Annotated in this window: 56 protein-coding genes, 1 tRNA gene and 1 pseudogene (2 of these 58 running past the window's edge); 15 read left to right on the top strand and 43 right to left on the bottom strand. The window is 73.6% G+C overall.

Going from position 1 to position 57259, the window contains the following annotated elements; genetic code table 11:
• Together CRP39_RS01980 and CRP39_RS01975 are read right to left on the bottom strand one after the other, a co-directional pair.
• Nucleotides 1-663, bottom strand: the 5' portion of a protein-coding gene (locus tag CRP39_RS01980; RefSeq protein WP_097203876.1) for an NADPH-dependent F420 reductase. Its footprint begins 84 nt before the window's first position; 663 of the gene's 747 nt are visible here — the first part of the coding sequence; it begins with the start codon at nt 661-663; its stop codon lies off the left edge, out of view.
• Between the two features lie 139 nt (nt 664-802).
• Nucleotides 803-1090 (bottom strand): hypothetical protein, encoded by a 288-nt coding sequence (locus tag CRP39_RS01975; protein ID WP_097203874.1) that lies wholly within the window; start codon nt 1088-1090, stop codon nt 803-805.
• 367 nt (nt 1091-1457) lie between these two features.
• Here CRP39_RS01975 and CRP39_RS01970 point away from each other — a divergent pair, with 367 nt between their 5' ends.
• Nucleotides 1458-2309, top strand: a complete 852-nt coding sequence (locus CRP39_RS01970; protein ID WP_097203873.1) for a TIGR03084 family metal-binding protein — start codon at nt 1458-1460, stop codon at nt 2307-2309.
• 865 nt (nt 2310-3174) lie between these two features.
• Complete coding sequence (locus CRP39_RS01960; protein ID WP_097203869.1) at nt 3175-3993, top strand: mycofactocin-coupled SDR family oxidoreductase; 819 nt, start codon at nt 3175-3177, stop codon at nt 3991-3993.
• Nucleotides 3994-4004: 11 nt separating this feature from the next.
• Here CRP39_RS01960 and CRP39_RS01955 read toward each other — a convergent pair.
• Together CRP39_RS01955 and CRP39_RS01950 are read right to left on the bottom strand one after the other, a co-directional pair.
• Nucleotides 4005-4352, bottom strand: a pseudogene (locus CRP39_RS01955) (SRPBCC family protein); the annotation flags it as partial.
• A gap of 137 nt (nt 4353-4489) precedes the next feature.
• Entirely contained in the window at nt 4490-4960 is a 471-nt protein-coding gene (locus CRP39_RS01950; protein WP_260179817.1) for a transposase, read from the bottom strand.
• Between the two features lie 443 nt (nt 4961-5403).
• Between CRP39_RS01950 and CRP39_RS26590 the strand changes: the two genes are divergently transcribed.
• Nucleotides 5404-5565 (top strand): hypothetical protein, encoded by a 162-nt coding sequence (locus CRP39_RS26590; protein WP_172442248.1) that lies wholly within the window; start codon nt 5404-5406, stop codon nt 5563-5565.
• Between the two features lie 646 nt (nt 5566-6211).
• On the opposite strand, the gene CRP39_RS01945 is transcribed toward CRP39_RS26590, so the two are convergent.
• The 3 genes from CRP39_RS01945 to CRP39_RS01935 all read right to left on the bottom strand — a co-directional run bounded on the left by CRP39_RS01945 (nt 6212) and on the right by CRP39_RS01935 (nt 9271).
• Nucleotides 6212-7003, bottom strand: a complete 792-nt coding sequence (locus CRP39_RS01945) for an IclR family transcriptional regulator (protein WP_097203867.1) — start codon at nt 7001-7003, stop codon at nt 6212-6214.
• An 85-nt stretch (nt 7004-7088) separates the two neighbouring features.
• Entirely contained in the window at nt 7089-8081 is a 993-nt protein-coding gene (locus CRP39_RS01940; protein ID WP_097203865.1) for a PDR/VanB family oxidoreductase, read from the bottom strand.
• 185 nt (nt 8082-8266) lie between these two features.
• A complete protein-coding gene (locus CRP39_RS01935) occupies nt 8267-9271 on the bottom strand; it encodes an ABC transporter substrate-binding protein (protein WP_245853501.1) in 1005 nt (334 codons plus the stop codon).
• Nucleotides 9272-9548: 277 nt separating this feature from the next.
• Between CRP39_RS01935 and CRP39_RS01930 the strand changes: the two genes are divergently transcribed.
• The 5 genes from CRP39_RS01930 to CRP39_RS01910 all read left to right on the top strand — a co-directional run bounded on the left by CRP39_RS01930 (nt 9549) and on the right by CRP39_RS01910 (nt 15984).
• Nucleotides 9549-11186, top strand: a complete 1638-nt coding sequence (locus tag CRP39_RS01930) for a thiamine pyrophosphate-binding protein (RefSeq protein ID WP_097203862.1) — start codon at nt 9549-9551, stop codon at nt 11184-11186.
• A 56-nt stretch (nt 11187-11242) separates the two neighbouring features.
• Entirely contained in the window at nt 11243-12454 is a 1212-nt protein-coding gene (locus CRP39_RS01925) for a cytochrome P450 (RefSeq protein WP_097203860.1), read from the top strand.
• Nucleotides 12455-12551: 97 nt separating this feature from the next.
• The gene (locus CRP39_RS01920) at nt 12552-13490 is read left to right on the top strand and encodes an intradiol ring-cleavage dioxygenase (RefSeq protein ID WP_097203858.1); all 939 of its coding nucleotides are present in this window, start codon (nt 12552-12554) and stop codon (nt 13488-13490) included.
• Entirely contained in the window at nt 13487-14626 is a 1140-nt protein-coding gene (locus tag CRP39_RS01915) for a maleylacetate reductase (RefSeq protein WP_097203856.1), read from the top strand. Before CRP39_RS01920 ends, CRP39_RS01915 begins: the two co-directional genes overlap by 4 nt.
• A gap of 152 nt (nt 14627-14778) precedes the next feature.
• Nucleotides 14779-15984, top strand: coding sequence for an FAD-dependent monooxygenase (locus CRP39_RS01910; RefSeq protein ID WP_097203854.1), 1206 nt, complete (start codon nt 14779-14781; stop codon nt 15982-15984).
• Between the two features lie 543 nt (nt 15985-16527).
• On the opposite strand, the gene CRP39_RS27930 is transcribed toward CRP39_RS01910, so the two are convergent.
• From CRP39_RS27930 to CRP39_RS01900, 3 genes are all read right to left on the bottom strand, one after another.
• A complete protein-coding gene (locus tag CRP39_RS27930; protein ID WP_260179317.1) occupies nt 16528-16650 on the bottom strand; it encodes a hypothetical protein in 123 nt (40 codons plus the stop codon).
• A gap of 25 nt (nt 16651-16675) precedes the next feature.
• Nucleotides 16676-17101: a hypothetical protein gene (locus CRP39_RS01905; protein WP_143426514.1), complete on the bottom strand. Its 426-nt coding sequence runs from the start codon at nt 17099-17101 to the stop codon at nt 16676-16678.
• A gap of 385 nt (nt 17102-17486) precedes the next feature.
• Nucleotides 17487-17559 (bottom strand) — tRNA-Asn (locus CRP39_RS01900).
• A 138-nt stretch (nt 17560-17697) separates the two neighbouring features.
• Between CRP39_RS01900 and CRP39_RS01895 the strand changes: the two genes are divergently transcribed.
• The gene (locus tag CRP39_RS01895; protein ID WP_097203850.1) at nt 17698-17955 is read left to right on the top strand and encodes a hypothetical protein; all 258 of its coding nucleotides are present in this window, start codon (nt 17698-17700) and stop codon (nt 17953-17955) included.
• Nucleotides 17956-17984: 29 nt separating this feature from the next.
• Here the strand turns inward: CRP39_RS01895 and CRP39_RS01890 are convergent, their stop codons facing one another.
• The 13 genes from CRP39_RS01890 to era all read right to left on the bottom strand — a co-directional run bounded on the left by CRP39_RS01890 (nt 17985) and on the right by era (nt 31747).
• Nucleotides 17985-18566, bottom strand: a complete 582-nt coding sequence (locus CRP39_RS01890; RefSeq protein ID WP_097203847.1) for a hypothetical protein — start codon at nt 18564-18566, stop codon at nt 17985-17987.
• A complete protein-coding gene (gene dnaG, locus CRP39_RS01885; protein WP_097203846.1) occupies nt 18563-20446 on the bottom strand; it encodes a DNA primase in 1884 nt (627 codons plus the stop codon). The genes CRP39_RS01890 and dnaG overlap by 4 nt, the downstream gene beginning before the upstream one ends.
• Nucleotides 20446-20955 (bottom strand): hypothetical protein, encoded by a 510-nt coding sequence (locus CRP39_RS01880; protein WP_097203844.1) that lies wholly within the window; start codon nt 20953-20955, stop codon nt 20446-20448. Before CRP39_RS01880 ends, dnaG begins: the two co-directional genes overlap by 1 nt.
• 9 nt (nt 20956-20964) lie before the next feature.
• Entirely contained in the window at nt 20965-21594 is a 630-nt protein-coding gene (locus CRP39_RS01875) for a YdcF family protein (RefSeq protein ID WP_245853499.1), read from the bottom strand.
• Between the two features lie 144 nt (nt 21595-21738).
• Nucleotides 21739-24447, bottom strand: coding sequence for a pyruvate, phosphate dikinase (gene ppdK / locus CRP39_RS01870; protein WP_097203842.1), 2709 nt, complete (start codon nt 24445-24447; stop codon nt 21739-21741).
• Between the two features lie 251 nt (nt 24448-24698).
• Nucleotides 24699-25151 (bottom strand): hypothetical protein, encoded by a 453-nt coding sequence (locus CRP39_RS01865; RefSeq protein ID WP_097203841.1) that lies wholly within the window; start codon nt 25149-25151, stop codon nt 24699-24701.
• Nucleotides 25148-26320 (bottom strand): tRNA dihydrouridine synthase DusB, encoded by a 1173-nt coding sequence (dusB, locus tag CRP39_RS01860; RefSeq protein WP_097205064.1) that lies wholly within the window; start codon nt 26318-26320, stop codon nt 25148-25150. The genes CRP39_RS01865 and dusB overlap by 4 nt, the downstream gene beginning before the upstream one ends.
• Nucleotides 26321-26468: 148 nt before the next feature.
• Nucleotides 26469-27872, bottom strand: a complete 1404-nt coding sequence (locus CRP39_RS01855) for a glycine--tRNA ligase (RefSeq protein WP_281253751.1) — start codon at nt 27870-27872, stop codon at nt 26469-26471.
• 187 nt (nt 27873-28059) lie between these two features.
• A complete protein-coding gene (locus CRP39_RS01850) occupies nt 28060-28356 on the bottom strand; it encodes an antibiotic biosynthesis monooxygenase family protein (RefSeq protein WP_172442247.1) in 297 nt (98 codons plus the stop codon).
• Nucleotides 28357-28427: 71 nt separating this feature from the next.
• Nucleotides 28428-29132: a hypothetical protein gene (locus tag CRP39_RS01845; RefSeq protein WP_143426512.1), complete on the bottom strand. Its 705-nt coding sequence runs from the start codon at nt 29130-29132 to the stop codon at nt 28428-28430.
• Nucleotides 29133-29285: 153 nt separating this feature from the next.
• On the bottom strand, nt 29286-30038 hold the full coding sequence (locus tag CRP39_RS01840) for an isoprenyl transferase (RefSeq protein ID WP_245853498.1): 753 nt from the start codon (nt 30036-30038) through the stop codon (nt 29286-29288).
• Nucleotide 30039: 1 nt separating this feature from the next.
• On the bottom strand, nt 30040-30831 hold the full coding sequence (gene recO, locus CRP39_RS01835; RefSeq protein WP_097203836.1) for a DNA repair protein RecO: 792 nt from the start codon (nt 30829-30831) through the stop codon (nt 30040-30042).
• A 1-nt stretch (nt 30832) separates the two neighbouring features.
• A complete protein-coding gene (era, locus tag CRP39_RS01830; RefSeq protein WP_097203834.1) occupies nt 30833-31747 on the bottom strand; it encodes a GTPase Era in 915 nt (304 codons plus the stop codon).
• A 93-nt stretch (nt 31748-31840) separates the two neighbouring features.
• Here era and CRP39_RS01825 point away from each other — a divergent pair, with 93 nt between their 5' ends.
• Complete coding sequence (locus CRP39_RS01825; protein ID WP_143426510.1) at nt 31841-32437, top strand: hypothetical protein; 597 nt, start codon at nt 31841-31843, stop codon at nt 32435-32437.
• A 43-nt stretch (nt 32438-32480) separates the two neighbouring features.
• On the opposite strand, the gene CRP39_RS01820 is transcribed toward CRP39_RS01825, so the two are convergent.
• From CRP39_RS01820 to CRP39_RS01775, 10 genes are all read right to left on the bottom strand, one after another.
• Complete coding sequence (locus CRP39_RS01820; RefSeq protein WP_097203831.1) at nt 32481-32813, bottom strand: cytidine deaminase; 333 nt, start codon at nt 32811-32813, stop codon at nt 32481-32483.
• A gap of 6 nt (nt 32814-32819) precedes the next feature.
• Entirely contained in the window at nt 32820-34160 is a 1341-nt protein-coding gene (locus CRP39_RS01815; RefSeq protein WP_097203829.1) for a hemolysin family protein, read from the bottom strand.
• Nucleotides 34161-34170: 10 nt separating this feature from the next.
• Complete coding sequence (gene ybeY, locus CRP39_RS01810) at nt 34171-34674, bottom strand: rRNA maturation RNase YbeY (protein ID WP_097203827.1); 504 nt, start codon at nt 34672-34674, stop codon at nt 34171-34173.
• A gap of 5 nt (nt 34675-34679) precedes the next feature.
• Complete coding sequence (locus CRP39_RS28295; protein ID WP_097205059.1) at nt 34680-36731, bottom strand: PhoH family protein; 2052 nt, start codon at nt 36729-36731, stop codon at nt 34680-34682.
• A gap of 264 nt (nt 36732-36995) precedes the next feature.
• Nucleotides 36996-37808, bottom strand: coding sequence for an enoyl-CoA hydratase/isomerase family protein (locus CRP39_RS01800; protein ID WP_245853497.1), 813 nt, complete (start codon nt 37806-37808; stop codon nt 36996-36998).
• A 61-nt stretch (nt 37809-37869) separates the two neighbouring features.
• Complete coding sequence (locus CRP39_RS01795) at nt 37870-38229, bottom strand: histidine triad nucleotide-binding protein (RefSeq protein ID WP_245853495.1); 360 nt, start codon at nt 38227-38229, stop codon at nt 37870-37872.
• Between the two features lie 130 nt (nt 38230-38359).
• On the bottom strand, nt 38360-39091 hold the full coding sequence (locus tag CRP39_RS01790; RefSeq protein WP_097203824.1) for an ABC transporter ATP-binding protein: 732 nt from the start codon (nt 39089-39091) through the stop codon (nt 38360-38362).
• Nucleotides 39088-40932 carry a branched-chain amino acid ABC transporter ATP-binding protein/permease gene (locus tag CRP39_RS01785; protein ID WP_097203823.1) on the bottom strand — a complete coding sequence of 615 codons (1845 nt, stop codon included), beginning with the start codon at nt 40930-40932 and terminating at the stop codon, nt 39088-39090. The genes CRP39_RS01790 and CRP39_RS01785 overlap by 4 nt, the downstream gene beginning before the upstream one ends.
• The gene (locus tag CRP39_RS01780) at nt 40932-41807 is read right to left on the bottom strand and encodes a branched-chain amino acid ABC transporter permease (protein ID WP_097203821.1); all 876 of its coding nucleotides are present in this window, start codon (nt 41805-41807) and stop codon (nt 40932-40934) included. Before CRP39_RS01780 ends, CRP39_RS01785 begins: the two co-directional genes overlap by 1 nt.
• Before the next feature lie 120 nt (nt 41808-41927).
• Complete coding sequence (locus tag CRP39_RS01775) at nt 41928-43103, bottom strand: ABC transporter substrate-binding protein (RefSeq protein WP_097203816.1); 1176 nt, start codon at nt 43101-43103, stop codon at nt 41928-41930.
• Nucleotides 43104-43441: 338 nt separating this feature from the next.
• Between CRP39_RS01775 and CRP39_RS01770 the strand changes: the two genes are divergently transcribed.
• From CRP39_RS01770 to CRP39_RS01760, 3 genes are read left to right on the top strand one after another with little or no spacing between them, the layout of a single operon-like run.
• Nucleotides 43442-44410: a putative selenate ABC transporter substrate-binding protein gene (locus tag CRP39_RS01770; protein ID WP_097203815.1), complete on the top strand. Its 969-nt coding sequence runs from the start codon at nt 43442-43444 to the stop codon at nt 44408-44410.
• A 29-nt stretch (nt 44411-44439) separates the two neighbouring features.
• Nucleotides 44440-45153 (top strand): phosphonate ABC transporter ATP-binding protein, encoded by a 714-nt coding sequence (locus CRP39_RS01765; RefSeq protein ID WP_245853493.1) that lies wholly within the window; start codon nt 44440-44442, stop codon nt 45151-45153.
• Nucleotides 45150-46763, top strand: a complete 1614-nt coding sequence (locus CRP39_RS01760; protein ID WP_097203814.1) for a PhnE/PtxC family ABC transporter permease — start codon at nt 45150-45152, stop codon at nt 46761-46763. Before CRP39_RS01765 ends, CRP39_RS01760 begins: the two co-directional genes overlap by 4 nt.
• Nucleotides 46764-46931: 168 nt before the next feature.
• Here the strand turns inward: CRP39_RS01760 and CRP39_RS01755 are convergent, their stop codons facing one another.
• The 3 genes from CRP39_RS01755 to hrcA all read right to left on the bottom strand — a co-directional run bounded on the left by CRP39_RS01755 (nt 46932) and on the right by hrcA (nt 49941).
• The gene (locus tag CRP39_RS01755; protein WP_172442246.1) at nt 46932-47696 is read right to left on the bottom strand and encodes a 16S rRNA (uracil(1498)-N(3))-methyltransferase; all 765 of its coding nucleotides are present in this window, start codon (nt 47694-47696) and stop codon (nt 46932-46934) included.
• A gap of 73 nt (nt 47697-47769) precedes the next feature.
• The gene (gene dnaJ / locus CRP39_RS01750) at nt 47770-48903 is read right to left on the bottom strand and encodes a molecular chaperone DnaJ (RefSeq protein WP_097203813.1); all 1134 of its coding nucleotides are present in this window, start codon (nt 48901-48903) and stop codon (nt 47770-47772) included.
• 15 nt (nt 48904-48918) lie between these two features.
• On the bottom strand, nt 48919-49941 hold the full coding sequence (gene hrcA / locus CRP39_RS01745) for a heat-inducible transcriptional repressor HrcA (RefSeq protein WP_097203811.1): 1023 nt from the start codon (nt 49939-49941) through the stop codon (nt 48919-48921).
• Nucleotides 49942-50209: 268 nt separating this feature from the next.
• Between hrcA and CRP39_RS01740 the strand changes: the two genes are divergently transcribed.
• Nucleotides 50210-50584 (top strand): type II toxin-antitoxin system VapB family antitoxin, encoded by a 375-nt coding sequence (locus CRP39_RS01740; protein ID WP_097203810.1) that lies wholly within the window; start codon nt 50210-50212, stop codon nt 50582-50584.
• 100 nt (nt 50585-50684) lie between these two features.
• On the opposite strand, the gene CRP39_RS01735 is transcribed toward CRP39_RS01740, so the two are convergent.
• From CRP39_RS01735 to hemW, 6 genes are all read right to left on the bottom strand, one after another.
• Entirely contained in the window at nt 50685-51281 is a 597-nt protein-coding gene (locus CRP39_RS01735) for a response regulator transcription factor (protein WP_245853491.1), read from the bottom strand.
• 5 nt (nt 51282-51286) lie between these two features.
• A complete protein-coding gene (locus CRP39_RS01730; RefSeq protein WP_097205052.1) occupies nt 51287-52396 on the bottom strand; it encodes a sensor histidine kinase in 1110 nt (369 codons plus the stop codon).
• Nucleotides 52397-52470: 74 nt separating this feature from the next.
• A complete protein-coding gene (locus tag CRP39_RS26585; protein ID WP_172442245.1) occupies nt 52471-52611 on the bottom strand; it encodes a hypothetical protein in 141 nt (46 codons plus the stop codon).
• Between the two features lie 92 nt (nt 52612-52703).
• Nucleotides 52704-53984: an NAD(P)/FAD-dependent oxidoreductase gene (locus CRP39_RS01725; RefSeq protein WP_097203807.1), complete on the bottom strand. Its 1281-nt coding sequence runs from the start codon at nt 53982-53984 to the stop codon at nt 52704-52706.
• Nucleotides 53985-54100: 116 nt separating this feature from the next.
• On the bottom strand, nt 54101-54427 hold the full coding sequence (locus CRP39_RS01720; protein WP_097203805.1) for a TraR/DksA family transcriptional regulator: 327 nt from the start codon (nt 54425-54427) through the stop codon (nt 54101-54103).
• A 342-nt stretch (nt 54428-54769) separates the two neighbouring features.
• Nucleotides 54770-55987, bottom strand: coding sequence for a radical SAM family heme chaperone HemW (hemW, locus tag CRP39_RS01710; RefSeq protein WP_097203802.1), 1218 nt, complete (start codon nt 55985-55987; stop codon nt 54770-54772).
• 178 nt (nt 55988-56165) lie between these two features.
• Between hemW and CRP39_RS26580 the strand changes: the two genes are divergently transcribed.
• On the top strand, nt 56166-56315 hold the full coding sequence (locus CRP39_RS26580; RefSeq protein ID WP_172442243.1) for a hypothetical protein: 150 nt from the start codon (nt 56166-56168) through the stop codon (nt 56313-56315).
• Nucleotides 56316-56371: 56 nt separating this feature from the next.
• On the opposite strand, the gene selB is transcribed toward CRP39_RS26580, so the two are convergent.
• Nucleotides 56372-57259: the 3' portion of a selenocysteine-specific translation elongation factor gene (gene selB / locus CRP39_RS01705; RefSeq protein WP_097205051.1), read on the bottom strand. Its footprint extends 876 nt past the window's final position; only the last 888 of its 1764 coding nucleotides appear in the window; its start codon lies off the right edge, out of view; it ends in the stop codon at nt 56372-56374.

The following is a 57259-nucleotide window of genomic DNA, read 5'->3' as shown; positions in this document are numbered from 1 at the left end:
GCTGATGGCCAGGTCGCGTCGCTTGGGCGAGCGACTGGCCACCGCCGCCGCCAGAGCCGCGGGCAGCTCGTGGCGAGTCAGGTCGGTGCAGTAGGCCGGGGCACCGGGCTGCTGGCGCCACGAGTCGGCCAGGGACCCGGCATCGAAGCCGTCGAAACCCGTCTGTTCGACGAGGGACAAACCGAGCGCCCGGGCGTCGTCGGCATCGGCCGCGACCGGGATGGCGATGCGGTGGGGGCTGCCCGCGGGCGTGGCCTTCTGGGCGAACGAGCCCGCCAGGATCGCGTTCCACGCCTTGACGACAGGGCGACCCAGCTGGTCGGAGACCCACAGGCTCTCGACCTGCCCGTCGTCGAGGGCGGCGATGTGGCCGTCGCGGAAGGGGTAGTAGTTCGAGGTGTCCAGCAGGACCGCACCGGCGGGCAGATCGTCGATGAGCGGCTTGATGCCCGGGATCGCGAGCGTCGGGATGGAGATGACCAGCGCCTCGACATCGGAGACGACGTCCTGTGCGTGCACAGCCTCTCCACCCGCGGCGGTCACCGCGGCTGGGATGGTCTCCGGGCCGCGGGAGTTGGCCACCTTCACCTGGTGTCCGGCCAGGCTGAGTCGTCGGGTGAGGGTGGCGCCGATGTTGCCGACGCCGAGGATGCCGATCTTCATGCTGGTTCTCCTGTGTGTGTGAACTGCGTTGTCCGGTCTGTTCCGGTCGGCCGATCTGGCCGGGCCGGCGACCCCGGCTGTCGCGGTGCCGACGTCTGGAGGTCGTCGTCCAGAGTCGCAGCATTGTGGACGGATGTCGTCAGGAGGCGCTCGGGAGACTGCGTGCCCGGCCGACGAGGAGCGTGCCCACGACGGCGGCCAGGGCGATGGCCCCGGCAGTGGCGAACGCGGCCTGTCCCGCGGAGACGGCCTGTGCGGTGCTCAGTGCTCCGGCGTTCGCGGCGTCCGACCCGATGGTGTACGCCGAGATGAGCACCGCGCCGCCGGCGGCACCGGCCAGCTGCTGGATGGTGGTGAAGGCCGCGGAGCCGTGCGGGTAGAGCTCGGCCCGCAACGAGCCAGCGCCGTCGTCGTCATCGGCGCCCACATCAGGGCTTGCGAGGCGGTCATGACGAGGTAGGCCGCCAGCAGGGTGAGTGCGCTCGTGCCCTCGTCCATGGTGCTGAGGAACCACAGAGACGCCGTCCAGACGATCGACCCGGGGATGGCGAGGGGGCGCGGGCCACGGGACGGACCACCAGCACGGCAAGGACTGATGGACGGCAAGGGGGTCTCCCCCCGCGGCGCGGACTGCCGGACAGCGCCCGGCGCGCAGACGGACCATGACGGTGCACCATGCCCACACGCCCCGTTCACCGGCACGGTCAGCGCGGTCGAGGTCGCCGTCGGCGTCCCGGTGCCTTCGTCCAGGTGCTGCCCTTCGTCGACGGGGCCAACGATGAGGAGGCCCCAGCGTGACCGCACCCGAGACAGACCGGGCGGATGCGCGAGCCGCCGCGGCGGCCGGACGGCACCGGCAGGTCACCGAGGACCTCCGCGAGGAGACACGTTCGCTCCAAGACGTGCTCGACACCATCGAGCACCAGGCGTGGTCGACGCCCACGCCCGCTGCAGGTTGGAACGTGCAGGACCAGATCAACCACCTGGCCTACTTCGACGAGGCGATGGTGCTCGCGGTCACCGACCCAGAGCGCTTCCGACGCCAGGCGGACGAGCTGAGGGCGCCCGGCGGGGACTCCCCCGACCGCCTGGTCCGCAGTCAGCGGGACCTCACGCCGGAGCAGTCGGCGGCCTGGTTCGGCCGGGCGCGTGCTGCCCTCCTCGACCTCGCCACCGACACCTCCCCCAGCCTGCGCCTCCCCTGGTACGGGCCGGACATGAGCATCACCTCTGCCATCACCGCTCGACTCATGGAGACCTGGGCCCATGGGCAGGACGTCGCCGAGGCCCTGGGCGTCATCCGGCCTCCCACCGACCGGCTCCGACACATCGCCCACCTCGGGGTTGCCACCCGGGCATTCAGCTATCGGCTCCGCGGGCTGCCCGTGCCCGAGGTCGACGTCGCTGTCGAGCTGACCGCCCCCAGCGGCGACGTCTGGCGGTGGGGCGACCGGGCGACCGCCGAGCGGGTGACCGGCACCGCCCTCGACTTCTGCCTGGTGGTCACCCAGCGCCGGCGTCTGTCGGACACCGACCTGTCGGTGACCGGGGACGCCGCCCGGGGGTGGATGCAGGTCGCCCAGGCCTTCGCCGGCCCGCCCGGCCCCGGGCGCGAGCCCAGCGCGGCAGGCGTGAACACGCCGTGACCCGCGTGGACATCGCCGGCGAGGACGCCGACGTCGCCACCGAGCAGGGCTGAGTCACCGCGCCCGACATCGCACCCTGAACGCCCATCACGCAGGCGCTCACCGACCTGCAGGCAGCGTCCCGCGCGGTCGCGCTCACCGGGCGCGGGACGAGCCCTGCATGGCGTGCACGCGTGGCCGTGCTGTCCTGGCTCAGCGTCCGTCGAGAGCGACGGGCGACGACGTGCGGTCGGCCGACCTGGGCTCCTCCACAGCCTGTCGCACGGCCGCCTCGAGCACACGCATGGAGACGCCTTCCGGGACGACGACCAGCGCCACTGGTTCCGCCGCAGTCCCGCTGACGAAGGGGGTGCTGGACGACCGCGAGTGCCTGTTCGATCTCCTCGTGCCGACCAGTGCACTCTCCTCTGAGCCACCGCCGGGGAACGCGGTTGTGTGCGGCTACGACGGCCGCTGCGCTCACCTCAGCCCTGAGCTCGTCCAGGGCTGAGCCCGGCCCGGGATTGGGCGCGCCCAGCGGACGGCGACCACGTGCAGGTGTACTTCCTCCCACGTCGCAGTGGACCGCGACCGGTCGGCCAGGGCGCCGCGCACTGGGGATGGACTCGTTTCGGCGGGGATGGCACGACCGTCGGCTGCCAGGTTCTTGACCGTCGGCCGTCTCACACCAGGCCGAGTACTTCCACCAGGCCGAGTACTTCGCCGAGTCGATGGGCCGTCGATGGCTGCGAGAAACCGCCCATGATCGCTCTTCTTAATTTGGACGATTCGTGTCAGCATAGGTGTGACGGAGTTGACACGAACACCAGTCGAGACCCCCATCGGGGCATCGACCGCCCCGATCACCTCAGGATGGAGCACAGGAATGGCAGGACGGATGGACGGCAAGGTCGTCTTCATCACCGGGGCAGCCCGCGGTCAGGGCCGCGCCCACGCGGTCCGGCTCGCCGAGGAAGGCGCTGACATCATCGCCGTCGACATCTGCGAGTCGATCCCCACGGTCACCCAGTACGGCGGTGCCACCCCGGAGGACCTGCAGGAGACCGTGCGGCTCGTCGAGGCCCTGGACCGGCGGATCGTCGCCGAGCAGGCCGACGTCCGGGACCTCGCCCGCCTCAAGGAGGTCGTACGCAGCGGGGTCGCCGAACTCGGCCGGCTCGACGGCGTCGTCGCCAACGCCGGCATCGAGATCTTCAAGGCCTGGGACAAGTTCACCGAGCAGGAGTTCCGGGACGTCATCGACGTCAACCTCGTCGGAGTGTGGAACACGGTGATGGCCACCGCACCGGTGCTGGTCGAGGCTGGGCACGGCGGGTCCGTCGTCCTCATCTCCTCGGGCAACGGGCTCAAGGGCGGCCCCTTCAACCTCCCCTACACCGCCTCGAAGTTCGCCGTGACCGGGATGGGGAAGACCTTTGCCGCCGAGCTCGGCAAGCACCGGATCCGGGTCAACACCGTGCACCCAGGCCCGGTCGACACCGACATGTCCCGGCACATCTCGCCCCTGTTCGGTGAGATCGCCGCCGGCAACGAGCACCTGCTCAGCACCTACGCCCATTTCCACCCCGACAGCGTCATGGACCCGGTGGAGATCTCGCACGCCGTCCTGTACCTGCTGTCCGACGAGTCCACCTGGACATCGGCGCTGGCGCTGGCCGTCGACGGCGGCGTGACCGCGTACTGAGCGGCGACGAACCGTCCCATCACCCGCCCCACGGGCCCGGCCTGCTCCACCGTCAGCGTCACCCGCGTGCCGCCGGTGCCAAGGTCCTCGAGCAGGTGCCGAGCGGTGGCACGGACGCCCGGGCCGGTGGCCACCCAGATGAACGAGCGGCCCGGCTCGAGCTCGGTCACCACGTCCTCGGTCGGAGGGATCCGGGGCTGCTCCACCCGGACCCGGGACCCGACGGCGAGGGGCCCGTCGTCGAGGCGTCGAACCGAGGTCACCGTCGACGCCCACTCCGGCCACCGCTCGACCTCGCGCAGCACCTCCCAGACCTGCTCGACCGGGGCCTCGACGTCGATCCTGGTGCTCTGCTCCACCGGGCCATCCTGCTCCTGGTCGCTACTGGAGATGGACCAAGATCATGTGCCACACAGACCCGTGAATGAGTGGGTTGCAGGCGCGCGTCAGCGCGAGGCGGGCGGAGCCCGTCCCTCCAGTTCTTCTGCAGTTTCGGTCAGGCGACCGGGTCGAGGACCACCGTGTGTCCGAGGCGTTCGAGCTGGGCGACCAGCCGACGGGTGTGGGCCTCGTCGTTGCGGCGGGCCAGCCAGTCCGCGCCGAGCTCCTGGTAGGGCTCGTCGTTCTTCAGCATGTAGTAGGCCGAGACCAGGATCGAATGCGCCACCGCCACCTGAGCGCGGCCCATCCCGCGGCGGGCGGTGAGCCGTGCGTGTTGGGCCGAGAGGTAGTTGGCGCCCTTCATCCGGGCCACCGAGCCGGCGGCCTCGACCAGCATGTGGTTGAGCCACTTGTTGCCGTGCCGGGCGCCGGCCGGGCTTCGTTTGCCGGCCGACTCGTAGATCGCCGGCGCCACGCCGGCCCAGGCGGCCAGATGCGCCGCCGGGGGGAAGCGGGACATGTCGGCGCCGGTCTCGGCGATGATCACCTGGGCGACCCGCGGGCCGACGCCAGGGATGGTCTGCAGCAGCTGCAGCTGCCGCGACCAGGACGCAAAAGCGTCGTCGAGCGTCCTCCTGACGTGGCTCGACTACGACACGGGGTTGGCCAGCTTCAGCCAGGATGTGCTCCCCAGGCTGGAGAAAGTGGGCCTGCGCGCGCCTGTCTCCCGCGGGTGACCACGATCTGAGACTGGCACCTCCACCAACGGCTCTTGCGCGCTCGGGCCGCGGGGCACCCGCCTCGATCAGGTCCTGAACTCGACCCGTTCTCGGCTGATCACTGTTGTCCACGGGGGACTCAGCGCATCGCGCACGGTCACGTCGCTCATCGAGAGCACGCCCCGTCTGTGATCAGTGGATCTCATCGCGTTCGGTGGCGGCCGGTTGTCCGCGCCGTGCCTGTCAGGAGCGCACGGTGAGAGCACACCCTCTCGCGCGAACAGCGAGCCAAGATCCGGGGACCTCCACGATGGTCGATCCCGTGGCCGGCCAGACGCGTGCCCGGCCGTTCGACAGCGTCGGCCAGAGCCTGCACAGCAGCCCGTTGCTGTACTCGGCGCTCCAGGACATGCCAGAGGCGAGCCGACTGTTCGTCGACTCGCCTTTGACCTGCGCACTTACGTCGGGCTGACAGGATTTGAACCTGCGACCCCTTGACCCCCAGTCACATTCGGGGCATTCACCGACGTTCGCGCGAGTGCCATGCCTGCAGGTGGGCGGCTCGTGCAGTCCAGTGCCGTCCGCCCGCAGTCACCGCCGTTCGGAGCGCGTTGCTGTACTCCTCCCCCGCAGCCGCGCGTGTCAGCCAGTTCCACTCGTCGCTCAGGAGGCCCAGGGATGACATGAGGCGGGTCTGCCTCTGGATGACGGCAACCCGAGCCGCGGCCCCGTCCCGTCGCCTCACACCGAGCCTTCGACGTCCCCTCGCCTACAGGGAGCAGAACCTGCATCGGGACAGGGCCGGCGGAAGCTGAACCGCCGTCTGTCGATCTCGTCAGGCTCCTGACCATGACGACGCTGTCCATGGCCGGCGAAAGAGCCCGCCGTTCGAGCTGATGGCTCTCGTCAGCGGGAGCGGTGTGCGCGACGTCGCACGGCACGCCCTGCGCCGTTCTGCCTTCCGCCGGGGACTTCGGATCGCTCGACGAGATGATCGAGGCCGTAGCCGACGCAGCGACCAAGCGGGGACTGCACGCCTTGGAGCAGTTCGACGGTGGACCGAGGCATCGGCCGAGCGTGAGGTCGACGGATTCACTGAACCTCCGGTCTGCATCCGCTCACCGCGCAGTCGACGTCTCACGCACGCCGAGTCTCGGGTTCCAGCCCAGGCGACGGGATATGCCGAGGCCACTCGCGATGACGGAGGGGATGACCGTCCTCAGCTCCACGGATCCGGAACGCACGACGACGGAGAGGGCGGCGACGACCCGACCCTCGGCGTCGATGATGCGCGTCGCGACGGAATCAGCATTGGGGGTCGTCTCCTCTCGGACGATGGCGATCCCCGTTCGTCGACACTCCGCCAGCTCACGGCGGAGCCTCACCGGATCCGTGATGGTGCTCGGCGTGAAGCGGTCCAGTCCGCGATCCACCAGAGCATCGAGGAGCTCCGTCCCTCCGTGGGCGAGGAGCACCTTTCCCACCCCCGAGCTGTGCAGTGGCAACCGCCCGCCGACCTGTGACAACAGACCCACGGCACCCGGTTTGGACAGTCGCTCGACGACGACCGCCTCGTACCCCTCCAGGACCGCGAGCTGCACGTGCTGGTTGAGGGCGGTGTACAGGTCCTCCATGAACGGCAGGACCACCGTCCGGAGCGGCTCTGTCAACGGTGCCAGCGTTCCCAGCTGCCACAGCTTCGTCCCGATGGTCAGCAGCCCGTCAGGCGTCCGGTCCAGCGCCCCGGCTTCGACCAGCTCGAGCGCCAACCGGCGCACCGTCGGTTGCGGCAACCCCGTTCGTCGCGCCAGCCCCGCCAGCGTGAGCCGGGTGTGACCGGGCTGGAAGGCGAACAGGACCTCGAGCAACCGCGAGCTGACGCTGCGACCCGGTTCGCTCGTCCGCGGCATGTCCCTGACCTCTCGGATGCGGTGCGATCGAGCAGGTTACGTGCAGACGCGCTGCACCCCCTGTCACCCGGTCACGGCCCCCCGGTCACAGGTCGAGGACGAGGCGGTCGCCGGCGGAGCGGGACACGCAGATGTACATGCAGTCGGTGGTGTCGAGCTCGTCGTCGGCGAGGAGCGCGTCGCGGTGGTCCGGCCGGCCGGCGAGGACCGTCGTCTCGCAGGTTCCGCAGATCCCCTGCCGGCAGGAGGAGAGCACGTCCACCCCCGCCGTGCCGACCGCCTCGAGGATGGACCGGTCCGGAGGAACGGTCACCGTGACCCCGGTGCGTGCCAGCTCCACCTCGAAGGGAGCGCTGCGGACCGGCGCCCCCCGCTCCGCGGCGACGAACCGCTCGGTGCGCAGGCTGTACGGCGACCAGCCGGCACAGGCGCTCTCGATGGCGGCCAGCAGGGGCGTCGGGCCGCAGCAGTAGATCTTGACGTCGGACCGGGCCGCGCCGAGGAATCCGGCGAGGTCCAGCAGGCCGAACTCGTCCTCGGGCCTGACCTGCACGCGGTCGCCGTGGTGGGCAAGCTCGTCGAGGAAGGCCATCGACGACCGCTGCCGGCCGCCGTAGAGCAGGCGCCAGTCGGCGCCGAGCATGTCGGCCTGCTGCACCATCGGGACCAGTGGGGTGATCCCGATCCCGCCCGCGACGAAGAGGTACTCCTCGGAGGGCACGAGCGGGAAGTTGTTCCGCGGGCCGCCGACGCCGACGAGGTCGCCGACCGCCAGCTCATGGTGGACGTAGGCGGAGCCACCACGGCTGCGCGGCTCCAGGAGAACGCCGACGCGGTACGTGAACGGATCCCACCGGTCTCCGCAGAGCGAGTACTGACGCGTGGTCCCGTTGGGCAGGACCAGGTCGATGTGCGAGCCCGGTGTCCAGTCGCGCAGGCGGCCACCGGTGGCCGAGGCCAGCTCCAGGGTGAGCACGCCGTCGGCCACCATGGTCTTGCCGGTCACCCGCAGTGTCGAGATGTCCGTGCCGGTGGCACTGCCCGCCGTGGACCCGGCGTGGCCGGTTGCGGCCGTCATGCGATCACCTCGTCGTTCCAGGATGGGTGGGGACTGGTCCGGTGATCCCGGAGGTGGGGTCGACTCGTCGGGGCGGGACACGGGTCGCCGGGCCGCCGGCCGGAGGACCTGCGCGTCGCGGCGCGCCGGTGGGGACGACCTCGTCCCCACCGGCGAGCCGGAGCGATGCGGGTGGGCGCCCGGGCTCACTGCACGATGATGCTCGAGACGTCGAACTCCTCGTCGATGACGTCGTACTCCAGCATGAGGTCGGCCATCTTCTGCAGCTGGTCCACATCCACCGTCGCGTCGAAGTCCGGCAGGGCCACCTGCTCCACGACCGGTGCGGGGACCTTCGTGTAGGTGGGCACCAACTCGACCAGGCGCTCGCGGTTGCCGTCGAGGTCGGTGATGGAGGCGTCGAGCGCCGTCCGGAACGCCTCGATGACATCGGGGTGCTCCTGCGCGTACTGCTCCGTGGTGAGCCACCCGGCCACGGGCATGCCCTCCACCGGCCCCTCGAACATCTTGAAGAGCACTCGGGCGCCACTGGCCAGCGCCGACGCCTGGAACGGCTCGACCTGCCAGATCGCGTCGACGTTGCCGGAGGACAGGGCGGCCGCCATGTCGGGGAACGGCAGCTCCACGTACTGGATGGTGGAGATGTCGACCCCGGCGTCCTCGAGGACCGCGTTGATGGCGATCGTGCCGATGTTGGAGAGGTTGACGACGGCGATGCGGGCGCCGCTCAGGTCCGCCGGGCCCTGGTAGGGAGCGTCCGGGGCGACCATGAGCGCGTGGTCGTCGGCCCCGACGTCGTTGCCGGCGATGATGCGCACGGGCAGGCCCTGCTGCGCAGCCAGCAGTGCAGACGTGTAGTTGCCGTAGGTGATGTCCAGTTCTCCGGCCACCAGGGAGGGGATCGCCTGGGCGCCACCCGCCGTCTGCTGGAGTTCCACGTCGAGGCCCGCGTCGGCGAAGTGCCCCGCCTCCTGGGCCTCGACGGCGGTCGCCGTGTGTACCAGCGGGAAGTAGCCGACCGTCAGCTGGGTCGGTCCGGCCTCCCCGCCGCCACCGCCGCCGTCGCCGGCACCGGCGGACGAGCCGCAGGCCGCGAGGACCAGCACAGCGATGGAACTCAGCACCGCACCGGCGAACCGTCGCGGCGAGCGCCGCGGACGGCTCCCCCCGCGGTCAGCGACCTCGATCAAGGACCTCTCCTCTCGGACCCGCCTGAGCGTGGCGACCGCCACAAGGCAGAGCATCAAGACCCGCCGAGGCGGACGTCCCACGGGTGTTCATTGGATGGACATCCATCTGCGAGGCGTCCCCTCCGGCTGGTCTGATCCACGGTGGAGGGACCCGGGCACGCAGCCCCACCGGCGCGGTGCCCACCGCACGGCCGTTCGAGCCGGCCCCCCACAGGCACGGGCACACCCGGCAGATCGCGACGGGCGCCGACGATCGAGGACAGAGGAGCGAACGACGATGCAGGTCGCAGAGGCAGTCGGGCGGACACTGGCCCAGCTCGGGGTGCGCCAGGTCTTCGGGGTCGTCGGCAGCGGCAACTTCCACGTCACCAACGCGCTGATCGCAGAAGGCGCCCGCTTCGTCGCGACGCGGCACGAGCACGGGGCCGCGGTGGCGGCCGACGCCTACGCCCGCGCCACAGGGGAGGTCAGCGTGGTCAGCCTGCACCAGGGGTGCGGCCTGACCAACGCCCTGACCGGCATCACCGAGGCGGCGAAGAGCCGCACGCCGGTCCTGGTCGTCACCGGTGACACGTCGCCAACCCAGTCGACGTCGAACTTCTGGATCGAGCAGGAGCTGACGGTGCGCGGGGTGGGCGCGACCTCCGAGCGCGTCCACGGCGCCGGGACGGCGGTGGCCGACGCGGCACGGGCATACTCCCGGGCCCTGCTGGAGCGGCGCACCGTCGTCCTCCACCTCGCTCTCGACGTGCAGAAGCAGGAGCTGGACTGGTCATCGGAGGCCGTCCCCGCACTCCCCGAACGGGTCGTGCCGACCGCCTCCGCGGACGGCGTGCGGCGGCTGGCGGATCTCCTGGCCGGTGCCGAGCGGCCCGTGCTGGTCGCCGGCCGCGGAGCCCTGGGCGCCAGAGCGGAGCTCGAGGAGCTCGCCGAGGCCTGCGGGGCGCTGCTGACCACCTCCGCCGTCGCGCGGGGCCTGTTCGTGGGCAACCCGTGGGACCTCGACGTGATGGGCGGCTTCGCGACCCCGACGGCAGCCGACCTGATCAGCGACGCCGATGTCCTCGTCTCGTTCGGAGCCGGCCTCAACACGTGGACGACGCGCGCCGGCGGGCTCATCGGCAAGGCCACCACCGTGGCGCAGGTCGACCTCGACCTGGCGGCCATCGGACACCATCGCGACGTCCAGCTCGGCATCCAGGGCGACTGTGCGTCGACGGCGGCGGCGGTCACCGCCGGGCTGACCGCCGCCGGCCCCGCCCGGGAGGGCTACCGCTCCCCTGCCGTGGCCGAGCGCCTCACCGCCGGACGGCGCTGGCAGGACGAGCCCTACGACGACACGTCCGACGGCGAGCGCATCGATCCCCGAACCCTGACCATCGCGCTGGACGAGATGCTGCCGCGCGAGCGGGTCGTCGTCCCCGACGGCGGCAACTTCAACGGCTACCCGGCGATGTTCTTGGAGGTCCCGGACAACCGCGGGTACTGCCTGCCCCTGGCCTTCCAGTCCATCGGCATGGCCCTGTCCGCGGCGATCGGCGCGGCGGTGGCGACGCCGGACCGGCTCACCGTCTGCGGCATCGGCGACGGCGGGTTCATGATGGCCCTCACCGAGCTGGACACCGCGGTGCGCCTGGCGCTGCCGCTGGTGGTCGTGGTCTACGACGACGCCGCGTACGGGGCCGAGGTGCACCACTTCCCCGGGTACCCCCAGGAGACGGTGGTCTTCCCCGACACCGACCTCGCCGCCATCGCACGCGGGTTCGGCTGCACCGGCGTGACCGTCCGCACCGTCGAGGACCTCGACCAGGTCCGGGCATGGCTGGCCGGGCCGCGCACTTCGCCGCTGCTGATCGACGCCAAGATCACCAGCTTCCCGTCGTGGGTGCTGGCGCACTCCTTCGCTGACGAGTGATCCCCCGGACCCCCGCGGTCCCTCTCCGCCGAGGCCCCTCGATCGAAAGGCAGGCCATGACGGCCACCGTCGACACCGGCACCGACCTCCCTACGAACAACACCGATCCCTTCAGCCATGAGGTGCTGGAGGACCCGGCGCCGCTGCACCACGAGCTGCGCGAGGCCGGCCCCGTCGTCCGGCTGACCGCCTACGGCGTGTACGCCCTCGCCCGTTACGAACAGGTCCACGCCGCTCTCGTGGACTGGCAGGGCTTCCAGTCCGCCGCCGGCGTGGGCCTGTCCAACTTCCGGTTCGAGGAGCCCTGGCGCCCGCCGAGCCTGCTGCTCGAGGCCGATCCCCCGCGGCACGACGCCCCGCGCCGTGTCCTGCAGAAGGTGCTCAGCCCCCGGTCCCTGCGGCGGCTCCGGGACCAGTGGCTGGCCGACGGCGACACGCTCGTGGAGGAGGTCCTCGCCCGCGGCACCGAGTTCGACGCCGTCCCTGCGCTGGCCGAGGCCTTTCCGCTGCGGGTGTTCCCGGACGCGGTCGGCCTCTCCCCCGAGGGACGGGAGAACCTGCTGCCCCTGGGCGACCACAACTTCAACGCCTTCGGCCCGGCGAACGACCTTGTTGCGAAGGGAGCGCCGCGGGTGGCGGAGCTGATGGGGTGGGCCACCGCCCGCTGCCAGCGCGACGCGCTGTCCCCAGGTGGATTCGGCGCGCAGATCTGGTCCGCGGCCGACCGCGGGGAGATCACCACACAGCAAGCTCCGCTGGTCACCCGCTCGCTGCTGCTCGCGGGCGTGGACACCACGGTGCACGGCCTGTCCGCCGTCCTCTACGCCTTCGCCACCAACCCCGACCAGTGGCGCCGCCTCCGGGCCCAGCCCGGTCTGGCGCGCGTCGCCTTCGACGAGGCGGTCCGCTGGGAGTCCCCGGTGCAGACCTTCTTCCGCACGGCCACCAGCGACATCCGCGTCGGCGAGCACGTGATCCCTGACGGCCAGAAGATCCTCATGTTCCTGGGGGCGGCCAACCGCGACCCGCGACGATGGACGGACCCGGACGTCTTCGACCTCGGACGCGACCCCTCCGGCCACGTGGGCTTCGGGATGGGCATCCACCAGTGCATCGGCCAGCACGTCGCGCGCCTGGAGGCCGAGGCTCTGCTGACCGCCCTGGCCAAGCGGGTGCGCACCATCGAGCTGGCCGCGCCGACGAAGCGGCACCACAACAACACGCTGCGCGCCTGGGCCAGCATCCCGCTCCGCGTGGGGCTCGCGTGACGGCGGCGGCGTCGGTCCCGGTCGGCGACGTCGGCCTGGGTGACCCGTACCCCACCGCCACGAGCCGTCTGACCGGCGGGATCGAGGAGGAACTGGCATGAGCGGTCGCGAGCTGTTCACCGAGGAGGGGTCGGCGGAGGTGGTGGCGGCGAGCTTCGCCGACACCCCGGATCCGCGGTTGCGACGGGTGCTGACCTCGCTGGTGCACCACCTGCACGCGTTCGTCAAGGACGTCGAGCTGACCGAGGAGGAGTGGGGGTTCGCGATCGACTTCCTCACCCGCACCGGGCACATGAGCAACGAGGTGCGGCAGGAGTTCATCCTGCTCTCCGACGTCCTCGGCGTCTCGATGCTGGTGGAGACGATCAACCACCGCACCGGCGGCGCCTCGACCGAGTCGACGGTGCTGGGCCCGTTCCACATGGTGGAGTCCCCGAAGCGCGAGCTGGGCGAGAACGTCAACCTGGACGGCAAGGGCACCCCGTGCCTGGTGTCGGGGCAGGTGACCGGCCCGGACGGCGAGCCGCTGGCCGGGGCGGTGGTGGACGTGTGGCAGACCAACGAGGACGGCTTCTACGACGTCCAGCAGCCCGGCATCCAGCCGGCCGGGAACCTGCGCGGGCTGTTCACCGCCGACGACGAGGGCCGGTTCTGGTTCCGGTCGGTGGTGCCGCGCTTCTACCCGATCCCCGACGACGGGCCGGTCGGGCAGCTCCTGGCCGCCACCGGCCGGCACCCCAACCGCCCGGCGCACCTGCACTTCATCGTCGCCGCTCCCGGCTACCGGCCGGTCACCACCCACGTGTTCGTCGCCGACAGCCCCTACCTGGACTCCGACGCGGTGTTCGGGGTCAAGGAGAGCCTGATCCGGGACGTGCCCGAGGTCGACGACCCGGCCCGGGCGGCCGAGCTGGGCCTGCCCAACCCGTTCAGGACACTCACCTTCGACCTGACGCTGCTGCGGGCCGACCAGGCCCCGCCGGCCGCGCAGCCGGCCGAAGCGCAGCCGACCGTGGTGCGGGGGGCGCCGTCGTGATCGCCCCGTTCACCTACTCCGCGCTGCCCATGCGGGTGGTGTTCGGCCCCGGCTCGCTCGCCGCACTGCCCGATGAGGTCGCGGCCCTCGGCCTGACCCGGGTGCTCGTGCTCTGCTCCCCGGAGCAGGAGGTCACCGGCAAGCAGGTCGCCGACGCGCTCGGCGACCGCGCGGCCGGTGTGCTGCCCGAGGCGCGCATGCACGTGCCGGTCGAGGTCGCCCGGCGGGCCCGCGAGCTGGCCGCCGAGCTGGGCGCCGACGGCTGTGTCGCCGTGGGCGGCGGGTCGGCGGTCGGGCTGGGCAAGGCCATCGCGCTGGAGCACGACCTGCCGGTCATCGCCGTGCCGACGACCTACGCCGGGTCGGAGATGACCCCGGTCTGGGGGCTGACCGAGGGCGGGCAGAAGCGGACCGGCCGGGATCTCCGGGTGCTGCCGAGGAGCGTGCTGTACGACCCGGAGCTCACCCTCTCCCTGCCCGCCGGGTTGTCGGCGACCAGCGGGATGAACGCAATCGCGCACGCCGTCGAGAGCCTGTACGCCCCCGACGCGACGCCGATCGTCTCGCTGATGGCCGAGGAGGGCACCCGGGCGCTGGCCGCCGCGCTGCCCCGGGTGGTCGCCGACGGCGGAGACCTCGACGCCCGCGGGGAGGCGCAGTACGGGGCCTGGTTGTGCGGGGCGGTGCTGGCCGCCACGACGATGTCGCTGCACCACAAGCTCTGCCACACCCTGGGCGGCACCCTCGACCTCCCGCACGCGCAGACACACACCGTCGTCCTGCCGCACGCGCTCGCCTACAACTCCCCGGCCGCCCCGGACGCGGTCGCCGCACTCACCCGGGCGCTGGGCGGCGTGCCGGACCCGGCGCGGGAGCTGTGGGAGCTCGCCGGCCGGCTCGACGCCCCACGCTCCCTGCGGGAACTCGGCATGGCCGAGGACGACGTCCCCCGCGTCGCCGCGCTCGCGGCCGAGCGCCCGTACGCCAATCCCCGCCCGGTCACGGCCGCCGGCGTCGAGGACCTGCTCCGTGCGGCGTGGACCGGCGCTCCACCGTCCCGTTCGTCGGATGGACACGACGATTCCCAGCCGGGTCCCGTCCGCCGACCATCGGCTCGTACCGGGTCCCCAGGGTGACCGGTCCGCCCCGAGGAGTTGCCTCCGCGCCCCTGCCGCTCCAGCTCCACGAGCCCAGCCGACAGGCACTGCTCCGCCGCGCACCTGACCGACCTGCAGATCCGCACGCAACCGACAACGTCCCCATCACCGAAGAGGGAGCTCACACCGCGATGGTCGCTTCGTCTGCCGGCACACCACGCATCGCCATCGTCGGCGGCGGCATCGGTGGCCTCGCGGCCGCTGCCTTCCTCCACCGAGCAGGCCTGCCCGCGGTGGTCTACGAGCAGGCCCAGGAGCTCAAGGAGGTCGGCGCAGGCCTGGTCCTGGCGCCCAACGCCGTCCGCCTCGTGCGCCGGCTGGGCGCCCTGGACGCGTTGCTCGACCGCGCGGTCCCGCTGGACGTGGGATGGGAGTTCCGCCGCTGGGCCGACGGCCGGGTGCTGTCCGCCGAGGACCTGGCCGGCTCCTGCGAACGCCTGTACGGCGAGCGCACCTACACCGTCCACCGGGCCGACCTGCTGAGCGCCATCTCGTCGGCCGTGCCTACGGGCGCGGTCCAGCTGGGACGGCGCTGCACCGCCATCTCGATCCACGGCGACTCCGCCGTGCTGACCTTCACCGACGGCACCTCCGTCGAGGCCGACGTCGTGATCGGTGCGGATGGGGTGCACTCGACCGTGCGGGGGGTGGTGACCGAGCCCTCCCCCGCGACGTACTCGGGCATGTCCGCGTTCCGCGCCCTCGTGCCGGCCGACCAGGCCCCCGACTTCGCCCGCCGTCGCGCGCAGACGCTGTGGATCGGCCCCGACCACCACCTGGTGCACTACCCGGTCTCCGGCGGGAACGCGGTCAACCTGGTGGCGTTCGCCCCGGCCGGGGACTTCACCGTCGAGTCCTGGAGCGCCACCGCCACCGTGGAGGAGTTCCTCGCCGAGTTCGCCGGCTGGGACCCCCGCCTGCAGGACCTCATCCGGCAGGCCGGCACCCCGGGCCGCTGGGCCCTGCTGGACCGCGAGCCGCTCGACCGCTGGAGCCGTGGCCCCGTCACGCTCCTCGGCGACGCCGCCCACCCGATGTTCCCCTTCTTCGCCCAGGGCGCCGCGCAGTCCATCGAGGACGCCGCCGTGCTGGCCCGCTGCCTCGCCGACGACCCGGCCGCCCCGGCCCGCGCGCTGCAGCGGTACCAGTCGCTGCGGATCGGGCGCACCACCCGGCTGCAGGAGATCAGCCACGCCCGTGCGCACGTGAACCACCTGCCCGACGGCCCCGAGCAGGAGGCCCGCGATGCCGCGCTGGCCGCCGCGGACCCCCTGGTCCAGAGCGGCTGGATCTATGCCTACGACCCCGACACAGCAGAGGCGGGAGCCGCTGTGTGACACCTCGACGGTCGACCCCTTTCCCGGGTCATCGCCGCCCAGTTGGCCGGCACGCGGTGCACGAGTGCGGCGCGCGCTTCCGAGTCTGACCGGCGCGGGCAGCGCAGGTCGGCGGAAGTCGGCCAGCCCGACACCCATCCTGGACGGGTTGGCGTGGCCTCGTGGTGCTCACATCGCCCGTCGGAGAGCAGTCAGGGGCCGTTCCGGACGCTCCGGAACGGCCCCTGTGCTGCGGTTTCCCACCGTTGGGCAGTCAGGATTCGAACCTGCGACCCCTTGACCCCAGCCGTCGGCTGCATGTTCCTTCACGTTCACCCGAGTCCATCAGTGCAGGTCGACCGGGATACCGAACGAGCCCGGACGACGGCAGCAGGCAGTCCTCATCGGCTTCCGGGACATCGAGGGTGGGAGATCAAGAAGTTCCGCATCCAGATCGAGGGGCTGAAGGTTCGTTTGGCTTCCGCGCCGCGAGACGGGTGTCACCGTCATCAGGCACGAAGGGGCGTGATCGATGCCTTCAAGCACGGCGCGGTTGCACGCTCCTCACACGGTCGGAGCCCTCGTGTCGAGGATCCGCAGGAGCAGGTCGGCCAACAGCACGACTTCCGAGGCCAGCGTGGGGTCGCTGTAGTCAACCTGCCGATGGCTCGGCGGGTTCTTGAACACGCCGATCCGCCCTGAAACAGGTTCATCAACAGCCAGCTCGTACTCCCCCAGCAGGAACCTGGCTCCGGACTCGCTGAGCGATGCTCGGGTGCAAATCGATAACCAGCCGCACTTGAGCCCGCAGCAAGGCGGGCCCAGCAGTCGACTCCAAGACTTCCCGGCCCTTGCGCGTGATGAAGTGTCCGTTGTTGTTCGGAGGAGGATCCTCCGACAGCAGGCCATGGAGGACGAGCCAGTCGAAGGCCTCGGCGAGGGCGCGGATCACCGAACTGGCCTGCGCCTCTGGCACGCCGTTCCTGTGGTACGCCTGCCGGGCGTAGATCAGCTCGCTGCGGCGGTCCGGCTGAACACTCGTCCGCTGGTAATTCCGCAACAGGTGCAGCGCAACTTGCTCTACCGGCCAGGCGAGCGCCTTCTCCACTTCGACCGGTACACCCCACGTCTGTGTCACGGCGCGAGGCTGCGAGGTGCTAGTGACGCGAAGACGGGCCTCGCGTTTTGACTCGGCCTCACCCGCAGGCGTCGCTGAAGCCGCCTGCAGACGCACTGCAACGCCCTCGCCAACCGGCCACCACTGTCCTGCGTCGACCAGGAGTCTGACCAATGCCCCGTCATCCCGACTGCAGGTTCACAAGATCAAGTGCCACACACCTCTTGCCGGCGGGCTGAGCGACACGCACACGCGAGGCCTTGAGGTCACGGCACCCTCGCCCACAGCTACGGCCCTCGCCCACGACCACGACCGGGATCAAGGGCTGACCAGATACGAGAAGTGGGGACAAATGGGGTCAGTTAGCCGCGCTAACGCCAAGGCAGGCCCCTGACCTGCGGTGATGCTCCCCCGACTGGACTCGAACCAGTAACCCTGCGATTAACAGTCGCATGCTCTGCCAATTGAGCTACGGGGGATGGGCGGGACGGACCCGCGCGCAGGGACGAGAGTACCCGACGCCGTCCCGAGCCCGGCGCAGGGGCCTTCACGTCGCGCGTCGCCCCGGGTCACGGCTACGGTGACCATCCGTTCCCCCGATCCAGCAGGAGGTCCCCGTGGCGAAGCTGTCCTTCCTCGCCGGCTTCGGTGCCGGGTACGTGCTCGGCGCGAAGGCGGGCAAGGAGCGATACGAGCAGATCCGCAGGGCGTGGTCGAACGCCAAGGACAACCCGCAGCTGCAGGGCGTGGCAGGCATGGCCCAGGCCCGTGCCGACGCCGTGGTGAACTCCGTCAAGACCCGCATGGGCCGCGACACCGGCCCGGACCGCCCGACGGGACCCACCGCTCCGGGGCCGGTGCCCCCGCCGCGCTGACCCAGGCGCGCTGACCCAGCCGCGCCGGGTCAGACCACCTGGTCGGCGGCGACGGCCTCGGCGAGCTTCTGGCGGGCGGTCTCCCGCGCCACCGGGTCACCGCGGTCGGCGTCGTCGTCGAAGACGACGGTCCACTCCCGCGCCGCCTGACCGGGCACCCGCCGCGCGACCAGCACCGCCTCGCCCCGTCCGGGCAGCGGTACCCGCCGGCTGGCGACCACCGTCTGGTCCACCCGCCGTCGGACGACGGCCGGCAGGTCACCGGCGTCGCTGAGCGCGTGCCGCTCCACCGGCAGCCGCGCCTGCACCCCCGGTTCCACCTCGCTCAGCGCGGTCACCTCGAACCGGCCGCCACCGTCGGCGGTCGCCGTCCAGCGGGCGGAGGCCACCTCGTGCCACGGCAGGACGCCGACGCCCCCGGCCTCGGGCAGCGGCAGGCCGGCCGGCACCCGGCGCAACCCCCGCGACGTCGCGACCAGCCAGCCCTCCTCGCGCACCAGCGCACCCCAGGCGAGCACCCGCTCGTCGGGATCGCTCGACGCGAGCACGACGGCGCGCACGGGCTCCGGCGGCCGGCTGAACCGCCGGCGCACCCGGTCGAGGATCGTCACTGCGCCAGGCCGCCCATCGCCCGCTGCCGCAGCGAGATCGCCTGCTGTTCCAGCGCCATCAGCTGGCTGAAGGCCCTCATGTACTCGTCGGCGGCCTCGACCGGGTTCATCCGCTGCAGTCGACCCTTGAGCGCGGCGACCTGGCGCACCGTGTGCATCTCCTCCAGCCGCGCCAGCACCGCGCTCACGTAGGCGGCGTCGGCCTCGTGGGCCGAGCGCAGCGGCTCGACGGCGAGCGCGGTGAGCTGGGCCCGGGCGGTCTCGCTGGTGCAGTGCGCGGCGACCTCGTCCAGCCAGGCCGGGCCGGTGACGCGGGTGGCCGCCGCTCCCCCGGTGCCGGCGACCGCCGCGGCCACCGCCGCATAGTCGGGGTCGGTGTAGGCCTCGACCGGGATCGCGTCGAACACCGGCCCGGCGAGCTCGGGCACCTGCAGCGCCGTCTTCACCGCCTCACGCTCCACGGCCACGGCGATGTCGTCCGGCGACCGTTTCGGGGTGCGGGCACGAGAGCGCTGGGGTGCCGCGCCCTCCCCCGTCAGCCGGCGCACCCGCTCGAGCACCTCGGCCTCGTCGGTGTTGCCGATCATCCCGGCGAGCTGGCGGGCGTAGGCCGGGCGCAGCGCGTGGTCCTTGATCTGCGCGACCAGCGGGACCGTCTTCTCCAGCGCCGCGACCCGGCCCTCCACGGTGTCGAGGTCGTAGCCGGCCAACGTCGTCTTCAGGACGAAGGCGATCAGCGGCGTCCGCCGGGCCACGAGGTCCCGGACAGCCGCGTCGCCGTGGGTCTGCCGCAGCTCGCACGGGTCACGGCCGTCGGGCTCGACGGCGACGAAGGTCTGGCCGACGAACCGCTGGTCCTCGGCGAAGGTCTTCATCGCCGCGTTCTGCCCCGCCGCGTCGCCGTCGAAGGTGTAGATGACCTCACCGCGGAACTCGTCCTGGTCCATCAGCAGCCGGCGCAGCACGCCGATGTGCTCGACGCCGAACGCCGTGCCGCACGAGGCCACCGCGGTGGTGACGCCGGCGAGGTGGCAGGCCATCACGTCGGTGTAGCCCTCGACCACCACGGCCTGGGAGCGGCGGGCGATGTCGCGCTTGGCGCGGTCGACGCCGTAGAGCACGGTGCTCTTCTTGTAGAGCGGGGTCTCCGGGGTGTTGAGGTACTTGGGGCCCGGGTCGTCGTCCATCAGCTTGCGCGCGCCGAAGCCGATGACGTCGCCGGTGATGTCGCGGATCGGCCAGACCAGCCGGCGGTGGAACCGGTCGATCAGCGTGCCGCGGGAGGACTCCTTGGCCAGCCCGGCCGTGACCAGCTCCGGCTGGGTGTAGCCCTTGCCGCGCAGGTGGCGGGTCAGCGCATCCCAGCCGCCGGGGGCGTAGCCGCACCCGAAGTCCAGCGCCACCTGCCGGTCGAAGCCGCGGTCGGCGAGGAACTGCCGGGCCGGCGCCGCCTCGGGCGTGCCGAGCTGCTCGGCGTAGAAGGCCGCCGCGGCGGTGTTGGCCGCGACCAACCGGGCCCGCTGCCCGGTCTGTTCCCGGGACGGCGCCCCCGTGGGCCGGCCTCCGTCGTCCTCGTAGTGCAGCTCGACGTTGGCCCGCCCGGCCAGCAGCTCGACCGCCTCGGTGAAACTCAGATGGTCGATCTGCTGGATGAAAGAAATGACATCTCCGCCGACTCCGCAACCAAAACAATGGAACAGATTTCTCGACGGGGTGACGTGGAAGGACGGCGACTTCTCGTCGTGGAACGGGCAGAGGCCCTTCAGGCTGCCGCCACCCGCGCGCTTGAGCTGCAGGTGCTCGCCGACGATCTCGTCGATCTTGCTGCGCTCGCGGACCAGCGCGATGTCCGCGGCGCGGATGCGTCCCCGGCCGGCCATCAGCTGCTCCCGGCCACGGCGCCACCGGTGACGGCGGCCGTCGTCGCCGCCTGGTCGCGGCGGCCCATCACCAGCGCCAGCCACAGCAGGAAGACCTGGTGGTCCAGCGGCAGCGACTCCTCCGCGGTCAGCGTCGGCCGCGGCGACCAGCCGCCGGTCGTCCCGGTCTCGGCGACCACGCGACCGCCGACCCGGTAGCGGTGCCCACCCTTCCAGCGGGACACCACCTCGGCCTGCACCGGCGTCCCCTCCAGGTCGGCCTCCCAGGCGCCCTTCCAGAACGACGTCTGTCGCGCCCGCAGGCGGGCGGTGTCCTCCGGGTCGGCCGCCCAGCGGCCGGTGAGTTCCCTCTTGCGCCTGGCGAGCACCCACTCGCGGTCACCGACGACGGCCGTGGCCGCCTCCTTCCAGGTCGACGCCCGCAGCGTGGCGACGACGACGTCGTCGCGCAGCACGGGCAGCACACCCTTGCCGACTCCGGCCGAGCCGGCCTTCCCGAGTACCAGCACGGGCCCTCCTCAGCCGATCCCGGGCGCGCCGGCGACGCTCTCGCCGGTCGCGCGGTAGAGCAGGTACGCCGCCGTCTCGCGCAGGATGTAGCGGAACTGCGTGGTGCGGGTCTGCACCGCCGGGCCCTGGCGGGTGGGCGAGCTGTCCGCGGCGATGCCGGCGTCCTCGGCCATCCGCTCCGCCCGCATGGCGTGCCACGGATCGGTGACCAGCACCGCCGAGCCCCAGCCGCGCTCGTCGAACGCCGCGGAGACCGCGCGCATGCTCTCCAGCGTGTCGACGCCCTCCTGCACCGGCAGCAACGCGTCCCCCGGCACGCCGGCCTCGGCCAGGTAGTCCCGCCCGGCCTCGGCCTCGGTGAACTGGTCGCCGGCGGCCTTGCCCCCGACGGTCACGATCACCGGCGCGACGCCGGCCTCGTACAGCCGCAGCGCGTGCTCCAGCCGGGCCTCGAAGATCGACGACGGGACGCCGTTGTACTGGGCCGACCCGAGCACGACGATCGCGTCCGACGCCGGCCGGGAGTCCTGCCGCGCCGTCCACCAGATGGCCGTGGCGGTGGAGACGACGAGCAGGAAGAACGCCAGGACGGCGGCGCCGACCGCCCGGCCCACCAGGCTCCCCGCACGCACCGCCACGCGTCATGGGTACCACGCGCCGCTGTCGGTACGGGGCGTCCGGGGACCGTGCGTCGGCCCACCCCGGCCGCGCCACAGGCGTTCCCGGCCCCGGTGCAGGGGCCCGCGCCGAGCCGGCGAGGCGTGGGGCACCCGGGTCCGCTTTCAGGAGCCGGCGCGTTCCCCTCCCAGCGCGGCCCGGCCGGCCTCCAGCCGGGCGACGGGTACGCGGAACGGCGAGCAGGACACGTAGTCCAGCCCCACCTGGTGGAAGAAGTGCACCGAGTCCGGGTCGCCGCCGTGCTCGCCGCAGACGCCGAGCTTGAGGTCCGGCCGGGCCCGGCGGCCGCCCTCGACGCCGATCTCCACGAGCCGGCCGACGCCCGGACGGTCCAGCGACTCGAACGGGGAGACCCCGAAGATCCCCTTGTCCAGGTAGGCGTGGAAGAACGCCGCCTCGACGTCGTCCCGGGAGAAGCCCCACGTCATCTGGGTGAGGTCGTTGGTGCCGAAGGAGAAGAACGCCGCCGACTGGGCGATCTCCTCGGCGGTCAGCGCGGCCCGCGGGACCTCGATCATCGTGCCGATGAGGACGTCGAGCTCGACGCCGCACTCCTCGAACACCGCGGCCAGCACCTGCTCGGACTCCTCGCGGATCGCCTCGAGCTCCTGCACCGCGCCGACCAGCGGGATCATGATCTCCGGCCGCGGATCACCACCGGCCGCCTTGCGCTCGCAGGCCGCCTCGGCGATGGCCCGCACCTGCATGGCGAACAGCCCCTTGACCACCAGGCCGAGCCGCACACCGCGCAGCCCGAGCATCGGGTTCTGCTCGTGCAGCCGGCGGACGGCGGCCAGCAGCCGCAGGTTGGCCTCGTCGGGGTGCCCCTGCGCCTCGGCGACCGCGACCCGCACCGAGAGGTCGGTGAGGTCGGGCAGGAACTCGTGCAGCGGCGGGTCGAGCAGGCGCACGGTCACCGGCAGCCCGTCCATCGCCTCGAAGATCTCGCCGAAGTCCTTCTTCTGCAGCGGCGCCAGCGCGTCGAGGGCCTGCTGCTTGCCCTCGTCGTCCTCGGCCAGGATCAGCTTCTCCACCAGCTGCCGTCGGTCGCCGAGGAACATGTGCTCGGTCCGGCACAGGCCGATGCCGCGGGCGCCGAAGCGCCGGGCCCGCGCGGAGTCCTCGGGGGTGTCGGCGTTGGTGCGCACCTGGAGCCGGCGCACCTCGTCGGCGTGGCCGAGGACGCGGTGCACGCTGCGCACGAGATCGTCGGCGTCGTCGGACCCGGGGTCGATCTCGCCCTCGAAGTAGCGGACCACCGACGACGGCTCGACCGGCACCTCGCCCAGCCACACCTTGCCGGTGGAGCCGTCGATGGAGATGACGTCGCCCTCGCTCACCTCCGTGCCACCCGGCGCGGTGAACCGCTTCGCCTTGGTGTCCACCTGCAGCTCCTCGGCGCCGCAGACGCAGGTCTTGCCCATGCCCCGCGCGACGACGGCGGCGTGCGAGGTCTTGCCGCCGCGGCTGGTGAGCACGCCCTCGGCGGCGATCATCCCGGAGAGGTCGTCGGGGTTGGTCTCGCGGCGGACCAGGACCACCTTCTCCCCGCGGGCCGCCCACTCGACGGCGGTCTCGGAGGAGAACACCGCCCGGCCCACGGCCGCGCCCGGCGAGGCGTTCATGCCCTGGGTGAGCTGGGTGGCGTCCCCACCGGAGACGAAGCGGGGGAACATCAGCTGGGCCAGCTGGTCGCCGGTCACCCGGCGGACGGCCTCGTCCATGTCGATGAGGCCCTCGTCGACCAGCTGGGTGGCGATCACGAAGGCCGCGGCCGCCGTCCGCTTGCCCACGCGGGTCTGCAGCATCCACAGCTTGCCGCGCTCGATGGTGAACTCGATGTCGCACAGGTCGCGGTAGTGCGCCTCCAGCCGGGCCATGATGTCCATGAGCTCGCCGTAGGACGCCTGGTCGATCCGCTCGAGCTCGGTCAGCGGCACGGTGTTGCGGATGCCGGCGACCACGTCCTCGCCCTGCGCGTTCTGCAGGTAGTCGCCGTAGACGCCCTGCGCTCCGCTGCCCGGGTCACGGGTGAACGCCACACCGGTGCCCGAGTCGGGCCCGAGGTTGCCGAACACCATGGCGCACACGTTGACCGCGGTGCCGGCGTCGCTGGGAATGCGCTCGCGGCGGCGGTAGAGGATCGCCCGCTCGGAGTTCCAGGAGTCGAAGACGGCGTTGATCGCGAGGTCCATCTGCTCGCGCGGGTCCATCGGGAAGTCGCGGCCGCACTGCTCGGCGACGATCGCCTTGAACCGGCCGACGACGTCCTCCAGGTGCGCGGCGTCGAGGTCCAGGTCGGACTCGGTGCCCTGCTCCCGCTTCACCTCGTCGAGGGCGTGCTCGAACAGCTCGCCGTCGATGCCGAGCACGGTCCTGCCGAACATCTGGATCAGCCGGCGGTAGGAGTCCCAGGCGAAGCGCTCGCTGCCGGACTGGACGGCCAGCCCGCGGACCGAGTCGTCGTTGAGGCCGACGTTGAGGACGGTCTCCATCATCCCGGGCATGGACGCCGCCGCCCCGGACCGCACCGACACCAGCAGCGGGTCGGACGGGTCGCCCAGCGTCTTGCCCATCGCCTTCTCCAGCGCCGTCAGGTGCTCGCTGACCTGGTCGCCGAGGTCCGGCGGGGTGCTGCCGTGCTCGAGGTAGTGCCGGCAGGCGTCGGTGGTGATGGTGAAGCCGGGTGGCACCGGCAGCCCGAGGTTGGTCATCTCGGCGAGGTTGGCGCCCTTGCCGCCGAGCAGGTCCTTCTGGTCCTTGCTGCCCTCACTGAAGTCGTAGACCCAGGTCGTCGGTCCCGCTCCGCCCACCGTGCACCTCCGCGCTCGTCCGCCGGCTGCGATCCGCGTGCCGGGATGGTGGCGCGCCAGGGTGCCCCCACCCCGACGAGCACGGCCCCGACGCATAGACGTCTCATACGTCCTGTCGGGACCTAGGAGGGGGATCCTGTCCCACATCGGGGGCCGGCACCAGCCTCCTGTGACCAGCTGCACACGACCGGTGGACCGCGAGCGGACCCGGTCGAACGGCGAGGCGTGGTCCGCGAGCTCCCCGTGCGGGGTCAGCCGGCGGAGACCCCGCACACGCGCGGACCGTCCTCGCTGAGCACGGTGAACGTCGACGTGCTGCCGTCGGGCCAGCCGATCTCCACCTGCTGCACCGGCACCCCGTCGAGGTCGGCCGCGGAGGTGCCGGTGATCTCGCCGACCCCGCCCGGGGCGTACTCGGCCGCCACCTCAGCGGCCGGCACGCGAGCCCGCTCGTCCTCGCACAGCAGCTGGTGGGCGGTCTCGGCGTCGCCGCCGGCCAGCGCGTCCAGGAAGACACCGGTGACCTCCCGCGCCTGCTCGTGGGGGGTGCCCTTCACCAGCGGCAGGCCGACGGCCATGCCGACGGCGACCAGCACCGTTCCGCCGAGGACGGCCAGGATCAGCCCGCGCGCCCCGCGCGGGGTGCCGGTGTGCAGCGCCTCGGGGCCGTCGTCGTAGAGGTGTGGACCCTCGGTCTGACTCATCCGCCACTCACCATCAGCTCTGCCCCGGCCGGCGGCCGGGGGTCGTCCCGGTCGGCCAGCCAGCCCTCGGGCAGCGCCACCGGGCGGGGTGGGCCGGTCCGCCCGCGCGGCCCGCCCAGGACGGCGACCGGGTACGGCTGGTCGGGGATGCCGGCGAGCAGCTCGGCCAGCTCGTCGAGGGAGCTGACCATCGCCAGCGACCGGCGCACGTCCGACCCGACGGAGAAGCCCTTGAGGTACCAGGCGACGTGCTTGCGGAAGTCGGTGCAGCCGTGCAGCTCGCCCTGGTCCTCCGACAGCAGCTCGGCGTGCCGGAGCATCACCGCGGCCACCTCGCGCAACGTCGGCAGCGCCCGCCGCGTCTCCCCGGCGAACGCGGCGGCGAGGTCGCCGAACAGCCACGGGCGGCCCAGGCAGCCGCGCCCGATGACGACGCCGGCGCAGCCGGTCTCGGCGACCAGGCGCAGGGCGTCGTCGGCCTCCCAGACGTCGCCGTTGCCGAGCACCGGGATGTCGACGGCCTCCACCAGCCGCGCGATCGGCGTCCAGTCGGCGGTGCCGCTGTAGAGCTGGTCGGCGGTGCGCCCGTGCAGGGTGACCGCCGCGGCGCCCTCGTCCTGGGCGATCCGGCCGGCGTCGAGGTAGGTGACGTGGTCGGCGTCGATGCCGATGCGGGTCTTGACGGTGACCGGTACGTCGCCGGCCGCGGCGACCGCGGCCCGGACGATGCGCCGGAAGAGCACCCGCCGCCACGGCAGCGCCGAGCCGCCGCCCTTGCGGGTCACCTTGGGCACCGGGCACCCGAAGTTCAGGTCGATGTGCGCCGGGCGGGTACCGGCCACGCCCTCGTCGACGAGCATCTCCACCGCCCGGCCGACGGTCGCGGGGTCCACGCCGTAGAGCTGGACGGAGAACGCGTCCTCCTCGTCAGGGGTGGCCCGCACCATCTGCAGTGTCTTCTCGTTGCGCTCCACCAGCGCCCGCGTGGTGATCATCTCGCAGACGTAGAGGCCGGCACCGAACTCCCGGCACAGGGTGCGGAACGCCGGGTTGGTGATGCCGGCCATCGGTGCGAGCACCACCGCGGGGTCGACGGTGAGCGCGCCCAGGCGCAGCGGCGCGGGGCCCGTCCCGGTGGACGGACCCCGCGCGAGGACGCTGCTGCTCACCCCACCAGAGTAGGTGGCGACCTGGATCACCCGGCTCCTCCGCCCGAGTGGGCAGTTGCGGCCGCTGCGACCGGCGTGCCCCACCGTGTCGGCGACCACAACTGCCCGCTCGACCATCTGTCGGTTTCCGGGGAATCCGACGGGTGGCTCAGCAGACGGGGAGCTTGGCCTTCAGATAGCCCTCGACCTGGTCGAGGGCGATCCGCTCCTGGCTCATCGAGTCGCGCTCGCGGACGGTCACCGCGTCGTCGGTGAGGGTGTCGAAGTCGACGGTGAGGCAGAACGGCGTCCCGATCTCGTCCTGCCGGCGGTACCGGCGGCCGATCGCGCCGGCGTCGTCGAAGTCGACGTTCCAGCTCTTCCGCAGCGTCGCGGCGAGGTCGCGCGCCTTGGGTGAGAGGTCGGCGTTGCGCGACAGCGGCAGGACGGCGACCTTGACCGGGGCCAGCCGCGGGTCCAGCCGCAGCACCGTTCGGGTGTCGACGCCGCCCTTGGCGTTGGGCGCCTCGTCCTCGGTGTAGGCCTCGACGAGGAAGGCCATCAGCGAGCGGGTCAGCCCGGCCGCCGGCTCGATGACGTACGGCGTCCAGCGGGTGTTGCTGCCCTGGTCGAAGTACGTGAGGTCGGCGCCGGAGTGCTCCGAGTGCGTCTTCAGGTCGAAGTCGGTGCGGTTGGCGATGCCCTCCAGCTCCCCCCACTCCGAGCCCTGGAACCCGAAGCGGTACTCGATGTCGACGGTGCGCGTCGAGTAGTGGGAGAGCTTCTCCTTGGGGTGCTCGAAGTGCCGCAGGTTGTCCGGGTCGATGCCCAGGTCGGTGTACCAGCGGGTGCGCTCGTCGATCCAGTACTGGTGCCACTCCTCGTCGGTGCCGGGCTCGACGAAGAACTCCATCTCCATCTGCTCGAACTCGCGGGTGCGGAAGATGAAGTTGCCGGGGGTGATCTCGTTGCGGAACGACTTCCCGATCTGCCCGATGCCGAACGGCGGCTTCTTGCGCGCGGCGCCCATGACGTTGGCGAAGTTCACGAAGATGCCCTGCGCGGTCTCCGGACGCAGGTAGTGCAGGCCCGACTCGTCCTCGACCGGGCCGAGGTACGTCTTGAGCATCATGTTGAAGTCGCGCGGCTCGGTCCAGGCGCCCTTCGTGCCGCAGTTCGGGCAGGAGATGTCGGCCAGGCCGTTCTCCGGCAGCCGCCCCTTCCGGGCCTCGAAGTCCTCCTCGAGGTGGTCGGCGCGGAACCGCTTGTGGCAGCTCTGGCACTCCGTCAGCGGGTCGGTGAAGACGCCGACGTGACCGGAGGCCACCCAGGTCTGGCGGGGCAGGATCACCGAGGAGTCCAGGCCGACGATGTCGTCGCGGCTCTGGACGACGGTGCGCCACCACTGCTTCTTGATGTTCTCCTTGAGCTCGACGCCCAGGGGCCCGTAGTCCCAGGCGGAGCGGGTGCCGCCGTAGATCTCGCCCGACGGGAACACGAAGCCCCGTCGCTTGCAGAGGTTGACCACCTTGTCGAGGCGGGCGGGGTCGTGCTTGGCGGTGCTGTCGCTCACGGCGAGAGGCTCCATCCGGCTGGCGGTCGGCGGGTTGACCCGTCCACGGTAGTTGCCCGCCACAGGCCGCCCGGCGGCGCACCGGCCGGACGTGGGGCGCTCGGCGGCGCACCGGCCGGAGGTCCCTGGCGCGGGTGCTCGTGCTCTGCCCACCGTCGTGGGCAGGGCACGCCTCCCCGCGGACCCCTCAGCCCGGGCGGCCGCCGTCCTCCCCCGGCAGGTAGACCCCCGGCTCGTCGAGGGCGTGCACCCACACCGGCGCCCCGGCGATCTTCACCTCGGCGGCCGAGAGCGCGCGGCGGTACGCGCCGACGCCGTCCCAGCGGGTGACCAGCGCCCACAGCTGAGGGTCGTCGGCGGAGCGGCCCAGCTCGCCGTCCCGGAAGCCGGGGCGCGCCGCGAGGGCGGCCAGCAGGGTGCCGACGTCGGCGGCCAGGGCGCCGGCGTCCCGCTCCGACACCCGCAACCGGGTCACCGCGAACACGACAACCTGCTCCCCTCGCCCGGACCGGAGCGCCGATGGTCGCAGACGGGCCGTCCGGGTCGCCGCGACGATCAGGAGAAGTCGCAGACCGTCAGGGTCGGGTCGACCCACACCTCGACGCTCTGGCTCGCGCCGTCGGCCAGCTGCAGCGTGAACGTGACGACGTCCACGTCGGCGGCCGGGTCGTACGCGACGCTGTCGACCCCGCCGTCGGCGATGGTCTCGCCGCCGAGGGTCTGGGTGGTGAAGTACCCGAGCAGGTGGTCCTGCGGCGTGAGGTCGGTCCCGGTCGAGCCCTCCTCGGCCGCCCGCTGCAGCGCCGGGCAGGTGAGCGCCCAGACGCCGGCCGGGTCCAGCGCGGCCATGCCGGCCACCCACTGGGAGGCCAGGTCCGCCGAGCCCGGGATCTGTCCCTCGTCCGCGCCGCCGGAGGGGGCCTCGGGCGTCTCCGTCCGCATGCCGCCACCCGGCGCGCTGCCCGCACCCCCGGGGATCGTCACCGGCCCCGACGGCTCCATCGCGATCGGGGGCTCGCCGGGACCGGGCGCGCTGCTCACCGGGCTGGTGGTCGAGCCGCTCGCCGTCCCCTCGCCGCCGTTCCCGTCGCCGCGCAGGAGGACGACGAGCAGGACGCCGACGCCGGCCAGCACGACGACCATCGCCGCGGCCACCCACGGCAGGACGCTCCGCTCCCGCGGCGGCTGTCCCTGGCCCCGGGGCCCGTACGGACCGGGCTGGCCGTACGGGCCGCCGTGCTGACCTGGAGGCTGGCTCATCTGCATCTCTCGTCCGGAGGGCGCCGCTCGCCCGGCTGGGGCCGGGAGCAGGTGCACCGTAGTGACGGCGCGCCCGCCCAGCCCTGTCAACGGGGTGGACGACGGCAGCCGAATCCCGATCCGCCGGCCGGCCCCGACCTGCGAGGAGCGCGCTCAGGCGGTGCCGAAGCGGCGCTGGCGGGACGCGTACTCCTCGCAGGCCGCCCACAGGTGCCGGCGGTCGAAGTCGGGCCACAGGGTGTCGAGGAAGACGAACTCGGCATAGGCCGACTGCCAGAGCAGGAAGTTGCTGGTGCGGTTCTCGCCGGAGCTGCGGACGAACAGGTCGACGTCGGGCATGTCCGGCTCGTCGAGGAACCGGGCGACGGTCCGCTCGTCGACCTTGTCGGGGTGCAGCCGGCCGGCGGCGGCCTCCCGGGCGATCGCCGCGGCGGCGTCGGCGATCTCCGCGCGCCCGCCGTAGTTGACGCACATGGTGAGCGTCAGGACGTCGTTGTCCCGGGTGAGCTCCTCGGCGACCTCGAGCTCCTTGATGACGCTGCGCCACAGCCGCGGCCGGCGCCCGGCCCAGCGCACCCGCACCCCGAGCTCGTGCATCTCGTCGCGGCGACGGCGGATGACGTCGCGGTTGAAGCCCATGAGGAAGCGGACCTCCTCCGGGCTGCGCCGCCAGTTCTCCGTGGAGAAGGCGTAGGCGCTGATCGCGGTGATGCCGAGCTCGATGGCCCCCTCGACGCAGTCGAACAGCGAGGACTCCCCCGCCTCGTGCCCGGCAGTGCGGGGCAGGCCGCGCTGCTTGGCCCAGCGGCCGTTGCCGTCCATGACGATCGCGACGTGGCCGGGCACCTTGTCGGCCGGGATCTGCGGTGGCCGCGCGCCCGACGGGTGCGGGTTCGGGGCCTTCACCTCACGCCTCACTCAGCAGGCCCACTTCCCGGCGCGGCGCCGACGGGTCGGAGCGGTCCACGAGCGGCAGGGAGCGCAGGCCGCGTTCCAGGTGCCACTGCAGCAGCGCGGCGACCAGGCCACTGCCCTCGCGCCGCGTGCCGCCCTGGCTGGCCTCGGCGAGGTCCCAGTCGCCGGTGAGCAGCGCCTCGAGCAGCTCGATGGTGACCGGGTTGGGCATCGCCGAACCGGCGGGGCGGCAGGGCGGGCAGACCATGCCACCGGCCGGCACGGAGAAGTGCCGGTGCGGCCCCTCCTCGCCGCAGCGGGCGCAGCCGGTCAGCGCCGGCTCCCAGCCGGCCACCGACATCGCGCGCAGCAGGAAGGCGTCGAGCACCAGCCCGGCGGGGTGGGTCCGCTCGGCCAGCGAGCGCAACGCGCCGATGACGAGGAGGAACAGCCGCAGCGACGGCTCCCTCTCCTCCGCGGTGAGCCGGTCGGCGGTCTCCAGGACGGCGGTGCCGGCGGTGTAGGCGGGGTAGTCGCCAGCGATCGGCTGGCCGTAGGACCGGATCGACTCGGCCTGGCTGACGATGTCGAGGTTGCGGCCGGTGTAGAGCTGCAGGTCGACGTGGGTGAACGGCTCCAGCCGGGCGCCGAACTTGCTCTTGGTGCGGCGCACGCCCTTCGCCACGGCCCGCACCTTGCCGTGCCGGCGGGTCAGCACGGTGACGATCCGGTCGGCCTCGCCCAGCTTCTGGGTGCGCAGCACGACGCCCTCGTCCCGGTACAGCGCCTTCGGCGTGGTCGACACCTCAGTACCCGAGCCTGTTGAGCTTCTTGGGGTCGTCCTGCCACTCCCCCAGCACGGTCACGTGCAGCTCCAGGTGCACCCGGGCACCCAGCAGCGCCTCCATCCCCTGGCGGGCCTCGGTGCCGATCGCCTTGATGATCTGCCCGCCGCGCCCCAGCAGCATCGGCTTCTGGCTGGCCCGCTCGCAGTGCAGCAGCGCGTGCACCTCGACCAGCTCGCTCCCGGCCCGCCTGGGGTCGGGCCGGCGGGTCATCTCCTCCACCGTGACGGCGAGGGAGTGCGGCACCTCCTGCCAGACCTTCTCCAGGGCGGCCTCGCGCACCAGCTCCGCGATCTGCCGCTCGACGTCCTCGTCGGTGGTCTGCTCCTCGGGGTAGAGCGGCGGACCCTCGGGCAGCAGACCGACCAGGAGGTCCTCCAGGAGCTCGACCTGCTCGCCGGCCACCGCGCTCACCGGCACGACCTCGGCGGCCTCGACGAGCTGGCTGGCGGCCACGAGCTGCTCGGCGACCTGCTTCTTGCTCGCCGCGTCGGTCTTGGTGACGACGACGACGACCGGCGCCGTGACCTCCTTCAGCCGCCGGGCGATGAACCGGTCACCGGTGCCGACGGGCTGGTCGGCCGGCACGCAGAGGACGACGACGTCGACCTCGGACAGGGTGTCGCGGACGACGTCGTTGAGCCGGCGGCCGAGCAGGCTCTTGGGCTTGTGCAGACCGGGGGTGTCGACGAGCACCAGCTGCCCGCCGGGGCGGTGGACGACGCCGCGGATGGCGTGCCGGGTGGTCTGGGGACGGTTGCTGACGATGCCGACCTTCTCACCGACCAGCGCGTTGGTGAGCGTGGTCTTGCCGGCGTTCGGGCGGCCCACCAGACAGGCGAAGCCGCTGCGGTACGGCTGGTCCGGTGAGGTCACGGCGCCAGTCTCCCACCGGGGCCCGACACCCCCGCGCACCCGATGCCGGTTTCCGCGGAAACCGGCGGCAGGCCGGCTGGGAGGATCGCGGGCATGGCTGGGCGGAGGCGACGGGCGCAGGACGAACCACTGGCGGTGCGGGCACTGCGCGAGCAGGAGCGGCACACGGCGCAGGTCGCGGCGTACGGGTTCTTCCCCGCTCGCGGCCCGCGACGGTCGGCGACGGTCACGCCGGCGCCGCTGCGCTACTGGCAGTACGACCCGCCCCGGCCGTGGCTGCTGCTCGCCGCCGTCGTCCTCGTCGTCGTCTGGCTGGCGCTGTTCGCCTGGACCGGCGGGACGTCGGCGGCGCTGGGCGAACTGCCGCTGGCGCTGCTCCTCGGCGTCGCCGTCGTGGTGCTCTCGGCCGCCCGGATGACCGTCTCCGACTCCGGGCTGTCGTTCGACGTCGCCGGGCTGCGACGGACGTCGTCCCTGCACGTGGTGCCCCGCAGCCTCGTCCGCGAGGTCCGCCGCGGCACGCCGCCCGAGGGCTGGCCGAAGGGGCGCTCGCGCGGCGGGTGGTGGCCGGGCCGGACGCGGGTCGCCGTCCGGCACCTGGCCGCGGGGGGCGACGGGGAGAAGACGCTCACCGTGTGGGTCCGCGACCCTGAGGCGTTCGCCGCGGCCCTCGGCGTGCCCTTGGCGTGACCTCGGCCCCCGGCGGGGTCCCGCCGCGAACCTGCGAGGGTCCCTACGAGGTGCCGCGGACGGCGCCGTCGGGGCCGGCCAGGAACACCGGCGCGGACGGCGTGAGGTCGCGCACCGCGGCCAGCCCGGCCTGCTCGACCGCGTCGGCGCCGGAGACGATCGCGGCCGCCTCCAGCCCCTCGACCCCGCTGGAGACGGCGGCGGCGACGGCAGCCTGCAGCGCCGAGAGCTCCAGCGACGGGAGCGCGACCGTGGCGGCGACGTAGGTGCGGCCGTCGGTGTCGCGCACGGCCGCCCCCTCGGCGGCGCCGGTGCGGCCGCGGGCCGAGCGGGCGAGGGTGACGAGCTTGGCGTCCTCGGGCTGCAGATCACTCACGGACGGTCACCCTTCCACGACCGCCGGCACGTCCGCCCGGGTGGCCCCCGACTCCGCTGTCTCCTCGGCGTCGGGCGGGGCCGCCCGGCAGACCAGGATGGTGTCGATCCGGTTGCGTCGCCCGCCAGTGCTCTCGGCGACCAGCCGCAGCCCGGACACCTCCGCGGCCGACCCCTCGATCGGCACCAGGCCGAGCTCCCGGGCGAGCAGGCCGCCCACGGTCTCGACGTCGTCGTCCTCGGGGAGCTCGACGTCGAACAGCTCGGCGAGGTCGCCGACCGGCAGCCGGGCGGTGATCCGCACCGCGCCGTCCTCCAGGTGCTCCACCGGCGGACGCTGGACGGCGTCGTGCTCGTCGGCGATCTCGCCGACGATCTCCTCGAGGATGTCCTCGATCGTCACCAGCCCGGCGAAGCCGCCGTACTCGTCGACCACGATCGCGATGTGGATGCGCTGGGCCTGCATGTCGCGCAGCAGCTCGTCGACCGGCTTGGACTCCGGCACGAACGTCGGCGGGCGCATGAGCTCCTCGACGCGCGGGCCGTTCCTCGGGTCCGGGGTGCCCTGCGCCCGGCGGATGAGGTCCTTGAGGTAGACCACGCCGACGACGTCGTCGACGTTCTCTCCGATGACCGGCAGCCGGCTGAAACCGCTGCGCATGGCCAGCGCCAGCGCCTGGCGGACGGTCTTGCTGCGCTCGATCCAGACGACGTCGGTGCGCGGCACCATGACCTCGCGGGCGATCGTGTCGCCGAGCTCGAACACCGAGTGGATCATGTTCCGCTCGCCGGACTCGACGACGCCGCGCTCCTCGGCCATGTCGACCAGCTCGCGCAGCTCCACCTCGGAGGAGAACGGCCCGTCCCGGTAGCCGCGGCCGGGGGTGATCATGTTGCCGACCAGGATCAGCAGCGTCGCCACCGGGCCGAGCAGCCGCCCGAGCAGCCGGACGACGCCCGCGGTGCGCAACGCGAAACCGTAGGCGTGCTGGCGCCCCAGCGTCCGGGGCCCGACGCCGACCAGCACGTAGCTGACGACGGTCATGACGCCGGCCGCGGTGAGCACCGTCTGCCAGCCGCCGCCCCACAGCCGGTAGAGCACCACCGTCCCGAGGACGGCGGCCACCATCTCGCAGGCGATCCGCAGCAGCAGGAGCAGGGAGACGTGCCGCGCCCGCTCGGTGACGACGTCCTCGAGGACGGCGGCCCGCTTGACGCCGTCGCGCCGCAGTTCCTCGACGCGGGCCCGGGAGACCCGCTGGAGGGCGGCGTCCATGGCGCCGAAGACCCCGGCGAGCGGGATGAGGCAGACGGCGATCACCAGCAGGGTGATCTCGCCGGAGGTCATCGGGAGCAGCTCATCCCGGTCGGGGCCCCCGCTCGACGGCCTCACCGGTCATCGGGGCCCGCGGGGCCGAGCGCCACCCCTCGAGCAGGGAGGCCTGGAGGCCGAACATCTCCTTCTCCTCCTCGGGCTCCATGTGGTCGTAGCCCAGGATGTGGAGCACGCCGTGGGTGGCCAGCAGGACCAGCTCGTCGTCCATCGTGTGTCCGGCCGCGCGGGCCTGCCGGATGGCGACCGAGGGGCAGAGCACCACGTCGCCGAGCAGCGCAGGGCCCGGCTCGGGCTCGTCCGGGCGGCCGGTGTCCAGCTCGTCCATGGGGAAGGCCAGGACGTCGGTGGGGCCCTTCTCCCCCATCCAGCGCTCGTGCAGCGTGCTCATGTAGTCCGGGTCGACGCAGAGCACCGACAGCTCGGCCAGGGGGTTGACCCCCATCTCGGCGAGCACGTACGTGCAGATCGCGGCGAGCGAGGACTCGTCGACGGCGATCTCGGACTCGTTGGCGACCTCGACCGGCACCGCGATCAGCTCCCCTGCCGGCGCGGCCGCGAGGAATGCACCGGCGCCTGCGCCGAGGCGGGCCGGTTCTGCTGGCGGGCGGCGTCCCAGCGCTCGTAGGCGTCGACGATGTCCCCGACCAGCCGGTGCCGCACGACGTCGGAGCTGGTCAGGTTGGCGAAGTGGACGTCCTCGATGCCGTCGAGGATCTCGCGGACGATCTTCAGCCCGCTCTGCGCACCGCCGGGCAGGTCGACCTGCGTGACGTCACCGGTGACGACGATCTTGGAGCCGAAGCCGAGCCGGGTGAGGAACATCTTCATCTGCTCGGCGGTGGTGTTCTGGGCCTCGTCGAGGATGACGAACGCGTCGTTCAGCGTGTTGTGGGTGACGAGGAAGTCGTCGGTCACGTACAGCGAGTCCTGCGCGGCGACCTGGATGCACAGGGTCTCCTGCTCCCCCACCGGCTCGATGCTGTCGATGAAGCGCATCGGCCGACCGCCGCCCCCGAGGTCGTACGCACGCCGCTTCCGCTCCAGTCGGAACGGCTGTACGCCGGCCGGCAGGCGGAGGTCCAAGACGTAGGCGTCCTCGCGGTACTCCACCGGCCGTCCCTGCGCCAGTCCCGGAGTCCGACCCGCCGCTGCCCGCGTCCAGGTGTAGACCACCCCGCCGAGCGAACGCACGAGGAACGCGACGTCGTCCTTCAACTGCGGGGACGTCGTCGTGTACTGGATCCGGCAGGTCCGTCCGCTCTGGGTGACCGGCCCGCCGTCCGAGTCGAGCAACCCCTGTAGCACGGCCGTGCGGACGGCCACTGAGTTCTGCAGGTACTCCTCGGGCACGAACCTGGTCGCGGACGTCGTCCCCGCCAGCTCGAGCCGACGGAGAGCCGCAGTGACCGGGTTGGCGATCCGCAGGCCGCCACGACCGCCGTCCACGTGGTGCAGGACGTAGTCGTAGCCGGACTTGTGCCGCACCTCGATGCCGTCCAGCGCCGACTCCAGGGCGACGACCAGCTCCGGGTCCGCCGTGGCGAAGGCCGGGGTCGTCGAGGTCGTCAGGCAACCGTCGCCGAGCAGCAGGCCGAGGGCATACGGGTCCAACAGCACGTCCTGCGGCTCGAAGTGGACCGGGCCGACGAGCGGGAGCTCGTACCGGTGGATGGCCCCTCGGCGCAGCTTGCCGACCATCTCCTGCGTCTCGAGCGTGCGCGTCCTCCCGCGGCGGCGGTCCTCTGGCGTCGTCACCGTCCAGAGGTGCTCGCCGCAGGCGAGCGTCCACGCGCCGTCCTGGGTGGCGACCCGGTACACCTGCTTCCGGCCCTGCGGGTAGACGCCCAGCACGGGCGTGGGCGTGCCGTCGGAGCCGATCACGAGGTCGCCCACCTGCAACGTGCCGATCGGCAGGAAGCCGTTGGGGGTCAGCGCCTGCGCGTCGTACGGCTGGGCGCGGCCACGCATGTAGGCCAGGGGGGCGACCTCGATCGTGCCCGACTGCATCAGCCGAGGGATGGAGTCCGGGTCGACCATGTCGTGCAGGGCGTCGTACAGCGGCCGCAGGTAGGGGTCGATCTTTTCGCTGAGCGACCCGGGCAGGTAGCCGAGCCGCTCGCCGGCCTCGACGGCCGGGCGGGTGAGGATGATCCGGTTGACCTGCTTGGTCTGCAGCGCCTGCACCGCCTTGGCCATGGCCAGGTACGTCTTGCCGGTACCGGCCGGGCCGATGCCGAAGACGACCGTGTGCGCGTCGATCGCGTCCACGTAGCGCTTCTGGTTCAGCGTCTTGGGCCGGATCGTGCGGCCGCGGCGGCTGATGATGTCCAGGCTCAGGACGTCGGCCGGCCGCTCGGCGCCGCCGGCGCGGAGCATGCCGATCACCCGGCGCACCGAGTCCGGACGCAGCGCCTGACCGGTGCCGAGCAGGGCGATCAGCTCGTCGAAGACGGCGACGGCGAATGCGTTGTCGGCCGGCTGGCCGGTGACGGCGATCTCGTTGCCGCGCACGTGGACGTCGGTGTCGACCTCGTCCTCGACGAGCCGGAGCAGCTCGTCGGCCGACCCGAGCAGGGCGACCATGGACACGGAGTCGGGGACGGTGATGGTCGTCCGCACCGCAGCGGGGACGCCCGCGAGGCCGGTGGCGGACTGGGCGGGCGTACCGAGATGGCCGTCCGCCGCTGCAGCCTGCGCCGAGGCCTCACGGGACGTGAGGGCTCCGGGCACGGGGACGTTCGGGGAGGAGTCGGGCAAGAACCCTCGACCCTGCCTTCCTGCGGAGGGGGTGCGGACCTGTCGAGTCTACCCGCGCAGCACCCTGCGAACCGCCGTCCGAGGCGCAGGTCACCGCCCCGAGTAGGTGGCCTTCCCCGGCCCCTCGGCGAGGAAGGACCGCACCGCGCCGCGCAGGTCCTCGGTCGCGAACAGCGCGCCGGACACCTCGGGGACCACGTCGTCGGCGGCCCGCGCGCCCTGGCGGACCGCGGTGGCGACCAGCGTCTTGGTGGCCGCGTGCGCGACGGTCGGCCCGGCGGCGACGCGCCGGGCGTACTCGCGGGCGGCCTCGGCGAACCCGTCGTCGGGCAGCACTCGGTTGACGACGTTCCACCGCTCGAGCACCGCGGCCGGGTAGCGCTCGCCGGTGAAGACCAGCTCCTTGGCGCGGGCCGGTCCGGCGCGCTCGGCCAGCCGCTGCGGCCCGCCCATCGACGGAGTGAGCCCGACGACGATCTCCACCAGCCCGAACGACGCGCGTTCGGCGGCCAGCAGGACGTCGCAGGCCAGCGCCAGCTCAAAGGCCGCGGTGAGGGTGAGCCCGTGCGCGGCGAAGACCGTGGGCACCGGGAGGTCCTCGAACGTCCGGGCGATCCGCAGCAGGCGGCGCCAGAGCTCGGCGCCCCGCTCGGTCGGCTCGGGCCCCTCGGCGATGTCGCGGAAGAACGTCACGTCGACCCCGCCGGAGACGACCTTGCCGCGCGCCTCGACCAGGACCGCCCGGGCCCGGGCGTCGTCCGCCGGGTCGGTGAGCCGGACGAGTTCGGCGGCGAGCCGCTCGAGCGCGTCGAACACCGGGGCGTCGAAGAGGTTCAGCGGCGGGTTGTCCAGGACGACGACGGCGACGTCGCCGTCCCGCTCGATGCGCACGGGCTCGGTCACGCCACCACCCTGTCGCCGAGGGGCAGAAATGGCCATCTTCGCCCTTGGCGCGGCGCCGTTCTCAGCCGGGGGGCCAGTTCATGTGCCGGCCGCCCAGCACGTGCAGGTGCACGTGGTGCACCGTCTGCCCGGCCGCCGGTCCGGTGTTGGTGACCACCCGGTAGCCCGGCTCGACGTCGTACTCGGTCGCCAGCCCCTCCTGCACCGCCACCGCGTGCGCGGCCCGGACGACGGCGCTGAGCAGGTCGGGGTCGGCGCCGGCGAGGGAGGCCACCGTGGGGTGGTGGTCCTTGGGGACCACCAGCACGTGCGTCGGCGCCTGCGGGTTGATGTCGCGGAAGGCGAGGGTCCGGTCGGTCTCGTGGACGACGTCGGCGGGGATCTCGCCGGCGACCATGCGGCAGAAGAGGCAGTCCGTCACGTCCCCGACCCTAGAAGGACCCCGTCCTCCCCACCCCTCGCACGCTCGCGGCGGGCCCCGGGACGGAGCCGGGAACCGAGGCGGGACCCCGTCCTCCCCACCCCTCGCACGCTCGCGGCGGGGCCGGGCGTCACCGCTGGTCGGGGCGGGTCTCCACCCCCAGGTAGGCCTGCACGATGCGCTCGTCGGCCAGCAGCTGGTCCGCCGGACCCGAGTGCACGATCTCCCCGCTCTGCAGGACGTAGCCGTGGTCGGCGGCGCGCAGCGCCCGGCGGGCGTTCTGCTCTACCAACACGACCGTGGTGCCCGACGCCCGGATCTCCTCGATCACCCGGAACACCTCGTCGACGATCTTGGGAGCCAGGCCCATGGAGGGCTCGTCCATCAGCATGACCGTCGGCGCCGCCACCAGCGCCCGCGCGATGGCGAGCATCTGCTGCTCCCCGCCGGAGAGCGAGCCGGCGGGCAGGGCGCGCCGCTGGGCCAGCACCGGGAAGCGGTCGTACACGGCGTCGATGGAGCGCTGGGCGGTACCGCCGGTGTGCCACGCCCCCATCTGGAGGTTCTCCTCGATGGTCAGCGTGGCCAGGATCTGCCGGCCCTCCGGCACCTGCACCAGCCCACGCCCCACGAGCTGGTGGGCCGGGGTCCGGGTGACGTCCCGCCCCTCGAACGTGATCCGCCCGCCCGCCGGGCGCAGCATGCCGGAGACGGCGTTGATGACGGAGGACTTGCCGGCGCCGTTGGCCCCGACCAGCGTGACCAGCGACCCCCGGTCGGCCTGGAAGGAGACCCTCCGGACGGCCTCGACCCGGCCGTAGCTGACGCGCAGGTCCTCGACGCGGAGGAGGGGGTCGCTCATGTCGCGCTCCTCGGGGTGGTGTCCGGCGGCGGGAGCGTGCCGGCCGAGCCGGGGTCGACGTTGGTGACGGCGTCGGGGGTCCTCGTGTCGGGGGGCATCGCGTGGGCGCCGCCCCCGGTCGGGTCGGCGAGCGTGCCCTCGGCGATCGACCCGGCCGCCGGCTCCTCGTCCGCCGTGCCGAGGTATGCCTCGATGACGGCCGGGTTGGCGGCGATCTCCTCCGGTGTGCCGCTGGCGATGACCTCACCGAAGTCGAGCACGACCACCCGGGTGCACGTCTCCAGGACCATGCCGACGTTGTGCTCGATGAAGAGGATCGTCAGCCCGCCCCGGGCCAGGGAGCGGATCAGCTCGGACAGTCCCGCAGCCTCGACGTGGTTCATGCCGGCGGCCGGCTCGTCGAGGATGAGCAGGGAGGGGTCCGAGGCCAGCGCGCGGGCGATCTCCAGCCGGCGCTGGTCGCCGTAGGACAGGGACGACGCCCGGTTGCCGGCGAGGTCGCCCAGGCCGACCCGCTGCAGGCACCGGGCCGCGTGCTCGAGGGAGGCCCGCTCGTCACGCCGGGCCGAGGGCAGCCACAGCAGGCGGCGCAGGAAGGTGGGGCGGCTGACCAGGTGCGCGCCGACCAGGACGTTCTCCAGCGCCGACAGGCGGTTGAACAGCTTGGAGTGCTGGAACGTGCGGCTCACGCCCGCCGCGGCGACCCGGTGCACCGGGGTGCGCCCGACCGGGACGCCCAGCACCGTGGCCGACCCCGAACTCGGCGGCACCAGGCCACTGATCATGTTGACGAGGGTGGTCTTTCCCGCGCCGTTGGGGCCGATCAGCCCCACGACCTCGCCGCTGCCGATCTCCAGGTCGACGCCCCGGACGGCGTGCACCCCGCCGTACTCCTTGCCCAGGCCGGACAGGGAGACCACCGTCTCCCCGGGGGTGGGGTGCCGGCGGGCCGCGAGGTGCGACGTCCCGCCGTCCTCGCCGCCGCCGACCGACGACGGCATGCGTGTGCGGCGCGGGATCAGGCTGGCCAGCCCGCCCGGCAGGAAGAGGATCACCACGAGCAGCAGCAGGCCGGCCAGGAAGGGGCGGATCCACCCCGCCTCGACGCCGACCGCCCGCTGGATCTCGGGGACCATCGTCTGGAACCCGCTGCCGAGCAGCGGCCCGAGGAACATCGTGGAGCCGCCGACCACGGCGGTCACCAGGCCCTCGACGGCGGCGGAGAAGTCGAAGTCGCCCGGCGCGATGAGCCGCACGTAGTAGGCGAACAGCACTCCGTACAGACCGGCGACCGCGCCTGCGGTGACGAAGGCCGCGAGCCGGTGACGGCCCACGTCGATGCCCATGGAGCGGGCGGCGAGCTCGTCCTCGCGGATGGCCTCGAGCGCCCGGCCGTACCGCGAGCGCCCCATCCGCCAGAACCAGTACGCGACGACGGCCAGCGCGGTCCACGCCATCCCGACCGTCAGGATCCGCGGTACGCCGAGACCCTGCGCACCGCCGGTCCACTCCAGGTTGAGCAGCACCACGCGCACCGCCTCGGCGAACCCCAGCGTGGCGATGGCCAGGTAGACGCCGCGCAGGTGCATCGTCGGCAGGCCCAGCACGACGGCTGCGAGGGCGCCGACCGCCATGCCGATCACGACCGCGACCAGCAGCGCCGGCACGTCGCCGACGTCGTCTCCGCTGGGGGCGAGGGTGGCGGCGGAGAACGCGGCCACGGAGGCGAACCCGGCCTGCCCGAGGCTCAGCTGCCCGGCGATCAGGACGGCGTAGAAGGAGTAGGCGAAGACCGCCCCGAGGGCGATGAAGGTCAGCGGGGTGGCGTACTCGGCGAGCATCAGACCTCCCGGACCCTGCGGGCGCCGAGCAGGCCCTGCGGCCGCACCAGCAGGATCAGGAACAGCAGGCCGAAGGCGATCACGTCACGCCAGGACGACCCGATGTACTGGACGGCGAACACCTCGGCCAACCCGAGCACCAGGCCGCCGATGAGCGCGCCGGGCAGTGACCCCATGCCCCCGACGATGATGACGGCCAGGCCCTTGAGCTCGATGGCCGAGCCCATGCCGAGCTGCGCGGTGTTGACGTTGATGGCGAACAGCACGCCGGCGACCGCCCCGAGCGCCGAGGAGATCGCGAACGTGACCGCGGTGATCCGGTCGACGTTGACGCCGAGCACGCGGGCCGCCGTCGGGTTCTCCGCGACCGCTCGCATGCCGCGGCCCAGCCTGGTCCGGGTGACCATGTAGGTCAGACCCACCATCAGGGCGAGCGAGACGGCCAGGATGACCACCTGCACGAGGGTCACCTGGGCGCCGGCGACCTCGAACCGGGTGTCGGGGAAGGACCCGGCCGGGAACCGGCGGGTGTCCGGGCCGTACCGCCACTGCAGCAGGGCGATGAGCATCCCGGCCAGGGCGATGGAGGAGATGAGCCCGGCGAAGTGGGCGTCGGCCCTCCCCTTGAGCGGACGGAAGGCCAGCCGCTCGATGAGCAGGCCGAGCACCGCGCCGAAGACGAACACGATCGGCAGCGCAGCCCACAGGGACAGCCCGCCCCGCTCGACCAGCTCGATCCCGACGAAGGCCGAGGCCGCGAAGACGGCGGGGTGGGCCAGGTTGAGCCGGTCGAGGATGCCGAAGACCAGGGTGAAGCCGATCGCGAACAGCGCGTAGATCGAACCGATGAAGATGCCGTTGAGGAGCTGCTGCACAGCCGTCCTGTCCTGTCGCGAGTACGGGCCCGGCGTCCCGGGGCCCGGCGCGGGGACCCGGTGGGCCGGGTCCCCGCGCGAGAGGTGCGGAGCGCCCGGCGGGGGGTCACTCCGCCGTGATCACTCCAGGACGGCGAACGCGCCGTCCTGCACCACCTGCACGACCGCCGGGTGGACGGCGTCGCGGTTCTCGTCGATGGAGAACTCCCCGAGCACGGTGGGGACGTTCTCCAGCCCGCCGAGCGCCTCCTTGATGCTGTCGTGGTCGGCGGCGCAGTTGGTGCGGACGGCCTGGTCGACGAGCAGCAGACCGGCGTACGCCTGCGCGGCGAACTGGTCGGGCTGGGTGCCGTACTCCGCCTCGAAGGCCTCCAGGAAGGCGGTGTTCTCGGGGTTCTCCGAGGCGGAGTTCCAGGCGGCACCGACGACGACGCCCTCGGCCGCCTCGCCGGCGTCGGCCATCAGCCGCGGGTTGTTGAACCCGTTGCCGCCGATGATCGGCACGTCGATGCCCATCTCCCGGGCCTGGGTCACCAGCGGGACGGCGGCCTCGATCAGCGCGGAGACGACCAGCGCGTCGGGGTTGCTGGCCTGGGCCTGGGTCAGGAGGGCGCGGAAGTCGGTGTCGGACTTCGAGAAGGTGATCGTCTCCGCCACCCCCACGCCCTCGTCCTCCAGCGCGGCCGCGAAGGCCTCGTAGCCGGACTCGGTGAACGCGTCGTCGTTGCTGTACATGACGACCACGTTCTGCAGGCCGAACTCCTCGGTGGCCTTGGCGATGGTCTGCGGGATGACCGCCTGCTCGGTGAGGGAGTCGCGGAAGACGTAGTCACCGATGTCGGTGATGCCCGCGGCGGTGTTGGAGATCCCCAGCACGGGGACGCCGGCGTCCTGGGCGACCGGGTCGGCCTGCACCGCGGCGTTGGACAGCGTCGGCCCGATGATCAGGCTCACGTCGTCGGAGACGAACTGGTCGAAGAGGGTGATGGCCTGGCGCGGGTCGGTCTGGTCGTCCTCGATCCGCAGGTCGTAGGTCACCCCGCCCTTCTCGGCGAGCTCTGCGGCGGCCAGATCCAGGCCGCGCTGCTGCGACTCGCCGTAGCTGGCCGCGGCACCGGTGAGGCTCAGGACCGCCCCGATGGGCACCGCGGCCTCGATGCTGCAGGAGTCGCCGCTGCCCTCCCCGGCGAGGTCGCCGGAGGCTGCGGAGCCGCTGCCCTCCCCCTCGGAGCCGCAGGACGCGAGGACGAAGACCGCCGCTGTCGCGACGGCGGCGGTGCTGAGCGTGGCGCGCATGTCTCTCCCCTCGTCGTGCACGACGACCGAACCCGGGCCGCGGGGCCCGCGTCCGGCGCCGCGCCGGCGGCGGCTGGTCCGGCCGCCGCGGTGGCGCGGTCGTCGTGCGGCCGGCCGGTACCGGCCGGCGCGTTGCCGGGCTCACAGTAAGCACGCCCCCGGGGTGGTCCGCGCGCCCGACCGGCCACCGTGCCCAGAACGTGACCGGCCGGTCCAGGACCGGGTCGGCCGGACCCGGGCCACGGGGCCCCCGACCTGCGCGCGGTGCAGGATGAGACGTCCCCGCCCCTTCCTCGGAGGTCCCCCGTGCCCGTCCCCTCCCCCTGCTCGAGGACGTAGTGAGCACCCGTCGCGCCGCCCGGTCGGGTGTCCTCCGGTCCCAGTCCCCGCTCCCCCCGTTCTCCCGCCGCTCCCTGCTGGCCGGCGCGGGCGTCGTCCTCGCCGCCGCGCTCCCCGGCTGCGGCCGCTCCTCCCCCGTCTCGCAGTCCGCCTCCGGCTCCGCGGGCCCGCTGCGCATCGGCGCCATCCCCGACCAGGACCCCGAGGTCCTCCAGCGCCTCTACGGCACCGTCGCCGACTCGATGTCGGCCGCGCTGGACCTCGACGTGGAGTACCGCCCGGTCACCGACTACGGCGCGGCGGTCTCCCTGTTCCGCACCGGCGACCTGGACCTCGTGTGGTTCGGCGGGCTGACCGGCGTCCAGGCCCGGCTGCAGACCCCCGGCGCCGAACCGGTCGCCCAGCGCGACATCGACGAGCGTTTCACCTCGGTGTTCGTCGTGAACGCCGCCACCGGGCTGACGCCGTCGGACGACCTCGCCCCGCTCGCGCCGCTGCGCTTCACCTACGGCAGCGAGACCTCCACCTCCGGCCGGCTCATGCCCGCCTACTTCCTGCGCGAGGCCGGCGTCGACCCCCAGGGCTTCCCGGGCGGCCCCGGCTTCTCCGGGTCGCACGACGCCACGCTGCAGCTCGTCGCGTCCGGCAGCTACCAGGCCGGGGTGCTCAACAAGCAGGTCTGGACCTCCCGGTCGGAGGAGGGCTCCGTCGACCCGTCCGTCGTCCTCCACACCGAGACGCCGCCGTACCACGACTACCACTGGCTGCTCGGCCCGCGCGCCGCCGAACGGCTCGGGGTCGACGACCTCGGCGGCCGGCTGATCGACTACTTCACCGGGCTGTCGGCCGGCGACCCGGCCGACGCCGAGGTGCTCGAGCTGTTCGGGGCCGGCTCCTTCATCCCGACCGAGGTCGCGAACTACGACCAGATCGAGGAGATCGGCCGCGACCTCGGGCTGGTCAGCTGACCGCCGTCCTGCGGCTCTCCGGCGTCGAGGTGCGGTACGGCGGGACGACGGCGCTGGCCGGGGTCGACCTCACGGTCGGCCCCGGCGAGCGGGTCGCTCTGGTCGGCGCGTCGGGGGCCGGGAAGTCGACGCTGCTCGAGCTGGCCAACGGATCGGTGACCCCGACGGCCGGGTCGGTGCGGGTGCTGGACGCCGACCCGTCCGCGCGCTCCGGGCGGGCCGGTCGCCGGCTGCGTGCCCGGATCGGCACGGTGCACCAGCACCTGGAGCTGGTCGGCTCGCTCCGGGTGGTGCACAACGTGAACGCCGGCCGGCTGGGGACGTGGCCGGCGGCGCGGGCGGCGTGGTCGTTGCTGCGACCGCAGGGCGTCCCGGACGTCGTCGCCGCGCTGGAGCGGGTGGGCCTGGCCGACCGCGCCTTCGAGCGCACCGAGCGGCTGTCGGGCGGGCAGCGGCAGCGGGTGGCGATCGCCCGGCTGCTGGTCCAGCAGCCCGACCTCGTGCTCGCCGACGAGCCCGCCTCCGCGCTCGACCCGGCCCTGGCGGACCGGGCGCTGGCGCTGCTGGGCGACCTGGCCCGGGACCGTGGCGGCACGCTGGTCGCGGCGCTGCACGACCCCGGCCTGGTGCTGCGGCACTGCGACCGCGTCGTCGGCCTCGCCGACGGGCGGGTGGTCCTCGACCGGCCGGCGGCGGGGCTGTCCCCCGCCGACCTGGCGGACCTCTACGAGGCGCCGGCATGACCACCGTGCTCGACCGCCCGGTGCGGCCGGTCGTCGCCCGGCTCCGCCGGGACCGCCGACGGTGGGCCTGGGCGCTGGGCGCGGCGGCGGTGCTGCTGTGGTCGCTGGCCGGTGCCGGCCTGTTCACCGGCGACGTCGTCAACCCCGGCGGGACGGCGCAGTTCGGCCGGTTCGCCGCCGCCGCGCTCTCCCCCGCGCTGGACGCGGGCTTCCTCGGCCTGCTGGCCTCCTCGGCCCTGGTCACCGTCGCCTACGCCGTCCTGGGCACCGCGCTGGCCCTGGCCCTCGGCGCGGTCGGCGCGGTGCTCGTCTCCCGCACCACGTGGGGACGACGCCGGCTGGGGTGGCTGCTGTCGCGCGGTGTCCTCGCCGTCCCCCGCGGCCTGCACGAGGCGGTGTGGGGGCTGCTGCTGGTCAACGTCCTGGGCCTGGACCCGTGGGTGGGGATCCTCGCGATCGGCATCCCCTACGGCGCGGTCACCGCAAAGGTGTTCGCCGACCTGGTCGACGAGGTGCCGCGCGGCGCCCACTCCGCCCTGCTGGCCGCCGGAGCCGGCCGCGCCTCGGCGACGCTGTACGGGCTGCTGCCCCCCGCCGCGGGCGGGCTGCTCTCCTACTCCGCCTACCGGCTGGAGTGCGCCGTCCGCTCCGCCGTCGTCCTCGGCATGGTCGGCGCCGGCGGGCTCGGCTACCAGCTGTCGCTGTCGTTCGCGTCGCTGCGGTGGGAGCAGGTGTGGTCGTGCGTCTACGCGCTGTCGCTGTTGTGCCTGGCCGCCGACGTCGCCGGGCGGGCGGTGCGCCGGCGGCTGGCCGCGCCGCCGCCCGGACCGGGGCGGGACCCGGTGCTCACCGGGGCCGTCGTCGTCCCCCTGCTGCTCGTCGCCTGGTCGTGGTGGTACCTCGCGGTGTCACCGGCGAGCCTGGTGTCGGCGCGGACCGCCGAGCAGCTGGCCCACGTCCTCGGCGCGGCGTGGCCCCCGGCGACCGACGGTGCCCTGCTCGGCTCCCTCGGCGCGCTCGCCGTGGACACCGTGCAGATGTCGGTGATCGCGATCGCCGTCGCCGCGCTCGGGGCGGTGCTGCTGGCGGGCGCGGCGGCCCGCCCACCGGGGCGGCTGTCACCGGCGCGGCGGGTGGGCGGCGCAGTGGTGCGGACCGTCCTGCTGCTCCTGCGCGCGGTGCCGCCACCGGTGTGGGCGCTGGTGCTGCTGTTCGTACTGCTGCCCGGGGTGCTGCCGGGCGCGCTCGCGCTGGGCGTCTACACCCTCGGCGTCCTCGGCCGGCTCACCGCGGAGGCGGTCGAGGAGCTCGACCCCCGGCCGCGGGCGGCGCTCGCCGCGCTGGGGGCGCGGCCGGTCGGCGCCTGGTTGTACGGCGTGCTGCCGGGTGCCGCCGGTCCCGTGCTGGCCTACGCGCTGTACCGGTGGGAGGTGGCCATCCGGGACACCGTGCTGGTCGGCCTGCTCGGTGCCGGCGGGCTGGGCGCGCTGCTGGCCTCGGAGATCGCCGCCTTCGACTGGGCCGCCGTCACGACGGTGCTCGCCGCGATCGTCGTCCTGACCCTCCTGGTGGACCTGGTCAGCGACCGCGCCCGCTCCGTCATGCGGTGACCGCCGTCCGCACCGTCGCGCTGCGATCGCCCCCGCATGATCAGCTGGGCTCGACGGAACGCCTCCTGGCTCACCGCCGGAGCTGAGCCAGGACACCGCACGATCAGCTGAGCTGATCGTGCGGTGACGGCGGCGGCGGGGACGGGGCGTGGCGACAGCGCCCCGCGGTCACGACCAGCGGGTGCGGACCGACAGGGCGGCCAGCGCCGCCGCGCCCGCGGTCGAGGTGCGCAGCACCTCCGGGCCCAGCCGGACCGGCTGTGCGCCCACGGAGCGCAGGGCCACCACCTCGCCGTCGGCGAGCCCGCCCTCGGGGCCGACGACCACCGCGACGGTGCCGGTGGACGGGAGCGCGACGGTGGCCAGGGGGTGGCGGGCCCGCTCGTGCAGGACCAGCGCCACGTCGACGTCGGCGAGCGCGCCGCACACCTGCCGGGTGGTCATGACGTCGGTGACCTCGGGTACGCGTGGACGGCGGGACTGCTTGCTGGCCGCCCGCGCCGCGGACCGCCACTTGGCGACGCCCTTGGCGGCGCGGTCCTCGCGCCAGCGGGTGACGCAGCGTGCCGCCGCCCACGGGACGATCCGGTCGACGCCGAGCTCGGTGGCCAGCTCCACGGCCAGGGGCCCGCGCTCGCCCTTGGGCAGCGCCTGCACGAGCACGAGCTCCAGGGCGGGCGGCGGCACCTCGTGCCGGACGGAGACCCGCACCCGCAGGCCCTCGGACCCCGCGGCGACGACCTCCCCCTCGACGACGGTGCCGCGGCCGTCCCCGACCCGCACCCACTCGCCCGGCGTCATCCGCAGGACGTCGACGGCGTGCCGGCCCTCGGCGCCGTCGACCAGGAGCTCCTCGGCGCCGGGCAACTCGTCGAGCAGGAACAGCGGGCTCCCGTCCAGCTCGGGCACCCGGTCGTCGGTGGCGACGCTCACGGCCGCTCCTCGCCGACGCTCGTCGATCCCGTGCGCGGCGCTGCTGATCCCCCTCGTGAGCCCGCGAGCCCACTCACTTGAGCGCGTCCCGCAGCTTGGAGAACAGCCCGCCGTGCCCCTCGGGGGACGACGCCGGCCGGTCCTCGCCGCGCAGCGCCGCCAGCTCGCGCAGCAGCTTCTCCTGCTCGGCGTCCAGGCGGGTCGGCGTCTCCACCTCGACGTGGACGAGGAGGTTGCCCCGCCCGGTGGCCCGCAGCCGCGGCGCGCCCTTGGCGCGCATGGTCAGCACGCTGCCCGACTGCGTGCCGGGCCGGATGTCGACCTCCTCCTCGCCGTCGAGGGTCTCCAGCGTGAGGGTGGTGCCCAGGGCCGCGGCGGTCATGGGGAGGGTGACCCGGCAGTGCAGGTCCTCCCCGTCGCGGGTGAACACCGGGTGCGGCCGCTCGACGATCTCCACGTAGAGGTCGCCGGCCGGGCCGCCGCCGGGACCGACCTCGCCGTGCCCGGTGAGCCGGATCCGCATGCCGTCCTCGACGCCGGCCGGCACCTTGACCGGGATGGTCCGCCGGGCGCGGACCCGCCCGTCCCCGCCGCACTTCATGCACGGCTCGGGGATGACCTGGCCGGTGCCGGCGCAGGTCGGGCAGGTGCGGGTGGAGACCACCTGGCCGAGGAAGGAGCGCTGCACGCTCTGCACCTCGCCGCGGCCGGAACAGGTGGTGCAGGTGGTCGGGTGGGTGCCGGGCGCGGTGCCCGCCCCGGTGCAGGCGTCACAGAGGACGGCGGTGTCGACGGTGATGTCCTTGGTGGTGCCGAACACCGTCTCGTCGAGGTCGAGGTCGACCCGGATGAGCGCGTCGCCCCCGGCACGGACGCGGCTGCGCGGGCCCCGCGTCGCGCCCCCACCGCCGAAGAAGGCGTCCATGATGTCGCCGAGGCCGCCGAAGCCCGCACCCCCGAAGGGGTTGCCCGCCGCGCCGCCGGCACCGTTGTCGAACGGGTCGCCGCCGAGGTCGACGATCCGGCGCTTCTCCGGGTCGGTCAGCGCCTGGTAGGCCTTGCTGACCTCCTGGAAGCGCTCCTTGGCGCCCGGGTCGGGGTTGACGTCGGGGTGGAGGTCGCGGGCCAGCCGACGGTAGGCCTTCTTGATCTCGTTGTCGGTGGCTCCGTGGGACAGCCCCAGGACGCCGTAGTAGTCGGTTGCCATCGAGAAGTCTCAGCCTCAGCTCTCGGCCAGGATCTGGCCGACGTAGCGGGCCACGGCGCGGACCGCGGCCATGTTCGTTGGGTAGTCCATCCGGGTGGGGCCGACGATGCCGAGGCCCCCGAGCGCGCGGTCCGCCGAGCCGTAGCCCATGGAGACGACCGACGCCCCGGTGAGCGCCTCGTGCGCGTTCTCCTCGCCGATGCGCACGAGCACCGCGCCGCCGGTGTCCACCTCACTGATCAACCGCAGGACCACGACCTGTTCTTCCAATGCCTCCAGCAGCGGGCGCAGGCTGCCCGGGAAGTCAACCGCGGCACGGGCGAGGTTCGCCGTCCCGCCGATCACCAGCCGGTCCTCCCCCGGCTCGACCAGCGTCTCGACCAGCGCAGCGCTGACCGAGGCGACCAACGAGCGCAGGTTCGGCGGCGCGGTGTCCAGCAGGTCGGGCACCTTGCTGCCGGCGTCGGCCAGCTTCGCCCCGTTGAACGCGGAGTTCAGCAGCGCCCGGAGGTCGGCGACGTCCTCGTGCGCGACGTCCACCGGGCACTCGATCAGCCGCTGCTCGACCCGGCCGGTGTCGGTGATCAGCACCAGCAGCAGACGGGAGCCGGCCACCTGCACCACCTCCAGGTGGCGCACCGCACTGCGCGACAGCGTCGGGTACTGGACGACGGCGACCTGGTGGGTGAGCTGGGCGAGCAGCCGCACCGTCCGGCTCAGGACGTCGTACAGGTCGAGGGCGCCGTCGAGGAAGCGCTCGATCGCGCGACGCTCGGCCGCCGACAGCGGCTTGACGGCCGAGAGCCGGTCGACGAAGAGCCGGTAGCCCTTGTCGGTGGGCACCCGGCCGGCGCTGGTGTGCGGTTGGGCGATGTACCCCTGCTCCTCCAGCACGGCCATGTCGTTGCGGATGGTGGCCGGCGAGACCCCGAGGTCGTGCCGCTCGGCGAGGGCCTTGCTGCCCACCGGGTCGTTGGTCGAGACGTAGTCCTGGACGATGGCCCGCAGCACCTGCAGGCGGCGTTCGTCGTGCGCCACGGTGACACCTCCCCGTACCGGTCGACGCGTCGTGCGACACCCGCGCGGAGGCGCCGCGGCGCCCCCGGCACCTGACACTCGGGCGGCTGGCACTCGTACGGATCGAGTGCCAGACCAGCATACGTCGGGCGGCTTGCGCCGTCGCGTGGCTCGCCCCGATGGGCGAGCGACCGGCACCGGGACGGGGGCACCGGCCGGGTGCGGTGGCCGATAGGCTGGCCGACGGTCCGGCGCCCGCGCCGGCGCGTGCGGAGCGGAGGTCGGTGCCCTGATCTTCAAAGCGGTCCGGAACGGCCGCCCCTATCCCGACCACGGCCTGTCCACGCGGGACTGGGCGATGATCCCGCCCCGGCAGATCCGGCTCGACACCCTCGTGACCACCAAGAGCGAGCTCGCGCTCGACACGCTGCTCGCCGACGACTCCACCTTCTACGGCGACCTGTTCCCCCACGCCGTCCAGTGGCAGGGCGAGCTCTACCTCGAGGACGGCCTGCACCGGGCGCTGCGGGCAGCCCTGCAGCAGCGCAACGTCATCCACGTGCGGGTCCTCGACCTCGACGCGCTGATCCCGCCCCAGGCCACCGGCCCCGACACCGCCGCGATCCAGGTCCAGCCGCCGGTCCCTGGCCAGCCGCGCGACTGAGACGGCGCCCTTGCAGTAGAAGGACCCCGTCCTCCTCACCCCCTCGCGAGCTCGGGGCGAGCCTCGGGACGGGGCCGTGGGGGGCAAGGGGGTCCTCCTCCTACAGCCAGCCCTTCTCCTCCGCGACCCGGGCGGCCTCCACCCGGGTGCGGGCGCCGGTCTTGCCGATCGCCGAGGACAGGTAGTTGCGCACCGTCCCCTCCGAGAGGAACAGCCGGCGGGCGATGTCGGCAACCGTCGCGCCGTCGGTCGCGGCGCGGAGGACGTCGGCCTCGCGGGCCGACAGCGGCGTCGCACCCAGCGCCAGCGCGGCAGCGGCCAGGTCCCGGTCGATGACCCGCTCCCCCGCGACCACCGCGCGGATGGACCGGGCCAGCTCGGCGACCGGGGCGTCCTTGACGAGGAACCCCGCGGCGCCGACCTCCATCGCCCGGCGCAGGAACCCTGGCCGCCCGAAGGTCGTGAGGACGACGGCCCGGCAGTCGGGCACCGCCGCGGCCAGCGCCCGGGCCGCCTCGATGCCGTCGCAGCCGGGCATCTCGATGTCGAGCAGCGCGATGTCCGGCCGGTGCTCGCGGGCGGCGTCCACCACGAGGTCGCCGCGGCCGACCTCCGCGACGACCTCGATGTCGTCCTCCAGGTCCAGCAGCGCCCGCAGCGCCCCGCGGACCATCGTCTGGTCCTCGGCGATGAGCACGCGGATCACGGTGCCCCCACCCGCGCCGCCACCGGGACGCGCGCGCCGAGCCGGAACCCGCCCCCGGGCGTGGTCCCGGTCTCCAGCCGCCCGCCGAGCTCCGCGAGCCGCTCCTCCAGCCCGGCCAGGCCCGCGCCGCTGCGGCCCACGGCCTCATCCGGCCCCCGGCCGTCGTCGGTCACCGTCAGGGCCACGTCCCCACCCGTGATGCCGAGCTCGACGATGACCGCGCGGGCGCCGCTGTGCCGCAGCACGTTGGTGGTCGCCTCCCGGACCACCCAGCCGAGGACGGTGTCCACGGGACCGGGCAGCGGCGGTACCGGTGACGGCGCGGTGAGCGCGATGCCCGCGGCCGACAGCGCGGGACGGGCCTCGGCGAGGGCCAGGGACAGGCCGACCTGGCGGTACCCGCTGACCGCCTCGCGCACCTCGGCCAGCGCCCGGCGGGCGGTGCTCTCCACGTCGGCCATCTCCGCGCGCGCCCGCGCGGGGTCGCGGTCGGCCAGCCGGCCCGCGAGCTCGCTCTTCAGTGCGATCAGCGACAGGCTGTGGCCGAGCAGGTCGTGCAGGTCGCGGGCGAAGCGCAACCGCTCCTCGGCCACCGCGGAGCGGGCGAGCTCCTCCCGCGCCTCGATCAGCTCGGCGTTGACCGAGACGAGATAGCGGGTGCCGCGCAGGGCGAAGGCGGTGAGCACGCAGATGACCGGGAGGATGAACAGCTCGCCGAGCATGTCGTGGGCGGCGTTCACCGACGCGCAGACCGCCGCGGCCCCGCCGATCGCCGGCCACACGAACCGCTCGGGCAGCGCCGCGGCCGAGGCCGCCGACACGTAGATCATCAGTCCCGACCAGGAGGGCCCCAGCCAGACCGCCAGGCTCACCCCGAGGACGGCGACGACGAGCAGCTCCCGCCACGGCCAGGGGCGGTCCCGCCGGCCGGACATGCGGCTGAACACGACGAGGTAGGCCGCGGTGAAGGCCAGCAGGCCCACCACCGCCACCACGCGGACGGCGACCGGGCGCGGGGTGGAGAACAGGTCGGCGAGCGGGAAGACCTGGAACAGCAGCCAGGGCGCCGCCCAGCCGATCCGGTGCCAGCGGGTGCGCGGGTCCACGGGAGCGACGCTAATCCGGTCGTCGACGACGCGGTCCGCTCCCGCCCGGCGGAGCCGGTCCACCACAGCGCCCCTCAGCCGGCCACGGCGTGCAGCGGACGGCGCCGCCCGACCGCCATCACGCCGACGCACCCGGCCCGGATCGCCACCGCCGGTGTCCGGCCGAGCACGCGGACGGTCAGGTCGTGGACGTCGAGGGCGGTCTCTCCAGTCACGGGACCAGCCTGCCGAGCCCGGCGGCCGGGCAGTAGTGCGGGACGTCGGGACCCCGCCCTGACAGATGTCAGACCGTGCCCGCTCCGTCCACTCAGCGCAGCGGGTCGAACGGCGCCAGCTCCACCGGCGCCTCCCCCTTGAGCACCGTCTGCGCCATGAGCATCCCGGTGAGCGGGCCGAGGGCGATGCCCCACATGCCGTGGCCACCGGCCACGAACACCCGGGACGAGGCGGTGCACCCGAGCAGCGGCAGCCCGTCGGCCGTGCAGGGCCGGGAGCCGACCCACTCGCTGCGCCGGTCGTCCAGGTGCACCCCGCTCAGGAAGGGCCGCACGGCGTCGGCGATGGCGGCGATGCGGCGCGGGTCGAGCGGGTCACCGGGCCGGCGGAACTCCATCATCCCGGCCACCCGCAGCCGGCTGCCCAGCGGCGTGCAGGCGACCCGCTGCTGCGGGAAGTACAGCGGCCCGGCCGGCATGCGCTCGACCGGGACGCTGAAGCTGTAGCCCCGCCCGGCCTGCACCGGGTGCCGGACGCCGAACCGCGCGGCCAGCTCCGGCAGCCACGCCCCGGTGGCGACGACGACCGCGTCGTGGCGCCGGCCGCCGTCCGTCGTGCCCACGCCGACCCCGCCCGGCTCCTCGCGCAGGTCGGTCACCGCGGCGCCCTCCTCGACCGCACCGCCGCGCGCCCGCACCGACTGTGCCAGGGACCGGACGAACTCCGGCGGGTGGAGGTACCGCTGTCCGTAGACCTGCACCGCGGCGCCCACCTGCTCGGTGAGCACCGGCTCGGCGGCGCGGGCCCGCAGCCCGGGGAGCGGGCCGAAGACCACGTCGGCCTGCCCGGCGTCCCGGACCGCCTGCAGCTCGGTGAGCAGCGCCTCCGCGTCGCGCTCCCGGCGGAAGCAGGCCAGGAAGGGGTCCGCGCGGCGGGTGGGCGCGGTGACACCGCCGGCGCCGAGGACGTCGAAGGCCTCCAGCGCCCGCTCGTTGAGCGGGGCGTAGGCGTGCATGCCGCGCCGCCACTGCCGGCCGGTGCTGTGCCGGACGAAGGTGGCCAGGAAGCGCAGCAGCGACCGGTCCGCCCGCAGCGGCAGGTAGACCGGCGACCGCGGGCTCAGCACCGCCCGCACGCCGTACCGGAGGACCGCCGGCTCCGGCAGCGGGGCGGTCAGGCTGGGGGTCAGCCAGCCGGCGTTGCCCCAGGAGGCGCCGGCGGCGACCCGGTCCCGCTCGTAGACGGTGACCTCGGCGCCGCTCTCCTGCAGGAACCAGGCGGTGGCCAGGCCGACCATCCCGGCGCCGACGACCGCCACGGAGCGGGGGGCGCCGCCGGACAGGCCGGGCGCCGGCTCGGGGTGCGGTGACATGGGGAACTCCTCTCCCGTGGCCGGGCCACGAGGTCGGTCCACCCGGGCACGCCTCGGCACCGGCCGGGCACGCTGCGCCGGCCGGGAGGCTCCCGGGTGGTGTGGCTGGGGAGGCGTCAGCGACGCTGCGAGCAGGCCACGCACCCGGTGGCGAAGGGCCGCAGCTCGAGCCGCTCCTCCGGGATGTCGGTGCCGCAGTGGACGCACCGGCCGTAGCTGCCCGCCGCGATCCGGGCCAGCGCGGCGTCGATGTCCTCGATGGTCTGCAGCAGGCTGGCGGCGCGGCTGACGGCGACGTCGTCGGGCAGCGACTGCACGGTGTCGGCGAGCGCGCGCTCCCGCTCCTGCACGCACTCGGCGCGCTGGGCCTCCAGCCGGAGCCGGAAGGGCTCCCACTGCGAGTCGCCGGTGGCGGGGACGGGGGCGGGGATGGTGCTGGTCATGGCGGGCTCTCCTCGAGCAACACAGGGGGACGCGATCACCGGTGCGGTGCGCGTCAAGACGGCGGGTGCGACTCCGGGACGGAGTCAGGAGGAGAGCGGCGGGGCCCGGTCCTGGCTGCGGCGGAGGACGTCGAGGCCGCGGAGGCCGCGAGCCCGGCGGTTCATCGCGAGGGCCAGCAGCATGCCGCCGGACAGGCGCATCGGCGGGACGGCGGATCGGGCGCGGATCGGGGAACCGAGAGCCTGCGGGGACGTGCGTGAGACCACTGCTGACCACCCCCTGGACCAATCCGGCCCCGTTGCCGGAACGGGCACCATAGCCCGAGGGGACAACGAACGGAACTAGTCCGTCAGTTCCCTGACCACCGCGTCGGCGAGCAGCCGTCCGCGGTCGGTGAGGACGGCGCGGCCGCCGGCGTGCGCGGTCCGGTCGAGCAGCCCGCGGGCGACGGCGTCGGCGGCGCGGGCCCGGCCGGTGGCCGAGAGCGCGGTCAGCGCCAGCCCCTCCCGCAGCCGCAGCCGCAGCATGATCGTCTCCAGCGCGCGGTCGTCGTCGTCCAGGAGCTCGGAGTCCTGCGCCGGGCTCTCCCTGCGCAGCAGCCGGCCGGCGTGGGCGGCCGGGTGCTTGACGTTCCACCAGCGCAGGCCGCCGACGTGGCTGTGCGCGCCGGGGCCGACGCCCCACCAGTTGGCGTTGGCCCAGTACAGCTCGTTGTGCCGGCAGCGCGCGGCGTCGCCGGTCGCCCAGTTGGACACCTCGTACCAGTCGAAGCCGGCTCCGCGCAGGGTGGCGTCGGCCTGCTCGTACCGGTCGGCGAGGACGTCGTCGTCGGGCATGGGCAGCTCGCCGCGGCTGATCCGGCGGGCCAGCCGGGTGCCCTCCTCGACGATCAGGGCGTAGGCGCTGACGTGGTCGACCGGGGCGGCGAGGACGGCGGCGAGGGAGGCGGCCCAGTCGGCGTCGGTCTCTCCGGGCGTGCCGTAGATGAGGTCGAGGTTGACGTGCTCGAAGCCCGCGGCCCGCGCCTCGCGCGCCGCCTCGACGGCCCGCCCGGGAGTGTGCCGCCGGTCGAGGACGGCGAGCACGTGCTCGGCCGCGGACTGCATGCCCAGGCTGATCCGGGTGAAGCCGCCCTCGCGGAGCCGGGACAGGCTTCCCGGCGTGACGGTCTCCGGGTTGGCCTCGGTGGTCACCTCGACGTCGTCGGCGACCGGGAACAGCTGCCGCACGGCGGCCAGGACGGCGGCGAGGTCGTCGGCGGCCAGCAGCGTGGGGGTGCCGCCGCCGACGAAGACGGTGGAGACCGTCGGCAGGTCCGGGCCGAGGGTCGCGGCGGCCAGGCGCAGTTCGGCGATCGCGGTGCCGGCGTACTCGGCGCGGCTGGCGCCGGGGCCCAGCTCGTCGGCGGTGTAGGTGTTGAAGTCGCAGTAGCCGCAGCGGGTCGCGCAGAACGGCACGTGCACGTAGAGCCCGAACGGCGTGGTGGCCAGGCCCTCGCGGGCGCTGTCGGGGAGCTGCCAGGGGCGCGGCGGGGTCTCCAGCGGCAGGACGGTGTTCATCTGCTCCCAGTGTGCCGCGCGGGTGCCACCGCCCGGCGGGACGCGCGACGTGACGTCCGACCGCCTCCCGCGAGGAGCGGCCCACCCGCCGGGTGCGGGCCGCCGACCGACCGGCTCCCTCCCATCGGGAGCTGGTGCGGGGCTTGCCGCGTGGCCCCCGCGCGGGGACGCTGCGCACATGACCGTCCCCGGGGAACGCGAGCGCTTCCACCGGCTGCCCGACCCGGTCCGGCCGGAGGACGCGGTCGAGACCGTCGACACCTCGCCGGTCCCCGCGCCGGACGCCAGTGACGAGCGGGAGGTGTTCCTGCGCGAGGCCGGCGGCTGACCCGGCCCGGTCGTGCGCTCCGTGCCCCCGATGGGCAACGCACGGGCGTCGCCGGACTACCGGAGCCGGCGGGTGCTGTCCGGCAGCCGCTCGGTGACGCCGCGGGCGTCGAGCCACTCCATGAGCGGGACGGCGACCCGCCGGGTCGTCCCCCACGCCGAGCGGGCCTGGCTGAGGGTGAACGGCGCCGGCACCCCCGCCAGCCGCTCCCGCGCCACCGCCTCCACGCCGGGCGCGAGGTAGACCCCGTCGGCGATCCGGACCAGCTGACCGTCGCGCACCGCGGCCGCCAGCTCCCGTGGCCCGAGCCCCGCGGCGGCGAGGTCAGGGGCCTCGGGGGCGGCGAACGGATCGCCGGCCAGCCGGGTCCGGACGGCGTCGACGGCCTGCTGCACCCGCGGCGGCAGCCCCGCCGTGGCGACGGCCACGCGCCCCTCACGCAGTGCCAGCGGCGGGCGCACGACGGCGGGCACGAGCTCGTCGTCGGGCAGTTCGAGGGCCCGCCGGACCACGGCCACCGGAGGTCCGGCCTCCAGCGGGCGCAGCTGGCGGTACCGGCCGACGATGCCCGGCAGGGCCGCGGCGAGCTGGTCGACCAGGCCGGGGGCGAGCAGCCACGGGCCGACCGCGGTGGCGCCCGCGGGCACCGGCCAGCCCATCGCGGTGAAGTCGGCCGTGCGCACGATGCGGCGGCGGGCGAGGTCCGCGGCGGCTCCGGCCGCACCCGACGGCTGGGCGGCGAGCTCCGCGGCGCGCTGCCGGGCCGCGCCCCGTCGGCGCAGCTCCGGCGGGTCCACGTCACGGACGTCGGCGCCCAGCACCCGGCGGGCCCCCGGGTCGCGCAGCAGCAGGCGGTCGCCGATCCGCAGGGGCAGCGGCCCGGCCAGCCGCAGCCGCACCGCCGTCCCCTCGAGCGGCCGCACCCGGGCACCGACGGCCGCCGA

It is taken from the genome of Geodermatophilus sabuli, assembly GCF_900215145.1.
Classification (GTDB): Bacteria; Actinomycetota; Actinomycetes; order Mycobacteriales; family Geodermatophilaceae; genus Geodermatophilus; species Geodermatophilus sabuli.
The sequence above is the reverse complement of the archived record's forward strand: the minus strand, read 5'-3'. Positions and strand labels throughout refer to the sequence as shown.

Excerpts from the sequence above, each read along its gene's own strand:
- hemW (WP_097203802.1), bottom strand. The coding sequence starts at position 55,987 with ATGAACACCGTCCTGCCGCTGGAGACCCCGCCGCGCCCCTGGCAGCTC.
- CRP39_RS01790 (WP_097203824.1), bottom strand. The coding sequence starts at position 39,091 with ATGAGCGACCCCCTCCTCCGCGTCGAGGACCTGCGCGTCAGCTACGGC.
- CRP39_RS01930 (WP_097203862.1), top strand. The coding sequence starts at position 9,549 with ATGCAGGTCGCAGAGGCAGTCGGGCGGACACTGGCCCAGCTCGGGGTG.
- CRP39_RS01720 (WP_097203805.1), bottom strand. The coding sequence starts at position 54,427 with ATGACCAGCACCATCCCCGCCCCCGTCCCCGCCACCGGCGACTCGCAG.
- CRP39_RS26590 (WP_172442248.1), top strand. The coding sequence starts at position 5,404 with ATGGTCGATCCCGTGGCCGGCCAGACGCGTGCCCGGCCGTTCGACAGC.
- CRP39_RS28295 (WP_097205059.1), bottom strand. The coding sequence starts at position 36,731 with ATGGTCGCCCTGCTCGGGTCGGCCGACGAGCTGCTCCGGCTCGTCGAG.
- CRP39_RS01815 (WP_097203829.1), bottom strand. The coding sequence starts at position 34,160 with ATGACCTCCGGCGAGATCACCCTGCTGGTGATCGCCGTCTGCCTCATC.
- CRP39_RS01775 (WP_097203816.1), bottom strand. The coding sequence starts at position 43,103 with ATGCGCGCCACGCTCAGCACCGCCGCCGTCGCGACAGCGGCGGTCTTC.
- CRP39_RS01940 (WP_097203865.1), bottom strand. The coding sequence starts at position 8,081 with ATGACGGCCGCAACCGGCCACGCCGGGTCCACGGCGGGCAGTGCCACC.
- CRP39_RS01945 (WP_097203867.1), bottom strand. The coding sequence starts at position 7,003 with ATGCCGCGGACGAGCGAACCGGGTCGCAGCGTCAGCTCGCGGTTGCTC.
- CRP39_RS26580 (WP_172442243.1), top strand. The coding sequence starts at position 56,166 with ATGACCGTCCCCGGGGAACGCGAGCGCTTCCACCGGCTGCCCGACCCG.
- dnaJ (WP_097203813.1), bottom strand. The coding sequence starts at position 48,903 with ATGGCAACCGACTACTACGGCGTCCTGGGGCTGTCCCACGGAGCCACC.
- CRP39_RS01865 (WP_097203841.1), bottom strand. The coding sequence starts at position 25,151 with ATGAGTCAGACCGAGGGTCCACACCTCTACGACGACGGCCCCGAGGCG.
- CRP39_RS01825 (WP_143426510.1), top strand. The coding sequence starts at position 31,841 with ATGGCTGGGCGGAGGCGACGGGCGCAGGACGAACCACTGGCGGTGCGG.
- CRP39_RS01760 (WP_097203814.1), top strand. The coding sequence starts at position 45,150 with ATGACCACCGTGCTCGACCGCCCGGTGCGGCCGGTCGTCGCCCGGCTC.
- CRP39_RS01920 (WP_097203858.1), top strand. The coding sequence starts at position 12,552 with ATGAGCGGTCGCGAGCTGTTCACCGAGGAGGGGTCGGCGGAGGTGGTG.
- CRP39_RS01925 (WP_097203860.1), top strand. The coding sequence starts at position 11,243 with ATGACGGCCACCGTCGACACCGGCACCGACCTCCCTACGAACAACACC.
- CRP39_RS01910 (WP_097203854.1), top strand. The coding sequence starts at position 14,779 with ATGGTCGCTTCGTCTGCCGGCACACCACGCATCGCCATCGTCGGCGGC.
- CRP39_RS01845 (WP_143426512.1), bottom strand. The coding sequence starts at position 29,132 with ATGAGCCAGCCTCCAGGTCAGCACGGCGGCCCGTACGGCCAGCCCGGT.
- CRP39_RS01785 (WP_097203823.1), bottom strand. The coding sequence starts at position 40,932 with ATGCTCGCCGAGTACGCCACCCCGCTGACCTTCATCGCCCTCGGGGCG.
- CRP39_RS01960 (WP_097203869.1), top strand. The coding sequence starts at position 3,175 with ATGGCAGGACGGATGGACGGCAAGGTCGTCTTCATCACCGGGGCAGCC.
- CRP39_RS01725 (WP_097203807.1), bottom strand. The coding sequence starts at position 53,984 with ATGTCACCGCACCCCGAGCCGGCGCCCGGCCTGTCCGGCGGCGCCCCC.
- dnaG (WP_097203846.1), bottom strand. The coding sequence starts at position 20,446 with ATGGCCGGCCGGGGACGCATCCGCGCCGCGGACATCGCGCTGGTCCGC.